Here is a 55,442-nt window from a genome sequence, read left to right on the forward strand (position 1 = left end):
CTGCGGTCATCGCCCAAGGTGAACACGCTTTGCGTGCCGCACTGGAAGGCGATCTTGGAGACCCAGCCAAAGTTGGCGGGCGAGCAGACCACGACTGCTGGTTCCGCATTGGTGATGAAGTACTCGATCTCGGCACTTTGGTAGGCGGTGTTCAGCGGCAAAAAGACATGGCCTGCGCGCAAGGTGGCCAGGTACAGCGCCATCGCCTCGACCGATTTTTCCACCTGCACCGCGACCCGGCTGCCGGAAGGAATGTTCAGCGAATCGAGCAGGTTGGCGATGCGTGCACTCATGCGATCGAGGTCACGCCAGCTGTAGTGCAGCGGCGCGCCGCTGGCCGAGGTGGTCTCCACCGCGATGGCATCGAGGTCGTCAGGAAAGGCTGCGCGCAGCGCGCAGAACAGGTTGTCGTTGGTCATGTTGGTCTACGTGGTTGGTGGTTTCCTTGGCGCCTGCAGCCGGGCCGCTGGCCCGCGCAGGCAGCGTCAAAACTGGGGACTTCTCTTGGCTACAAAGGCGGCAATGCCTTCGCGGTGCTCTGCAGAATCGGCATAGGCATAGGGCTGCTGCAGCACCGGGGCCTGGGCATCGCCGTCGGCCAGCGCACGCAGCAGTTGCTTGGTCATGCGGGCGGCCTGGGGGGCCAGGCCACAGATGCGGGCCACCGTGCGCGCCAGCTCGGCCTGCAGCTGGGCGGCCGGGAGGACCTGGCTCAAAAAGCCCGAGGCCTGCATCTGGTCGGCACCAAAGACCGCCGCCTCCAGCAGCATCTGCCGCGTCTTCGCAGGCCCCACCTCGCTCAGCACCAGCGCCGCCTCCCTGGGCGCCATCGGAAAGCCGAGCTTGGCAATGGGCGCGCCAAACTGGGCCGTGTCTGCCGCCAGGCGGCTGTCGCAGCAGCTGGCCAGCTCCACGCCCGCGCCCATGCAGGCCCCTTCAATGGCGGCGACCAGGGGCACATCGCATTGCAGCATGGCATGCAGTGCAGGCCATACCTCGCCTTCATGAAAGGCGGCCAGGCTCTCGGGGTGAAAGCGAAAGTCCGCGTATTCCGAGATATCGCCGCCAGCGCAAAAGGCCTCGCCCTCGCCCTGGAGCACGATGCAGCGCAGGCCTGGCCGGAGCTGCAATTCCTCGAACACGCTGCGCAGCTGCCGCCACATCGCCCGCGACATCGCATTGCGCTTGCCCGGATGGGCCAGCACCACGCGCACCGCCTGTGCGTCGGCTGCGTCCTCGCCCGCCGTCCACGATTCCACACGAACCTGCCCCGCCATCACATCGCTCCTGCTGTTATTCAATCTTCGCGCCCGAGACCTTGACCACCTCGGCCCAGCGCTTGACCTCATCGGCCACAAAGGCCGCAAACTGCGGCTGCGTCATGCTGCCATATTCCGCGCCGTTCTTGGCCCAGATGGCCTTGATCTCTTCCGAGGTGCCCATGCGCTTGACCTCTTCGAACATGCGCGCCTGCAGCTCGGGCGACGTGCCCTTGATGGCCCAAAGGCCATACCAGGTGGTCACGTTGTATTCGGGCAAGCCCACCTCCGCGGCGCAAGGCACATCGGGCAACGAGGGGTTGCGCTGGCTGCCCGAGACCATCAGGCACTTGATGCGCCCGGCAGCAATATGCGCGGCGGACGAGCCCAGTCCATCGAACAGCATGTCCACATTGCCGGCGATCAGGTCCTGCAGCGCCGGGCCGGCGCCCTTGTAGGGCACATGCAGGATGTCGGTCTGGCTCTGGATCTTGAACAGCTCACCGGCCAGGTGGTGGCTGGTGCCGGCGCCGGCCGAGGCAAAGCTCATCTTGCCGGGGTGGGCCTTGAGCTGGGCCAGCAGCTGCTGCATATTGGCCGCCGTCACCCGCTTGGGGTTGACGACCAGCACCTGCGGCACCGTGGCCAGCAGCGCCAGCGGCACCAGGTCCTTCTGGATGTCGTAATCCAGCTTGGGATAGACCGAGGGCGCAATCACATGGTGGGTGCCGCCCATGAAGAAGTGGTAGCCATCGGCGGGCTGGCGCGCCGCAAAGCTGGCCCCCAGGGTGCCGCCGGCGCCGCCTTTGTTGTCGATCACCAGGGTCTTGCCCGACAACTTCGAGAATTGCGAGGACAGCGGCCGCGCGAAGGCATCGGTGCCGCCCCCTGCAGGAAAAGGCACGACCCAGGTTACCGGCTTGGCCGGCCAGTCGCGTGCCGCAGCTGCACTGGCCCAGCTCCAGGCGGGCAGCGCCGTGCCCGCCATGCCGGCAGCCAGGCCCAGCAAGGTTCGTCTTCTGGACGGCGAAGGTGTATTGCTCTTGGTCATCTTGTCTCCTAACGTTTGTTTTTTAAGATCCACGCACACCCGCCTGCGCGCGCCAACAACAACGCGCAGGCCCTGAATGGTCAGCAAAGCCTGCCCACCACCCAGGCTGCGGCCCTTATGGGGGCCTGCAGTTCTCTCCAGGCCAGCGCAGCACCCGGGGGCGCCATGCTGGCCTGCCATCCATCAAAACAGGTTCAGACCTTGGCCAGCGCCTCGATGCCCGAAGACACCGGAATCTTGCCCTGTGCCAGCAAGTTGCGGTGCTTGTCCAGGCGCTTGAGGTCGTACAGGTAGTTCACCATCAGGCCGTAGGATTGCTTGATGCCCTTGGTCGAGGTGTCCCCCGCCCAGTTCAGGCGCTCGACCCGCGAGCCGTTGCCCAGGTGAAAACGCGCGACCGGGTCCACCGGCTTGTCCTTGACCAGGCTCTTGCCCAGGTAGCGGGCAGCGGCATGCATCAGCAGCTTGGCAGCCGGGTCGCCCGGTTGCCATTGACCGGGTTGCTCCAGCGCTGCGATCCAGTCGTCCGCCGTGGGGTCGGCCTTGTCCAGCGCCTTGCCCAGCTCGGCGCGCAGACGCTTGTCGGCGCTTTCCCAGACATCGGCTGCGTTCTTGCCCAGCCAGCTGCGAAAGCCAGGGATCGGCGACAGGGTGGCAAACTGGCGCAGCTTCGGAAACTCCTGCAGCAGCTGCTCCACCACGGTCTTGATCAGCGAATCGCCAAAGCTCACGCCACGCAAGCCGGTCTGGGTGTTGCTGATCGAGTAGAAGATGGCCGTACTGGCCTTGTTCACGTCGGCTGCGGCAGCGGCCTCGTCCAGCAGCGGCGCAATGCTGTCCGACATCTTGTCGACCAGCGCCACCTCGACAAAGATCAGCGGCTCATTGGGCAGGCGCGGGTGGAAGAAGCCGTAGCAGCGGCGGTCGCTGTCGAGGCGGTTTTTCAGGTCGGTCCAGCTGCGGATGTCATGCACCGCCTCGTACTTGATGAGTTTTTCCAGCAGGGATGCGGGCGAATCCCAGCTGAGGCTGCGCAGCTCCAGGAAGGCGATATCGAACCAGGTGGAGAACAGGTACTCCAGATCGGCATCGACCGCGACCAGCCATTCATGGCTTTTGATCTGCGGCAGCATCTGCGCACGCAGATCCAGCAAAAAGCGCATGCCCTGCGCCGGCACCGCAAAACGCTGGAACAGCCGCATGCGCGGCGTCTGCAAGGCCTTGCGCAACTGGCGCTCGGCAGCGGCCATGCTTGCAGTGCCGATGGCGTCTTCATAGCGCTGGCGGGCCTGGCCGATCTTGGCCACGTCGGGCACAAACTGCTCGCACAGCAGGCGCCAGCAGTCCAGGCGCTGCTCGGGCTGGGCAGCGGCATACCACTGCATCACCGGCTCGGCCAGGCGCCCGCCTTCGGCATCGCTCACTTCACTGGCCGCCACCGCCTGCAGGTCGGCCAGCAGCCGGCGCAACTCGCGCGGCGACAGCGCTTCATTGCCGCGGCGCAGGGTCGCCTTCAGGCGCTCGGTCGTGTCACGCTCGCCATCGGCAGCGCTGCTGCTGCCCAGCTCGGTAGGAATGCCGACCGAGCGCAGCCAGGCCGCACTTTTTTGCAGCCAGCTGTTGGCAGCGCTGTCCACCCCGGCAGCGGGCGAAGTTTCAGTGGCGGTGGTCATAAAGCAATCCTCGACGGTGATAGTGGAGTGGTGCGCAGCAGCGCCTTGCGCTGCTGCAGCAAATGGTTGCGCATGGTCTGCTCGGCGGCATCGGCGTCGCCGGTCAGCATCACGGCGTAGATATCCAGGTGCTCCTGCAAGCTGGCCTGCAGCCGGCCCGGCGCGCGCAACTGGTGCAGCCGCGCCAGGCGCAGAATGCGGCGCAGATCGGCAATCGCCTGGGCCAGCCAGCGGTTGTCGGCCAAGGTAATGAAGGCCTCGTGGATCTGGTGGTTCATGCGGTAGTAGGCGGCAATGTCGCCCGCCTCGGCGTAATCGACCAGCTGCTCGTGCATCACATCGAGCACCGCACGGTCGGCGCTGCTGAGTTTTTTGGTGGCCTCGTAGGCGGCACGCCCCTCCAGCAAGGCGATGACCGGAAAGATATCGTCCAGGTCACGCTCGGTCACGGTCTCGACGAAGCAGCCGCGCCGGGGCTCATGGCGCAGCAGGCCTTCGGAGACCAGCAACTTCAGGGCTTCACGCAACGGCGTGCGCGACACGCAGAGCTGGTCGCACAGCGCCTTTTCGTCCAGCAGTTCGCCCGCCGCCAACGTGCCGGCAAAGATCAGATCCCGTATCTGGATCGCCACCGTGTCGTGCAAAGGCTGTCCGGCAACTGCCATCCGCTTGCTCCTTTGTGAAGGCCATCGTTCTGCGCGGGCCAGCAGCCCCATCTACAGTGCGTGCCTGTAATTATGAGAAATTACAGCGCATTTTGGCACCCGTGTTAATACCCGGTTCGTAGTCCGCAATCACTGTTACCGGTGCAAACCCTCACCTCAGGCATCTTGGGTAAAAAAAAGCAGGCACCGGTTCCACCGGGCCTGCCTGCTCTTGCGCTGGGGCCGTGGGCCCGCAGCATGTGACGAGGTTCTCAGTCCTTGCCGTAGGGGTCAAAGTCAAAGTACTTGTCGGCAATCTTCTTGTAGCGGCCATCGGCGCGGATGGCGGCAATCGCATCATTGAGCGACTTCTTCAGCTCAGGCTGGCCCTTGCGCATCGCAATGCTGGCGCCTTCGCCAAAGATCTTCTTGTCCACCAGGGTGTCGCTGACAAATTCAAAGTTCTGGCCTTCGGGCTTCTTCAAAAAGCCATAGGCAATCTCGACGCTGTCAGCCACCGAGCCATCGAGACGGCCGGAGTTGATATCCAGGTACACCGGGTCACGGCCCGGGTAGGACACCACATCGACGCCGGCAGGCTTGAGGTAGGTCAGCGCCCATTTTTCCTGGATGCTGGCCTTGAGCACGCCGATTTTCTTGCCCTTCAGCGATTCGGGACCGGTGTATTTGAAGCCTTTGGGCATCACGATGCGCGCACCGGTGTGGTAGTACTTGTTCGTGAAGTCCACGACACGGGCGCGGTCCTCGTTCTTGGCCATCGAGCTGATGATGACGTCGTATTTCTTGGCCTGCAGACCGGGGATCATGCCGTCCCAGACCTGCTCGACGAAGACGCACTTGCGCTTGATCTCGGCGCACAGCGCATTGGCGATATCCACGTCGAACCCGGCAGGCTGGCCTGTAGGCAGCTTGTAGGTAAAGGGCTCATAGCTCAGGTCCACGGCCACTTTCAGATCGGGCAAGGCCTGCTGCGCGGACACCGCCGCACTGCCCAGCATGCACACACCGGCCACCAGGCCCAGCACCCATTTTCTTGTCATATCGTCCTATCTCCGCTCAGGCAAAAAACAAAGCCGCTGTGCCAGATAAACCCGGCACAGCGGCTGATCAGTATAGCCCTATAAAACCAGGGATATAAGCGGTTTACGGCGTGGCCAGCACCGGTTGGCTGCGGCCCCGGTTCCACAGGTAGATACCCAGCAGCACCATCGGCAGGCTGAGCCACTGGCCCATGCTGAGGTTCAGCGACAGCAGGCCCAGGAAGTCATCGGGCTCGCGGAAATACTCGGCAATGAAGCGCAGCAGGCCGTATCCGATCAGGAAGACGCCGGCCACCTGGCCCTCACCACGCTGCTTGCGCGAGTACAGCCACATGATGACAAAGAGCAGCACGCCTTCTAGCAGGAACTGGTAGATCTGCGAGGGGTGGCGCGGCAGCATCGAGCCGCTTTGCGGAAACACCATGCCCCAGGGCAGATCGGGGCTGGAGAAGCGGCCCCAGAGCTCGCCATTGATGAAGTTGCCTACGCGCCCCGATGCCAGGCCCAGCGGAATGCAGGGCGCGACAAAGTCGGCCACCTGCAGCCAGGGCCGGCCCTTCAACCTGGCAAACAGCACCATCGACAGGATCACACCGACCAGACCACCATGGAAGCTCATGCCCCCTTGCCAGACCGCCAGGATCTCCAGCGGATGGCTGAGGTAGTACCCGGGTTTGTAGAACAGGCAGTAGCCCAGACGGCCACCGACGATGACCCCGAGCACGCCGTAGAACAGAATGTCCTCGACATCCTTGCGTTGCCAGCGGGTGGGCGTGGTAACCGAGGCAAAAGGCTGGTCCTTGAGGCGGCGAATGCCCAGGAACAGAAACAGGCCAAAGGCGACCAGATAGGTCAGTCCATACCAGTGCACGGCCAGCGGGCCGAGCTTGATGGCAATCGGGTCAAATTGGGGATACATCAGCATGGCAGGCATTGTGCCGCAGTTCGCAGCGGGCAGCGCCAACCGGGGTGGTGGCACAGGACTTACCCGCGCCCATGCGCATTCGATTACACAATCGATATCATCGCGTTCAACAAAAATTTACGTCAAATTAACCAAATAACCAAGACAAAACATTCAATATGACCAAAGCAAAAAGGAATTTGCGATCAATATGACAGCAATCGCCTTGGGTCACGCTATACTGCCAGCGGCGGCAGCAGTCCAGCCACCGCTAGAATCTTCCATCCAGCTTTCAATCCACGCTATGACTTCCACCAGTGTTCCATTGACCGGTAGTATTGTTGCCCTGATCACCCCCTTGCATGCCGATGGCAGCGTGGACTATGCAAGCTTGCGAAAACTGATCGACTGGCATATCGCCGAGGGCACCAACTGCATCGGCGTGGTGGGCACCACCGGCGAGTCGCCCACAGTCACCGTCGAAGAACACATGGAGATCATCCGTGTTGCCGTCGAACAGGCCAACAAGCGCGTGCCCATCATGGCTGGCTGTGGTGCCAACTCCACCCATGAGGCCATCACCCTGGCCAAGTACGCCAGGAGCGTGGGTGCCGACAGCCAGCTCCAGGTCGTGCCCTACTACAACAAGCCCACCCAGGAAGGCCAGTTCCAGCACTTCAAAGCGATTGCCGAAGCGGTGGGCGACCTGCCGATCTTCCTCTACAACGTGCCCGGCCGCAGCGTGGCCGACATGCAGCACGACACCGTCCTGCGTCTGGCCGAAGTGCCCGGCATCGTCGGCATCAAGGAAGCCACCGGCAACATCGAGCGCGCCCAGTGGCTGATCAAGGATGCACCGGCCGGCTTTGGCATCTACTCGGGCGATGACCCCACCGCAGTGGCGCTGATGCTGTGCGGCGGACACGGCAACGTCAGCGTCACCGCCAACATCGCGCCGCGCCTGATGAGCCAGCTATGCCAGGCAGCAATTGCCAAGGATGTTGGTCGGGCTATGGAAATTCAGAATAAACTGCTGCCGCTGCATAAAGCCCTCTTCTTGGAGGCCAACCCCATTCCGGTAAAGTGGGCGGCCAACAAGATGGGCCTGTGTGGCCCAACCCTGCGCCTGCCGATGACCGAGCTTTCCGCCGGTCTGCATGGCACGGTGGAAGCTGCCATGCGCGGAGCCTCCTTGCTCTAAAGCAATCATCCGCGCGTTGCCTCTGTTAAGGATTTGAACGTGAATTCCCTCGCAAAACTCAGCGTGCTGAGCCTGTCTGTCACTTTGGCCGCTTGCGGTACCGGCAATATTCTCGAAGGCGACAAGATCGACTACAAGAGCGCCTCCAAAGGACCAACGCTGGAAGTCCCTCCGGACCTCACCCAGCTGTCCAAGGACTCGCGCTATGTCGTGCCTGGCGGCACCGTTTCGGCTGCGGCCTACCAGGTGCAAAAGGATGCTGCGCCCAAGGGCACGGCCAACACGGCTGCCTCGCAGATTGGCGACGTGCAGATCGAGCGCGATGGCAACCAGCGCTGGCTGGTGATCGACCGCCCCGCAGACAAGATCTGGGAGCCGGTCAAGGATTTCTGGCAGGAAAATGGCTTTGCACTGACCATCGAGCGCCCCGATATCGGCATCATGGAAACCGACTGGGCCGAAAACCGCGCCAAGCTGCCGCAGGATTTCATCCGCCGCTCCATTGGCAAGGTGTTCGACTCGATCTACTCGACCGGCGAGCAGGACAAGTTCCGCACCCGCATCGAGCGCCGCCCTGATGGCAAGACTGAAGTCTATGTCAGCCACCGCGGCATGGAGGAGGTCTACTCCAACAAGGAAAAGGACAGCACCATCTGGCAGCCCCGCAAGGCCGATCCCGAGCTGGAGACCGAATTCCTGCGCCGCATCATGGTCAAGCTGGGTGTGAGCGAAGAGCAATCCAAGGCGATTGCTGCTGCACCGCTGGCCCCTGTCAGCACCTCCAAGATCGCCACCGCAGCCGATGGCTCGCCGCTGCTGCAGGTCAGCGATCCGTTTGACCGCACCTGGCGCCGCGTGGGCCTGGCGCTGGACCGCACCGGCTTCACCGTCGAGGACCGCGACCGCAGCCAAGGCGTGTACTTCGTGCGCTACATCGACCCGACCGATCTGAACAAGAAGCCCGACGGTTTCTTTGCGAAGATTTTCAACCGCAACCCGGATGCACCGGACCCGATCAAGTACCGCATCCAGGTCAAGAGCGAGGCCAATACCAGCAACGTCACCGTGCTCAACGAGAGCGGCAAGGCAGATACCTCGGCGAATGCACAGCGCATTCTCAAGGTACTGGCAGACGACATGAAGTGATGCCCTGCCCGGCCCGTTGGGCCGTGTACAGCCTCAGAGGCCACTGCGCATGCGCAGTGGCTTTTTTTATTGGCGCCGCCGGCCGCTGAAGGGCCTCAGCAGCAGGCCCCTCAGCCCCGCGCCCCCACAAAAAAAGCCCGTGCAAAGCACGGGCTCGTTCAGGCGGATCAGCAGCGCCGGCCCGGTGGTCACCAGGCCAGCGGCTCAGCGCTTACTTGCTCACCGATTCCTTGGCAGCGGTAGCAGCGTTGGAAGCAGCATCGGCAGCGGCCTTGGCAGCATCCGCAGCAGCAGCGCCCGCATCCTTGGCAGCGTCAGCTGCGTTGTGGGCAGCGTCCTTGGTCGCATCAGCAGCATTGCCGGCGGCTTCCTTGGTGGCATCTGCAGCCTTCGAAGCAGCAGCGCTGGCATCGGCAGCAGCATCCTTGGCAGCGTCAGCAGCAGCGTTGGCGGCGTCCTTGGCAGCTTCAACAGCGGGGGCAGGTGCCGGTGCTGGCGCTTCCACGGGCGCAGGTGCTGGTGCTGGCACAGCAGCTTCTTCCTTCTTGCCGCAAGCAGCCAGAGCAACAGCAGCCATCAACGATGCGATAACAAGGGATTTCTTCATTTCGGTATTCCTAACGACGGTGGATTCTTGTGGAACGGGCCGGAGCAAGCAAAGCGCTCCGGCCAAGGGTGCGTAGCACAAAGTAATAACGCCTCAGCGTCTGGAATGAATTATAGGGATTACCCGGGCCGCATGCCTATGCTAACAGCCCCTGCAACGTTGCCGGCCAGCAACGAAAGACACGGTTGTCAACAATGGCCTACAAACCCAGTACGGTCGCCGCAAAATCCGGCGTGCTGGCGGAGCGAATCCACTCCTGCAAACGCTCGCCCAGCGGCACGATGGCACTGCGCTCGGCGCTGGCCACACCCACACAGCGCGCCACATCCAGGCGCTGCACCGCCCACTGCGGCGACCACAGCGCACTGGGGACTTGCGCCACATCGCGGCTCAGCAGCCGCCGGCACTGCAGGCGGTGGTCCCAGGTCCTGCGCCATTGCACCCAGCGCGGGTGGCGCTGCACCAGCCGGTCAAAGCGGTGGGCCAGCACCGTCATCTGCCCGCCCTGCCGCGCCCACTGGTGCAGCAGCTCCACTGCATCGGCGCTGCCCCAGGCCCAGTCGGCAAAATCCGCATCGGCCACGATGATCTGGCGCCAGCCCTGCGCGGCCGCCTGGTGCAGAAAGTACTGCAGCTGCGCATCAAAGGCTACCCGGCCCTCAAAGCGGCCGCTCAGGCCTTCGGCGGGCTGCCACGCCGCAGGTGCAGGGCCGCCGCTGCCCATCACTGCGGCACCGCGTGGGCCCAGCCGTCCTCGCACCACTGCGACAGCAGCTGCAAGGCATCGTCACTGGCACCGCTGATATCGCGGCGGTCCAGGTGGCGGCCATCGGCCAGCTTCTTCATCAGGCTGAAGTCACGGCCAGCGGCGCGGTAGCTTTCGCCATTGATGAACACATGGTGCTCGTCGTACATCATGCGGGTCTTGCGGTCCAGGGCCACGGCTTCGAGCATCGCAGGCGAGTCCTCGGGCTCGAACCAGACGTTGGCCTTGAGCTCGGTCAGTGACTCGCCCAGCGCGCGGGCCAGCGCCAGCGGCTCGGCCAGGCGCTTTTCGATGGCCGCGCGGGCAAAGTCCAGCATTGCTGGCGGAATGGCGCCCGGTGCCTGCACCGCCGTCTGCTTGGGATCCTGGTAGATCGGCGAGGCGGCCTTGGCATGGACCTCGCCATCCATCTCGTCACCCTCGGACATGCGCATCAGCAGCTCGCCGGCCAGCTCCTGCTGCGCCGGGGAGCGAAAGCCGATCGAGTAGGTCATGCACTCGCCTTCGGCCACGCCGTCATGCGCGTAGCGCGGCGGCAGGTAAAGCATGTCGCCGGGCTCCAGCACATACTCCTCCTGGGCTTCGAACTCGGCCAGGATCTTGAGCGGTATGCCTTCCTTGAGCGCCAGGTTCTTTTGCTTGCCGATGCGCCAGCGGCGCTTGCCATGGGCCTGCAGCAGGAATACGTCATAGCTGTCGAAATGCGGGCCCACGCCGCCGCCATCGCTGGCATAGCTCACCATCAGGTCGTCCAGGCGTGCGGCCGGCACAAAGGCAAAGCGCTGCAGCAGCGCATGGGCGGCGTCGCTGTGCAAATCGAGGCCTTGCAGCAGCAAGGTCCACTCCGGCGTCTTGAGCGAGGGGATGGCGCGGCGGCTGAACGGGCCGTGCTTGACACTCCAGGCGCCCGCCTTGTGCTGGATCAGGCGCGACTCCACACCCTCCTCGCCGGCCAGCTCAAACAGCTGGGCGCGCGGCAGCGGCAACTGCAGGTCTTTCCAGTCGCTGACGGCACCGCGCACCAGCAGCGGCTTTTTCTGCCAGTAACGGCGCATGAACTGGGCCGGAGAGATGCCTCCCAGCAGAGGCAGTGCTTGTTCGATTTGCATGGCTTTCTCGGTGATCCTCTGGGCACCCGGGCCCAAACTGCGACAATTGTCCTATGGAAATCACTGATCAATGCGTGGTCGCACTGACCTGGACGCTGAAAGACACCTTGGGCGAAACCCTGGACGTGCTCGACGAGCCCGTGGAGTTCCTCGTCGGAGGCCAGGATTTGCTGGCCCGCGTGGAGCAGGCGCTGCAAGGCCATACCGTCGGTAGCCGCGTGCAGCTGCACCTGGAGCCCGAAGACGCCTTTGGCGATTACGACGAGGAAAAGGTCTTCCTCGAATCGCGCTCGCTGTTCCCGCCGGATCTGGAAGAAGGCATGACCATCGAAGGCCATGCGCTGCCCCAGGGCACCAACCCCGATGCCCCGCGCGACATGATCTACACCGTCACCGAGCTCTACCCCGAGCATGTGGTGCTGGACGGCAACCATCCGCTGGCCGGCATCGCCATTCGCCTGGACATCCAGGTGGCCGGCGTGCGCGAGGCGACGGAAGAAGAGATTGGCACAGGCACCTGCGGCACCGGCTTCTTCCGCGTGCAGCCCCAGGCCCCCGGCAACAACCTGCTGCACTGACGACGGCGCTGGCTCCGCCTGCGGCCAAGCCGCCAGCCAAGCACCCAGACCAAGGCCATCGCACCGCGATGGCCTTTTTCATAGCCTATTTATTTCTGTCTTGACAGAAATAAATGAAACCCTAGAATCCACACCATGCAAATGACCGACATCCAACAACAATTTGTGCTGCACTGGGGCGAGATGGGATCGATGTGGGGCGTCAACCGCACGGTCTCGCAGATCCATGCGCTGCTGTTTGTGCTGGGCAAGCCGCTCAATGCCGAGCAGCTGAGCGAGACCTTGAACGTGGCGCGCTCCAATGTCAGCAACAGCTTGAAGGAGCTGCAATCCTGGCAGCTGGTGCGGGTCACGCATGTGCTGGGCGACCGGCGCGATTATTTCGAAACCAGTGTCGATGTCTGGGAGCTTTTTCGCACCATCGTGCGGGAGCGCAAGGAGCGGGAGTTCGACCCTACCACCCGCCTGCTGCAGTCCCTCGTCAACAGCCCCGACTTTGCCCGCGAGAGCGCCGATGGCCAGGACCGCATCATGGCAACCCTGGAGCTGATGCAAAAGCTGGGCGCCTGGAGCGACGAAATGCTGCGCCTCTCACCTGCGACGCTGGACAAGATTTTGACCCTGGGCGCCACCGTGCAGCGTTTTGTGCGCGGCAGCCCTGCGGCGCACGAGCCCGAAGCGCTGCACAAGTCCTGAGAACACAGGGGCTGTACTCTGAACGAGCACGGCCATTTTTTGGCACCATTATTTCTGTTGTGACAGAAACATCGAAAGGAATACATATGCTGAGCCGTGACACTGCCGATACCCGATTCCCGCTGACCATTTACTACGACGCCAGCTGCCGCATGTGCAACGCCGAGATGCGCCACCTGATGTTGCGCAACCAGGCGGGCAAGCTGATCTTTATTGACGCCAGCACCGCCGACCTGAGCGACGCCCCAGCCGACAAGGCCGCGCTGATGCAGGCCATCCACGGCGTGGACGCCGACGGCAAGGTCTACACCGGCGTCGACTGCCTGACCCGCGCCTACCTGGGCGTGGGCTGGGCCTGGGTGCCGCGGCTGGCCGGGCTGCCGCTGGTGGCGGATGCACTCGACAAGCTCTACCCGCTGCTGGCCCGCAACCGCTACCGCCTGCCCCTGGCTCCGATGGCCTGGGTGCTGGAGCAAGGCCTGCAATGCACGGTACGGCGCCAGGCGCGGCAGGCTGCAGCGCGCAGTGCGGCCTGCGCACGCGGCAGCGATGCCTGCGACATCGACCGCACGCGCTGAAAGCGCTGCAAGCACCCAGGCCCTTGCCTACCAGGAGAGACCATGCACAACCCCAACGCTCCCCAACCCACCGTCTTGCTCTGCGGCGGCCAAGGCTTTATCGGCCAGGCGCTGGCGCGCCAGCTGCGTGCCCAGGGCATGCGCGTGATAGCGGCCAGCAGGCGCTCGCAGCCGCCACTGCAATTTGCCAGAATGCAGCAGCCCGCCGACTGGCTGCCCCATCTGCAAGGCGTGGACCTGGTCATCAATGCCGTGGGCAGCCTGCGCGACCAGCCGGGGCCCAATGGTGCCAGCCTGGAGGCTCTGCACCAGACCAGCCCGCAAGCACTGTTCGAGGCCTGCGCCCAGGCGGGTGTGCGGCGCGTGATGCAGCTCTCGGCCCTGGGGGTGGACGACAACGACACCGCCTATGCGCGCACCAAGCGCGCAGCAGATGCCCGTTTGCTGGCATTGACTGCGCAAGGCCAGCTCGACGGCATCGTCGTGCGGCCCAGCATTGTCATTGGCGCACAGGGCGCCAGCACCCAGCTGTTCATGCGCCTGGCACTGCTGCCGGTGCTGGTGCTGCCGGCGGTGATGCAGCAGCGCCTGATGCAGCCGGTCGCGGTCGACGAACTGGCCGAGGTGATGGTGCGGCTGCTGCAGTCCCCCACCACCGGCATCGTGCCGCTCGGCGGGCCGCGGCGCCTCAGCATGGCGCAGATGATTCTGAGCCTGCGCCGGCAGGCCGGCCGCAGCAAGGCCCTGCAGCTGCGCCTGCCCGACTGGGCCACCCAGGCCAGCGCGCGGCTGGGCGATGCGGTGCCCAGCAGCCCCTGGTGCAGCGCCTCGTTGCAGCTGGCATCGCTGGACAACTGCTGCGATCCGGCGCCGATGGCGCAGTGGTTGGGCCGTGCGCCCACCGACCCTGGGCAGATGCTGGCGCTGATCCGCAACCCGGCAGCTCCCCCCTCGCCCGAAAGCCGCGCATGAACACCACGCCACGCGCTCAGCCCACGCAGCAGCCTTTGCAGCTGCTGCGGCTGAGCCTGGTTGCCGTCTGGTTGTGGACCGGCATCGCCAGCCTGCTGCAGTGGCAGCGCGAAAGCACTGCGTTGCTGGTGGCGGGCGGCATTCAGACACCCGGCATCCACGCCTGGCTGATAGGCGGCGGCGCGGCGCTGGATCTGCTGCTGGGCCTGTGGCTGCTGTGCCGGCCCGGGCGCGCGGCCTATGGCGCGTCGTTGGCCGCCATGCTGGTGATGACCCTGGCCGCCACCGCCTTGCTGCCTGGCCTGTGGCTGCACCCGCTGGGCCCCTTGTCCAAAAACCTGCCGATTGCTGCTGCCCTGTGGCTGCTGTGGCACAGCAGTACCCGCGACGGACGGAGTGGATGATGAACACCTATCTGCTGCTCAAAACCCTGCACATCCTGTCGAGCGTGCTGATGGTCGGCACCGGCTTTGGCTCGGCGTTCTATATGTTCTTTGCCAACCGCAGCGGCAATGTGGCGGCACAGGCGGTGGTCAGCCGCCTGGTGGTGCGGGCTGACTGGTGGTTCACGACGCCGGCGGTCGTCATCCAGCCGCTGAGCGGCTGGGCGCTGATGACAATGGCGGGCTGGCCCTGGCATACGCCGTGGCTGCTGCTGTCGATGGCGCTGTATGTGCTGGCGGGCCTGTGCTGGTTGCCGGTGGTGGTCATGCAAATCCGCATGGCCCATATGGCCGCCCAGGCCGATGCCCAGGGCCAGCCGCTGCCCGACGCGTACCGGCGCCTGGCCGGGCGCTGGGAGGCACTGGGCTACCCGGCCTTTGTGGCGATGCTGGGCGTGTACTACCTGATGGTCAACAAGCCCACACTCTGGAACTAGTGTTTTACAAACCCAATGCGCGCAGGTCAACACGGTCGTCCAACATCGGCGGGCACCAGTAGTAGGCGTTGGTAATGGGGTTGGACATCTGGAACAGGCCATCGGCAATGCCGTCTTCCTCGCCCGCCATGCGGCGCATCTGCGCTTCAAAGGCGTCAAAGCTGCGGCCAAAACCGGCAAAGATGGCGCCCACGGCGTCGCTGCCATCGGGCTGCACCTTCCACCAGGGCATATTGCGGCGCAGGATAAAGGCTTCGGGGCTGAAGCTCTCCTGCGCGGTGCGCTTGACGTGGGCCGACGCAGGCGCATCGTCCAGCTCTTCGTTGTCGCTCAGGCGCCGGCCAATCATGTGGTCCTTTTGCAAGGCGCTCATGCGGGCAAAGGCATCCATGTCATGCTGCCACTGCTGTACGGCAAAGTAGCTGCCGCCGTCCAGTCCCGGTCCCATGCCGTCGGCAATGGCGGCATGCACCGCGTCGTCGTCCTTGGGGTTTTCTGTGCCGTCTTCGTAGCCGGTCAGATCGCGCACCGCATCCTTGCCGTTCCAGCCGTGGCGGAAGCAGTCCACCACCTTCTCGCGGCTGAAGGCCGGCGCCAGCAGCGCTGCAGCCTCGCGCGACAGGCGCAGCACATCGCCCCGGTCATTGCCGCGCAGCCACAGGCACAGCGCATGGGGCGTCAGCGCCAGCGGCCCCTGTGGGCCGGTGATGGCCGGAAAGTTGCGCAGACCCGGCACCTGCACGCCCAGCAGATCGGCCACCGGCTGGCCGATGCAGACGACCACCTGCTCGCCATCGGCCCATTGATGCAAGCGCGCCAGCGCGGCGCGCACGGCCGGTGCATCGCCTGCGAGTTTCCACAGTTGGTAGCGGCTGGCGGCGGGTAGCGCCAGCAGGATTCCTGGTTGGTTCAAAGCGGTCATCGTGTTCGGGACGCGCAGCTGTGCCGCTGCGTCTTGGCTGTTGGATTGCAATCAGCTATTGTCGCGCAGCTGTCCTACAAACAAAGTCCTTGGCCATTCGCATTCCCCAATCATGGCCATAGGTGTTGCGCTTTCACTGCAGCTTGGCAGAATCTGTGCGATCAATGTCATTGCTGCCAGATTGCCGTGCGTGCACACTGGGCGCATGCCTCCATCCCGCACCACCGCCGCCCACAGCGCCCAGCCCGGCCACCGTGTCATCTGCATTGCCTACCCGCGTGCGATGAGCCTGGACATCACCGGGCCCATGCAGGTGTTTGCCACGGCCAACGATGTGCGCGAGCGCCAGGGCCTGCCCGCCTTCTACCAGCTGGTCTTCGCCGGGCTGGAAGCCGGGCCGGTGAACTTGTCCTGCGGACTGCAGATGGTGGCCACCCAGGGTTTGGCCCAGCTGCGCCCGCCCCCCAACAGCACCGTGCTGGTGCCCGGCGGCGACGGCGTGGTCGAGGTGCAGCACCACAGCGGCCTGCGCCAGTGGCTGCAGCGCACGGCGCCCAAGGTGTTGCGCCTGGGCTCGGTCTGCTCGGGTGCGCTGATCCTGGCACGCGCCGGCCTGCTCGACGGCCTGCCTGCCACCACCCACTGGTGCCGCCTGGCCGAACTGGCGGGTATGGAGCGCCCCATCCAGGTCGATGGCGACCGGCTGCACACCTTTGATGCCAGCCATCCGCAGCAGCGCCATATCTTCACATCGGCCGGGGTAACCTCGGGCATCGACCTGGCGCTGAGTTTGATCGAGGCCGACCTGGGCCGCAGCATGGCGCTGGCCGTCGCCCGGCATCTGGTGATGTTTGTGCGCCGGCCCGGCGGCCAGGCGCAGTTCAGCCCGCTGCTGGCCGCAGAGACCACGCAGGCGCCACGCCTGGCCGGGCTGCTGGAATGGATTCCCGGCCACCTGGGCGAACGCCTCAGTGTGGAGCAACTCGCAGCGCAGGCCTGTCTGCCGCCGCGCACCCTGGCGCGCGTGTTCCAGCAGGAGCTGGGCACCACGCCGGGCCGCTATGTGGAGCGCGTGCGGCTGCAGGCCGCCACCACCTTGCTGAGCCAGCGCCAGGCCTCTGTCTCCACCGTGGCACGGCTGTGCGGCTTTGGGCACCCGGAAAACCTGCGCCGCAGCTTTCACAAGACCTTGTCCATCAGCCCGCAGGCCTTTGCCGAGCGCTTTGGCGCCGGATAGCGAAGGCCAGCCGCACAGAGGCTGACCCGCTCAATCAGATACCCCATGCGATCCGGACAGCCTGTGCTGCCCGGCGGCACCCACACGTCCCACCATTACCTGATCCCCGCCCATGCTGCTCCAACACCACCCCCAACTGCTCACCCTCAGCATCGCGCAGGCGCTGTACTGGTCCTGCTCCATCATCGGCATCGCCCTCACCGGCCTGGTGGGCCGACAACTGGCGCCCTGGCCGGTGCTCGCCACCGTGCCGCTGACCTTGCTGGTGGCAGGCAACCTGCTGTCGATTGGCCCCCTGGCCCGCTGGATGCAGCGGCATGGCCGCGCCCGGGGCCTGCAATGCGGCACGCTGCTGGGGGTAGCCGCCGGCCTGCTGGCCGCCTGGGCGGTGGTGCAGGCCAGCTTTGGCTTGTTCTGCCTGGCGATGCTGCTGCTGGGCGGCTACCAGGCATCTGCCGGTTTTTACCGCTTTACCGCGCTGGATGGCATGCCGGCCGAGCACAGTGGCCGTGCCGCAGCCTGGGTGCTGGCCGGTGGCATCGCAGCGGCCCTGCTCGCGCCCAGCCTGGCCATCCATGCGGCCGGCGCCCTGACCACACCGCTGGCAGGCGCCTACCTGGCGATTGCCGTGCTGGCCTTGCTGGCCTGCGCGCTGCTGCAATGCCTGCCAGCGCGCCTGCACCTGCCGATGCAGGCCAGGTCAGCCGCCCCGCCGGTGGTATCGCGGCGCCAGCTTTGGCAGCGTCCCGCGCTGCGCCAGGCGATCATGCTGAGCGCCTGCGGCCATGGCTTGATGGTGCTGGTGATGAATGCCACCCCGCTGGCCATGCATGGCGCGGGCCACTCGCTGGCCAGCTCCACCCAGGTCATCCAGTGGCATGTGCTGGGCATGTTTGCGCCCTCGCTGTTTGCGGGCCGCGCGGTAGACCGTTTTGGCGCGCGGCGCCTGGCCTGGCTGGGTGCCGCCCTGCTGGCGGCCAGCGCAGCGGTGGCGCTGATCGGCCTGCAGTTTCTGCCGTTCCTGGTCAGCTCCTTGCTGCTGGGCGCCGGCTGGAACCTGATGATCCTGGCAGGCACCAGCCTGCTGAACCAGGCCAGCACCCCGGAGGAACGCCCCCAGGCCCAGCCGATGATGGAGTGGACCAACAACGGCAGCGCCGCGCTGATGTCGCTGAGCTGCGGCGTGCTGATCCAGACCCTGGGTTGGCAGGCGGTGAATGTCGCAATGCTGCTGACCCTGGCGCTGCTGGCCTGGCAAGGCGGCCGCGCGGCCTGGGCGGCGCGGGCGCAGGCCTGAGCGCAGCAGTTGCGCGGACACGGCTGAGCAAGAAAAAGGCCCGCAGTGATGCGGGCCCTGGAACGTTTAAGCGACTGGCTAGCGTTTACAGATTGCCCACCATGTGCTCGGGCACGACCCACTGGTCAAACTGCTCGGCGGTCACATGGCCGCTGGCCACAGCGGCATCGCGCAGGCTGCTGCCTTCCTTGTGCGCCTTCTTGGCGATATAGGCCGCCTTGTCGTAGCCGATATGGGTGTTCAGGGCGGTCACCAGCATCAGCGAGCGGCTCACCAGCTCGGTGATGCGCTCGCGGTTGGGCTCGATGCCCACGGCGCAGTGGTCGTTGAAGCTCACCATGCCATCGGCCAGCAGGCGCACGCTCTGCAGGAAGTTGTGCGCCACCATCGGGCGGAACACATTCAGCTCGAAGTTGCCGGAGGCGCCACCCACGTTGATCGCAGCATCATTGCCGAACACCTGGGCGCAGAGCATGGTCATCGCTTCACACTGCGTGGGGTTGACCTTGCCCGGCATGATGGACGAGCCGGGCTCGTTCTCGGGGATGGAGATCTCGCCCAGGCCGCTGCGCGGGCCCGATGCCAGCCAGCGCACATCGTTGGCGATCTTCATCAGGCTGGCCGCCAGGGTCTTGAGGGCGCCATGGCCGAACACCAGCGCATCGCAGGAGCCCAGCGATTCGAACTTGTTGGGCGAGGTCACAAAGGGGTAGCCGGTCAGCTTGGCCAGCTCTTGCGCCACTCCTTCGGCATAGCCCTTGGGCGCATTCAAGCCGGTGCCCACGGCGGTGCCGCCCAGCGCCAGCTCATACAGATGGGGCAGTGCCGACTTGAGGTGCTTGGCGCCATGCTCCAGCTGGGCCACCCAGCCGGAGATCTCCTGGCCCAGGGTCAGCGGCGTGGCATCTTGCAGGTGGGTGCGGCCGATCTTGACGATGTCGTTGAACGCTTCGCTCTTGGCCTGCAAGGTGCGGCGCAGCTTTTCCAGCGCCGGCAGCAGCTTGCGCTCGATGGCGGTCACGGCAGCCACATGCATCGCGGTGGGGTAGACGTCGTTGCTGGACTGGCTTTTATTCACATCGTCGTTGGGGTGTACCAGGCGCGACTCGCCGCGCTCGCCGCCCAGCAGTTCGCTGGCGCGGTTGGCCAGCACTTCATTGACGTTCATGTTCGTCTGCGTGCCCGAGCCGGTCTGCCAGACCACCAGCGGGAACTCATCGGGGTGCTGGCCGGCAATCACCTCGTCGGCGGCCGCATTGATGGCCTTGGCCTTCTTCTCGTCGAGCAGGCCCAGCGCGTGGTTGACGGTGGCACTGGCCTTTTTCACCTGCGCCAGCGCATGGATGATCTCGCCGGGCTGCTTCTCGCCACTAATGTCGAAGTTCTGCAGCGAACGCTGCGTCTGGGCACCCCAGAGTTTGTCGGCGGGCACATCGATCAGGCCGAAGGTGTCTTTTTCCTGGCGGGTAGCTGTCATGTCTGGATCACTCCTTGTATCTCAACAATTGCAACGCGGCTCGTCTGGCTGGTAAGCGTATGGCTGGTGGGCCGCAGGATTCGTCAATAGGGCGCCGCCCGCTTTGGGGCAAAGCGGGCGCGGCACCGCATCCTAACGCAGTCAATGACAGCCGTTCTCATCTGCGCCGAGCAGCCATGCTGCGCGCATGCTCATAGCGCAGACCGACACCTGAGCGACACCTGAGTCTTCTAGAAGACTTATCAGGCATTTGCCACCACCGGCCTGGCGAAAGGCCGATAATCGCTGCCGTGATACCGAGCGCCAACGGCACCATAGCCTTGCGCAATCCAAAACCCACCCCACAAGCACGATGACCACCTCCATCCGTCAGCAGGACCTGATCGACTCGATCGCGGGCGCCCTGCAGTACATCAGCTACTACCACACACCGGATTTCATCCAGCACCTGGCACGGGCCTACGAGCGCGAGCAAAGCCCGGCGGCCAAGGATGCGATGGCCCAGATCCTGACCAACTCCAAGATGAGCGCGACTGGCCAGCGTCCCATCTGCCAGGACACCGGCATCGTCAACGTGTTCCTGAAGGTGGGCATGGATGTGAAGTGGGAAGACTTCACGATGGGCCTCGAAGACGCCATCAACGAAGGCGTGCGCCGTGGCTACAACCACCCCGACAACACCTTGCGTGCCTCGGTGGTGGCCGACCCTCAGTTCGCCCGCAAGAACACCAAGGACAACACGCCTGCCGTCATCAATGTGCAGATCGTGCCGGGCGACAAGCTGGATGTGACCGTGGCGGCCAAGGGCGGCGGCTCGGAGAACAAGTCCAAGATGATCATGATGAACCCCAGCGACAACATCGTCGACTGGGTGCTCAAGACCGTGCCGACCATGGGGGCGGGCTGGTGCCCACCGGGCATGCTGGGCATCGGCATTGGCGGCACCGCTGAAAAAGCCGTGCTGCTGGCCAAGGAAAGCCTGATGGAAGACCTCGACATGTACGAGCTGCAGCAAAAGGCTGCCAGCGGTGCCGAGCTCGATGAGGTGGAAAAGCTGCGCCTGGAGCTGTTCGAGAAGGTCAATGCGCTGGGCATCGGCGCCCAGGGCCTGGGTGGCCTGACCACCGTGCTGGATGTGAAGATCAACATGTACCCCACGCACGCGGCCTCCAAGCCTGTGGCGATGATCCCCAACTGCGCAGCTACCCGCCACGCCCATTTCGTGATGGACGGCTCCGGCCCCGTGTACCTGGACCCGCCATCGCTGGACACCTGGCCCAAGATCGACTGGGCTCCCGACTACAACAAGTCCAAGCGCGTGGACCTGAACACCCTGACCAAGGAAGAAGTGGCCAGCTGGAAGCCCGGCGACACGATCCTGCTCAACGGCAAGATGCTGACCGGCCGCGATGCTGCGCACAAGCGCATCCAGGACATGCTGGCCAAGGGCGAGCCGCTGCCCGTCGACTTCACCAACCGCGTGATCTACTACGTGGGCCCGGTGGACCCGGTGCGTGACGAAGTCGTAGGCCCTGCCGGCCCGACCACCGCCACCCGCATGGACAAGTTCACCGACATGATGCTGTCGCAGACCGGCCTGATCGCGATGATCGGCAAGTCCGAGCGCGGCCCGGTCGCCATCGAAGCCATCAAGAACCACAAGTCGGCCTACCTGATGGCCGTGGGCGGCGCCGCGTACCTGGTCTCCAAGGCCATCAAGCATGCCAAGGTGGTGGGTTTTGCCGATCTGGGCATGGAAGCCATCTATGAATTCGACGTGGTCGACATGCCGGTGACCGTGGCCGTGGATGCCGGCGGCACCAGCGCCCACATCACCGGCCCCGCGATCTGGAAGGAAAAGATCGCCACCGGCCAATTCAAGGGCATTGAAGTCGCAGGCGCCTGATTTGCTCCCCGCCCTCCCCAGGGCGATCGACCCACGAAACCGCCTCCGGGCGGTTTTTTGCTGCGCTGGAGGCCAGCTTTACCCTTCCCAGCCCTCAAACATGACTATGCTTGGCCCCCAGGTACGGCGCATGCTGTATCGTGGAGGCTGAACACCGCTAAGGAACAAAAACATGGCCAAGCCGAATTACCAGTACGAAAAGCGCCAGCGCGAGCTGGAAAAGAAGAAGAAAAAGGAAGAAAAAGCCCAGCGCAAGGCCAGCGGACACTCTGCGTCCGACACCCCCGACCACACCGAAGACGGCGCGCCCTCGCAGCCAGATGCAGACAGCAGCGCTGACGCAGGCGACGCAGCGGCCGACCAAGCCAAGCCTGCCGACTGAGCACGGCGCGCCTTCAACGGCAAAAAAACGGGCCGCCAGCATTGCTGCTGCGGCCCATTTGCATTTCTGGAGCGCTGCTATCCGCCCAGCGCCGGCAAGGTGTTGAACAGCAGCACCATCAACAGACCCACGAACGAAACGATGGACTGCACCACGGTAATGGTGCGGGTCGCCTCGCCCATCGTCATGCCAAAGGACTCCTTGACCATCCAGAAGCCGGCATGGTTGGCATAGTTAAAGAACAGCGAGCCGCAGCCAATCGACAGCGCCAGCAAAGGCAGGTTCAGGCTCGGGTCGGCAGCGGCGAGCGGGGCCAGCAAGCCGGCTGCGCCCACAATGCCCACGGTGGCCGAACCGGTTGACACCGACAGCAGCATCGCAATGAGCCAGCCCAGCACCAGCGGCGGGAACGCAAACTGGTGCGTCAGGTGCACGATGGCATCGCCCACCTTGGCGCTGGTCAGCACCTGCTGGAAAGCGCCACCGCCGGCAATGATCATGATGATGCCGGCAATCGGCTTGAGGCTGGCACCCAGGGTGTCACGCAGCTTTTCGGCATCGCCGCCACGCAGGTAGACCATCGTGAAGGCCGCAAACAGCACACCCAGCAGCATCGCAATCAGCGGGTTGCCCAGGAAGCTGGCGACCTGCAGCAGCGCCGAACCCTTGGGCAAGGCCATCTCGGCCAGCGCATGGGCCAGCATCAGCAGCGCGGGCAGCAAGGCCGACAGCACGCCCATTGCTATGCCGGGCTGGTTCTTGCCGCTGTCGGTCTTGGTCTCGGTAAATTGGTCCAGCAGCGCCTGTTCGGGCCGGGTCGTCATGCGCGGGGTGATGAAGGCGCCGTACAGCGGACCGCCCAGCACCATCGCGGGCAACGCAGCCAGGAAGCCGTAGAGCATCGTCGGGCCGACGGTGGTCTTCAAGGTCGCAATGGCGGTCAGCGGGCCCGGATGGGGCGGCACCATGCCATGCATCGCCGCAAGCGCCGCAATCACCGGCACGCCGACATAGACATAGGCCGAGCCCTTGAAGTTCTCGCGGCTTTCGAGCTTGCGCGCGACGCTGAAGATCAGCGGCAGCATCACCACCAGACCCACCTCGAAGAACATCGGAATCCCGATGATGAAGGCCACCAGGGTCATCGCCCAGGGAATCATGCGGTCCGAGGTATGGCGCAGAATGGCGCTGGCCAGGCGCTCGGTGGTGCCCGAATCGGCCAGGATCTTGCCGAGCATCGCACCCAGCGCAATCACCACGCCGACGGCACCTAGGGTCTTGCCGGCGCCGTTGGTGATGTTCTTGGCAATGTCGCCGGGCGCCATGCCGGTGGCAAAACCCACGCCGATACAGACGATCAGCAGGGCCAGCAACGGGTGCATGCGGATGCGCGAAACAATCAGCGCCACCAGCACCAGCACACTCACCAAGGCGGTCAGCAGCAATTGGATATCGAAATTTGACATGCGAGAAGATGTGGATTTGTGACACGCATCCCCAGCCGCCCACCGCAAGCAGGGGCTTGGGCATGCCCCAACCCTCCCATCCTACGCCGATCAGCCACCCCAGGCTGTAGTCGGATTTCTCCGGGCCGGGCGCCGGCCCAGCCTGCCGGCGCTGGCCATCAAGGCGCCGTCGATGCCCCGGACTCGAACCAGCGCTTGACCAGATCGCGCTCGTCGGCGCTCAGCCCCTCGGGGTTGCCAAAGGGCATCTTGCGCAGCACGACGACCTGCTGGTAGATCTGCTGCGTGTGCTGGGCCACCTCTTGCGGGCTGTCAAGCTTCACATTCTTTTGCGCCAGGCCGGTGGCGCTGTGGCACAGCACGCAATGCTGGGCAAACACCTTGGCTACTTCGCCGTACGGTACGGCGCCGGCAGCGGGCTGGCTGGCAGGGGCAGGTCTTGCCGCCACCGCAGGCTGGGGGCCGGGGCGCAGCCAGGCAATCACGCCCAGAATCACCAGCACACCGATCAGCGCATAAGGCCAGGGGTGCTTGTTGCGGCCGAGCTTGTGGCCATGGCGCAGCACAAAGAACTGGCGAATGGCCGCGCCGGCGAACATCATGCCGATGAGCACCAGCCAGTTGTACTTCTGGTTGTAGAGCCAGCCGTAGTGGTTGGACAGCATCGCAAACAGCACCGGCAACGTGAAATAGGTGTTGTGCACGCTGCGCTGCTTGCCGCGCTTGCCGTAGACGGGGTCCACCGGGTCGCCATTCTTCAAGGCCCGCACCACGGTGCGCTGGCCAGGAATGATCCAGAAGAACACATTGGCGCTCATCGACGTGGCCAGCATCGCGCCCATCAGCAGGAAAGCCGCCTGGCCGGGGAAGATATGGCAGGCCAGGTAGGCGGCGATGCAGACCAGCACCAGCACCATCGCGCCCACAATCGCATCGCCATGCTTTTTGAAGCCGAACACGCGGCAGATGCCGTCGTACAGCAGCCAGAACACCGCCAGAAAGCTCAGCGCCGTGAACACCGCCAGCGGGGCGCTCATCGCGTTGGGATCGGCCGGGTTGACCAGGTAGATATTGGCGTTCCACAGGTAGGACACCGTCAGCAGCGCAAAGCCCGACAGCCAGGTGGTGTAGCTCTCCCAGTAGAACCAATGCAGGTGGTCCGGCAGCTTGGGCGGCGAGACATTGAACTTGACCGGGTGGTAGAAGCCGCCGCCATGCACGGCCCACAGCTCGCCGCTGACGCCCTGTTTTTTCAGGTCTTCGTCCTCCGGCGGGGTCAGACTGCTGTCGAGAAACACAAAATAGAACGAGGAACCCACCCAGGCAATGGCCGTGATCACATGCAGCCAGCGCAACAACAGGTTCGCCCAATCGAGGATATAGCCTTCCATTGCTCTCATCCTTGGCAGCGTGGGGGCTGCCAGTGCGAGGGAGGGGTGATGCCCCGCTCTCCTCCTCAAGCCGCCAGTGTGGAGGCACCGGCCACTTGTTGAACCTGCTCACCACGGCGGGCGATCTGAGCAGCAGACAGGCCGCAATCCACAGCCATCATCGACATGACCGGGGCACCGCTGCGACCTTTTGTAGACTTAAAGTGTATGCAATTTCTGCCACCCAAAGGTCGGCAAAAAGCTGCACAGCCCCTAGATAAAACCCTGATGCAACGCAGCAAAACCGCTGCAGGCCGCCTCCGCACCGCCTGCGCCGTGCCTGCCCGCTGTGAAAAACGCATCAGGCATGCTGCGCGCGTTGCAGGTGCTGCAGCAGCTGCGCGGCCACCGCAATCGCAATCACCTCGGGCTCCTTGCCATGGATGCCCGGCAGCCCGATCGGGCAGGTGATGCGGGCAAACTCCGCATCGGCAAAACCCCGCTCGGCCAGCCGGTGGGCAAAACTGGCACGCTTGGTGGCGCTGCCAATCAGACCGATCAGGTCCAGATCGCCGTGCTGGCGCTGGCGCTGCAGGCAGGCCTGGGTGATCTGCAGGTCCTGCTGGTGGTCGTGGGTGAGGATGAACACACTGCTGCCCGGCGGCAGGTCTGCCACCGCCATCTCGATCGGGTCGGAATACTCGGTCTGCACCTGGGCCGGCAGCCCGGGCGGAAACAGCTGCTCGCGGCTGTCGACCCAGGTGATGTGCAGCGGCAGCGTGCCCAGCAGCTGCACCAGGGCTGCGCCCACATGGCCGGCGCCAAACACCGCTACCGGGCTGCACACCGGGGCCAGGGACTGCGCCAGCCGTGCGCTGTCGGCCTGGGCAATCCGCTCAAAACGCAGCTGCACCACGCCGCCGCAGCACTGGCCGAGGCGCGGGCCGAGCGCAAAACGCTCACTCAACGGCGCGCCGCCACGGGCCAGCAGATCGCGCGCCTTGCTGGCAGCCTGCCACTCCAGGTGGCCGCCGCCAATCGTACCGAGCTGGTCCTGGGCAAACACGGCCATCCAGGCCCCGGTATCGCGCGGCGCCGATCCCTGTGTAGACTCCACCTGAACCAGACAGGCATCCTGCGTCGCCAGGCGAGCCAATAATTGCTGCAGTACGGGCATGCCTTGTTCCATGATGAAAAGCAGCCTGCGATACTGCAGGGCCGCTGTAGACGGATTTGTACCATGAGTGATCGACCCTCTCCCTCCCTGCTGTCACGACTTTGGCATACGCTTTTTCGTATACCGCGAAAGGCGCCAGCGCCGGCCAATGCAGCGGCAGGCCAGGCTACGAACGCAGCCCGCCCCGCCGAGCAGGATGACGACCAGGACAGCTACCTCTCGGTGCTCACTGAATTGCCAGGCATGCGCATGCCCGCCTGGTCCCCGCAAGCCGATGGCCAGGACTCGGTGCTCAACCCGGTTGCCGATGAGGCCTACCGCAAGCGCTGCGCACACCACCTGTATGACCGCTATGCCGAGCGCATCTACCCCGGCATGCTGCCGCCCATGCTCTACGCCATCGGCGTGCTGGAGCTGCTGCTGGATGAAGACGGCCATATCCAGGACATGAACTGGATGCGCGAGCCCGCGCAGGCCCAGGAGGTGCCGCCACAGATCGAGGCGCTGGTGCAGGCCGCTGCCCCCTTCCCTGCCCCGCAGCATTTGCGCCATGGCGAGGTGATGGTCTCCTATACCGAGACCTGGCTCTGGGATGCCTCCGGCAAGTTCCAGCTGCACACCTTGAGCGAAGGCCAGCAATAAGCCGCTCGCACAAGGCGCAGGCGCAAAAAAACCGGCCAGTGAAAGCTGGCCGGTTTCTGCTGAGCAGCCGCTGTGGGCGCTGCTTTATTCCTTGATCTTGGTGATCTTGGCGCCTTGCAGCGACACGCCCGCTTCCAGGCCTGCGTTGTTCAGCACAAAGCTGGTCACAGGGGCCTGGGCCGAGGTGGTGTCGATGCTGCCGTTGGCGCCGATGCGGCCGGCGGCCACGGTGGCGTCTGCACCTACCGACCAGCCATTGCTGTCGCGGAACTTCGCCAGCGCTTCAGGCGTGTTGAACACATAGATGACGGCCTTGGACTGGCCACCGGCCTGCCAGCCGATCGACGCGCCGGTGGTGCTGTAGTAGCTGTCGCTGCGGTTACCCACGCGCAGCACGCCACGGCCATGCTCCACACCGATCACAAAGCTGCCGCCAATGACGGATGGGAACACCAGCACGCCCTTGGAGCGCGCGACCAGGTCCTTGGAGCCAGGAGCGGTCTGGTACAGGCGCTCCAGCGCAGCGTTGGCGCGGGCATCGACGGATGTTTCGTCTGCGCGCGGCGCATTGCTGGTCTCAGGCTTGGTGACCGTGCAGGCCGCCATCGACAGAGCGCCGGCAACCACGGCCGCCGCAACACCCAGGGTGCGCATGGAAAAACGTTGCATACCTACTCCTTTGAAATTTGCTGTTATGGCAATCAGGTCTGCACCGCCGTCTATTCGGCGGTACCCCTAGGAGAGAATGGTAGCCACACCCCGTGACGCTGGAAGCCTGCAGATACAACTTGCGGCGTCGGCCTACAGGCTGGGTGATGCGTGCCTGAGACAGGTCAAACGCGGCCGCGTGCATGCGCCCCGCCTCACGACCCCCGGTAGGTCGAATAGCTCCAGGGGCTGACCAGCAGCGGCACGTGGTAATGCTGGTCGGCATGGGCCACGCCAAAGTCCAGGTTCACCTGGTTCAGAAAGTTGGGGCTGGGCAGCTCCACGCCCTTGGCGGCAAAGTAGGCCGCCACCTCAAAGCTCAGGCGGTAGGTGCCGGGGCGCAGCGATGCATTGTCAAACAACAGGGTCTGGGTGCGTCCGTCGTGGTTCAGCGTGTCACGCCGGATCAGGCGCAGCTCGCCGCCATCGGTGGCATACAGTGCAATGTCCATGCCCGCTGCGGGGCAGCCGTGCATCGTATCGAGAACGTGGGTGCTCAGGCCCATAGGTAAATCTCCTGATGATTCTGGGTAAGATCGGACTGGTGATGTGCACTAAAAGTGTATACACTTTTTGTCATTCGGCCTACTATCCTGACATGGAATCCACCTCAACGTCCACCATTGCCCAATCCCTGACCCGTGCCATCGTCGAGCACCGGTTGCTGCCGGGCACCAAGCTGGCCGAGCAGAAACTCGCGGACCACTTTGGCGTATCACGCACCCTGGTGCGCCAGGCGCTGTTCCAGCTCTCGCAGAACCACCTGGTCACGCTGGAGCCGGCACGCGGCGCCTTTGTGTCGACCCCGTCCGTCACCGAAGCGCGCCAGGTCTTTGCCGTGCGCAAGATGCTCGAAGCGCAGATGACCCGCAGCTTTGTCGATACCGTCACGCCCAAGCAGATCAAGGTCTTGCGCGAGCATGTGCGGCAAGAGGCCGCCGCCGTACACCGCGCCGATGTCACCGAGCGCACCGAGCTGCTGGGCGACTTCCATGTGCGCATGGCCGAGCTGATGGGCAACGATGTGCTGGCCCAGCTGCTGGGCGATCTGATCTCGCGCTGCGCGCTGATCACCCTGATGTACCAGTCGGCCAGCGCTGCCGCCCATTCGCACGAGGAGCACGAAGAGATCGTGCAGGCCCTCGCCCGCAAGGATGCAGAAGGCGCTGTGCGGCTGATGATCGCGCACCTGGAGCATGTCGAGCAAGGCCTGCAGTTCGAACGCGAGATTCCCAGCAACGATTTATCCATGGCTCTGTCCTCGATCACGCTATGACCTACGACGCTACCACCCCCTACCCCCGCGACCTCATCGGCTACGGCCGCGATGTGCCCCACGCCCAGTGGCCCCAGGGCGCGCGCATTGCCGTGCAGTTTGTGCTGAACTACGAGGAAGGCGGCGAAAACCATGTGCTGCACGGTGACCCGGGCAGCGAGCAGTTCCTGTCGGAAATGTTCAACCCGGCGTCCTACCCGGACCGCCACATGAGCATGGATGGCATCTATGAATACGGCTCGCGCGCCGGCGTATGGCGCCTGCTGCGCGAGTTTGAGAAGCGCGGTCTGCCGCTGACGGTGTTTGGCGTGGCCTCGGCACTGCAACGCCACCGCGAACTGGCCCAGGCGTTTTCCGATCTGGGCCATGAGGTGGCCTGCCACGGCCTCAAATGGGTGCACTACCAGAACACGCCCGAAGACGTGGAGCGCGCCCACATGCAGCAGGCGATGGATATCTTCCACAGCCTCTACGGCAGCCGCAGCACCCACGGCCTGGGCTGGTACACCGGCCGCGACAGCCCCAACACCCACCGCCTGGTGGCCGACTTTGGCGGCTTTGCCTATGACAGCGACTACTACGGCGACGACCTGCCGTTCTGGATGAAGGTCGGCAAGAGCGACGGCAGCGCCGCCCACCAGCTGATCCTGCCCTACACGCTGGACTGCAACGATATGCGCTTTGCGCTGCCCCAGGGCTACTCGCATGCCGATCCCTTCTTCCAGTACCTCAAGGACAGCTTCGATGTGCTGTACGCCGAAGGTGACCCCGCCGGTGAGAACCGCCCCAAGATGATGAGCATCGGCATGCACTGCCGCCTGCTGGGCCGCCCGGGCCGCATCACCGCACTGCAGCGCTTTCTGGACCATATCCAGCAGCACCAGAACGTCTGGGTCTGCCGCCGCATCGACATCGCCCGCCACTGGGCCGAGCGCTTTCCCGCGCCCACGCTCTGAAAGACGACACCACCCCGCGCGTGCGCAAACGGCACCCATCCATTCGATAGGAAACACATGGCCCTGACCCTGGAACAACTCAACCAAGCCACGCCCGATGCGGCACTGGCCATGCTCGATGGGCTGTACGAGCACTCGCCCTGGATTGCCCAGGCCGCGCTGGCCCAGCGGCCCTTTGCCTCGCTCGCCCAGCTCAAGCACGCGATGGTGCGTGTGCTGGCGCAGGCCCCGGTCGATGCGCAGCTCGCGCTGATCCGCGCCCACCCCGAGTTGGCAGGCAAGGCCATGGTGGCCAACACCTTGACGGCAGAGTCCACCTCGGAGCAAAACCGCGCGGGTCTCACCCAGTGCACCGCTGAGGAGTTTGCGCAGATCCAGCAGCTCAATGCGGACTACAACGCGCGCTTTGGCTTTCCGTTCATCCTGGCGGTGCGCGGGCCCCGGGGCCTGGGCCTGCCCAAGCAGGAGATCATCGCCACCTTTGCGCGGCGCCTGAACCACCACCCCGATTTCGAGCGCGAGGAGGCGCTGCGCAACATCCACCGCATCGCCGAGATCCGCCTGAACGACAAGTTCGGCTACGAGCCGGTGCTGGGCAACGACGTCTGGGACTGGCAGGAGCGCCTGGCCCAGCACAGCGACGAGGGCTTTGCCGAAAAAGGCCAGCTCACCGTCACCTACCTGACCGATGCCCACCGCGCCTGCGCCCAGCGCATCAGCCACTGGATGCGCGACAGCGGCTTTGACGAGGTCGAAATCGATGCGGTCGGCAATGTCGTGGGCCGCTACCGCCCTGCGCAAGAAGGCGGCAAGTACCTGCTGACCGGCAGCCATTACGACACCGTGCGCAACGGTGGCAAGTACGACGGGCGCCTGGGCATCTTTGTGCCGATGGCCTGTGTGCGCGAGCTGCACCGCGCCGGCAAACGCCTGCCCTTCGGCATCGAGGTGGTGGCCTTTGCCGAGGAGGAAGGCCAGCGCTACAAGGCCACCTTCCTGGGCTCGGGCGCGCTGATCGGCCACTTCAACCCGCAGTGGCTGGACCAGGCAGACGCCGCCGGCATCACGATGCGCGAGGCCATGCAGCACGCCGGCCTGTGCATCGACGATATCCCCAAGATCCAGCGCGATGCCTCGCAGTACCTGGGCTTTATCGAGGTGCACATCGAGCAGGGCCCGGTGCTGACCGAGCTGGATATTCCGCTGGGCATCGTCACCTCGATCAATGGCAGCTCGCGCTTTGTCTGCGAGATGCAGGGCATGGCCAGCCATGCCGGCACCACGCCGATGGACCGCCGCCGCGATGCCGCCTGCGGCGTGGCCGAGCTGATGCTGTACGCCGAGCAGCGCGCCGCGCAGGATGGCGACTCGGTCGCCACCGTCGGCATGCTGGAGGTGCCCAGCGGCTCGATCAACGTCGTACCCGGCCTGTGCAAGTTCAGCATCGACATGCGCGCCCCCACCGATCCGCAGCGCGATGCGCTGGTGCGCGACGTGATGGGCCAGCTGGAGGCGATTGCGCAAAAGCGTGGCCTGCGCTACCGCGCCGAGCAAACCATGCAGGCCGCAGCGGCCCCCAGCGCTCCCGCCTGGCAACAGCGCTGGGAAAAGGCCGTGGCCGCCCAGGGCGTGCCCTTGTTCCGCATGCCCAGCGGCGCCGGCCATGATGCGATGAAGCTGCACGAGATCATGCCCCAGGCCATGCTCTTTGTGCGCGGCATCAACAGTGGCATCAGCCACAACCCGCTGGAATCCTCGACCGCCGATGACATGCAACTGGCGATCGACAGCTTCAGCCACGTCCTTCAACAACTAGAAAACGAAACCGTATGACCACGAACAACGCCACCTACGCCGCCCTGGACCAGTGGATCGACCAGCACTTTGACGAGCAGGTGCAGTTCTTCCAGAAGCTGGTGCAAGTCCCCACGGACACGCCGCCAGGCGACAACACGCCGCATGCCGAGCGCACTGCCGAGCTGCTGCAGGCCATGGGCTACACCGCAGAAAAGCATGAGGTACCCCAGGCCGATGTTGAAGCCTATGGCATGACGTCCATCACCAACCTGATCGTGCGCCGCCCCTTTGGCGCAGCCGGCTCGGGCCGCACCATTGCACTCAATGCCCATGGCGATGTGGTGCCGCCTGGCGAGGGCTGGAGCCATGACCCCTATGGCGCCCGCATTGTCGACGGCAAGCTCTACGGCCGGGCTGCCGCCGTGAGCAAGTGCGATTTCTCCACCTTCACCTACGCGCTGCGCGCACTGGAGGCCGTGGCCAAGCCCAGCAAGGGCGCAGTCGAGCTGCACTTTACCTATGACGAAGAGTTTGGCGGCCTGCTGGGCCCCGGCTGGCTGCTGGAAAAAGGCCTGACCAAGCCCGACCTGATGGTCGCCGCTGGATTCAGCTATGAAGTGGTCGTCGCCCACAATGGCTGCCTGCAGATGGAGATCACCGTGCACGGCAAGATGGCCCATGCCGCCGTGCCCCACACCGGTGTGGATGCGCTGCAGGCCACCGTCGCGATCATGAACGACCTGTATGCGGAAAACACCGCCTACCAAAAGGTCTGCTCTAAAGTTGCAGGCATCAAGCACCCCTACCTGAACATTGGCCGCATCGAAGGCGGCACCAACACCAATGTGATCCCCGGCAAGGTGCTGCTCAAGATTGACCGCCGCATGATCCCCGAGGAGAACCCGGTCGAGGTCGAGGCCCATATCCGCCAGGTGATTGCCAAGGCGGTGGAGCGCTTCAACAGCGAGCGCGGCTACCAGGGCGATGACGCTGTGCGCATCGACATCAAGCGCCTGCTGCTGGCCAATGCGATGACGCCGCTGGCCGGCAACCAGCCGCTGGTCGATGCCATCCAGACCCATGGCGAAGCGCTGTTTGGCGAAAAGCCTCCGGCCGTCGGCACGCCGCTGTACACCGATGTGCGCCTGTATGTAGAGCGCGGCATTCCCGGCGTCATCTACGGCGCAGGCCCGCGCACCGTGCTGGAAAGCCATGCCAAGCGCGCCGACGAGCGCCTCGACCTGGAAGACCTGCGCCGCGCCACCAAGGTCATCGCCCGCTCGCTGGTCGATCTGTTGGCCTGATCCAACGCGGCGCTCCAGCACGCCGCCGAAAACATCCTTTTACCAACTGCCCCCTGGCCCGGCGCCCGGGGGCAGTTTTGCTTGTGCCTGCAAGCTTTGCGGGGGGGCGGGCCGCTCATCGGCCACAGGGTTTGAAGCTGCAGCAACGGCGCTGCTTGAGGGTAATCAGGGGGGTGCTGTTGCAGTGCATGTGTATACACTTTTTGTATGGATTCCTAAGCAATAACACTGGCTTATTCAGTCAAATTCCCCCGCATGAGGAGTGATAAAGATGCAATCTGACAAACACCCCGTTGACCAGGTGCTGCCCCTGGGGCGCCTCACCACCTTGGGCTTGCAGCATGTACTGGTCATGTACGCGGGGGCCGTGGCGGTGCCGCTGATCGTGGGGCGCGCGCTCAACCTCGATTCACACCAGATAGCCAAGCTGATATCGGCCGATCTGTTCGTCTGCGGTCTGGTTACCCTGATTCAGGCCTGGGGCGCGACCCGCTGGTTTGGCATCAAGCTGCCGGTGATGATGGGCGTGACCTTTGCCAGCGTGGCGCCGATGATCTCGATGGCGCAGACCAATGGCGGCGTCTATGGCGCAGGCCTGATCTTTGGCTCGGTCATCGGGGCGGGGGTCATCTCGATACTGATCTCACCGCTGGTCAGCCGCATGCTGCGGTTCTTCCCGCCGGTCGTCACCGGCACCATCATCACCGTCATCGGCATCAGCCTGATGCGCGTGGGCATCAACTGGATCTTTGGCAACCCCGCCGGCCCCACCGCGCCGTCGGTGCCCAATCCAGAGCATGTCAAATGGCTGCAGAGTGCGCAGGTGGCCGCTGGCGCGCCCGGCTCGGCGCTGCCCCCCATCCCCCATGGGCTGGCGATTCTGCCGTCGGTCCCCAACCCCCGCTATGCGGACCTGAGCGGCGTGGGCATCTCTGCGTTGGTGCTGGTCTCCATCCTGCTGATCACCAAGTTCGCCAAGGGCTTCATGGCCAATATCGCGGTGCTGGCCGGCATTGTCATTGGCGCCATCGTCGCCTCGGCGATGGGCTTGATGACCTATGAAAAAGTGGCGCATGCCGAATGGTTTGATTTTGTGATGCCGTTCGAGATTGCGATGCCGGTGTTCGACCCCATCCTGATCCTGACGATGACCCTGGTGATGATCGTCGTGATGATCGAATCGGTCGGCATGTTCCTGGCGCTGGGCGACATGACGAACAAGGAGGTCACCCCGGCCGACCTGACCCGGGGCCTGCGCACCGATGGCCTGGGCACCTTGCTGGGCGGCATCTTCAACACCTTCCCCTACACCAGCTTCTCGCAAAACGTGGGCCTGGTGGCAGTCACCGGCATCCAGAGCCGCTTTGTCTGCGTGGCCGGCGGCTTCATCCTGATCATTCTGGGCGTGCTGCCCAAGCTGGGTGCGCTGGTCGAATCGCTGCCGACGATGGTGCTCGGCGGTGCGGGTCTGGTCATGTTCGGCATGGTCGCTGCCACCGGCATCCGCATCCTGTCAAACGTGGACTTCCGCCATAACCGCTACAACGCCATGGTGGTGGCGGTGTCCATCGGCGTCGGCATGATTCCGCTGATTGCACCGCAATTCCGCCAGTGGATGCCCCACGCCATCCACCCGCTGATCGAATCGGGCATCCTGCTGGCCTCCATCTGTGCGGTGGCGTTGAACCTGTTTTTCAACGGCGCCAAACTTGACCAGGCCCAGATCATCAAGGCTGCGCAGCAAGCAGATGCCCACTGACAAGATTGCTGCGGTGCAGCATCGAAACTTAGGCCCACTGCCCCATAGGGGTGGGCCTGCGCCTTTATCATCAGCTGGGTTCACACTGGATTGATTCACTCTTATGGCACAACAACTGTCCGCCGCCGAACAGGCACTGCGCGAAGCCGCACTCGAATACCATCGCAGCCCGAGCAAGGGCAAGATCTCCGTCACCCCCACCAAGCCGCTGTCCAACCAGCGTGACCTGTCGCTGGCCTATTCGCCAGGCGTGGCCTACCCTTGCCTGGACATCGAAGCCGATCCCAGCCTGGCAGCCGACTACACCTCGCGCGGCAACCTGGTCGGCGTGATCACCAATGGCACCGCCGTGCTGGGCCTGGGCGATATCGGCCCGCTGGCCAGCAAGCCGGTGATGGAAGGCAAGGGCTGCCTGTTCAAGAAGTTCGCCGGCGTCGATGTGTTCGACATCGAGCTGGCCGAGCGCGATCCAGACAAGCTGATCGACATCATCGCCAGCCTCGAGCCCACGCTGGGCGGCATCAACCTCGAAGACATCAAGGCACCCGAGTGCTTCTACATCGAGCAAGAGCTGTCCAAGCGCATGAACATTCCGGTGTTCCATGACGACCAGCACGGCACGGCCATCATCTCCAGCGCTGCGCTGCTCAACGGCCTGGAACTGGTCGACAAGCAAATCGGCAACGTCAAGATCGCCGTCTCCGGCGCGGGCGCTGCAGCCATTGCCTGCGTCGATGTGATGGTGGGCCTCGGCGTCAAGCGCGAGAACATCTTCATGGTCGACTCCAAGGGCGTGATCTACGAAGGCCGCCCTGGCAACCTGGATGCCTCCAAGGCGCGCTACGCGCAAAAGACCGAGGCCCGTACCTTGGCCGACGTGGTCAACGGCGCTGACGTGTTCCTGGGCTGCTCCGCCCCGGGCGTGCTGACGGCCGACATGGTCAAGACCATGGCCGACAAGCCCATCATCCTGGCGCTGGCCAACCCCGAGCCAGAAATCCGCCCTGAGCTGGCCAAGGCCGTTCGTCCCGATTGCATCATCGCCACCGGCCGTTCGGACTACCCGAACCAGGTCAACAACGTGCTGTGCTTCCCCTACATCTTCCGTGGCGCGCTCGATTGCGGCGCCAGCAAGATCACCGAGGCGATGAAGCTGGCCTGCGTGCGCGAAATCGCCGCGCTGGCCAAACAGGACGTCAGCGACGAAGTGGCTGCCGCCTACCAGGGTAAGGAGCTGAAGTTCGGCCCCGACTACCTGATCCCCACCCCGTTCGACACGCGCCTGATCCTGCGCATTGCGCCCGCCGTGGCCAAGGCTGCACAAGAGTCCGGCGTGGCTGCACGCCCGATCGAAGACATCGACGCCTACCGTGAGAACCTCACCCGCTTCGTCTACCAGACCAGCATGTTCATGCGCCCGGTGTTTGCTGCGGCCAAGAGCCATGTGCAACGCGTGGCCTACGCCGAAGGCGAAGACGAGCGCGTGCTGCGCGCCGTGCAGGTCGCCGTGGACGACGGCCTGGCCAAGCCGATCCTGATCGGCCGCCCTGCCGTCATCGAGGCCCGCATCGCCAAGGCCGGTCTGCGCCTGCAACTGGGTAAGGATGTGGACATCGTCGATCCGGAAGATGACCCCCGCTTCCGCCAGTACTGGGAGGCCTACCACGCCCTGATGGGCCGCAATGGCGTGACCCCCGAGGTCGCGAAGTCTGCCGTGCGCCGTTCCAACACCGTGATCGCCGCACTGATGGTGCACCTGGGCGATGCTGATGCGATGCTGTGCGGCGTGATGGGCCGCTTCGACAAGCACCTGGGCCATATCGAAGACGTGCTGGGCCACCAGACCGATGCCAACCGCCTGGCCACCGTGAACGCGCTGATGCTGGAAAACCGCACGCTGTTCATCGCTGATACCTACATCAACGAAGACCCGACCGCCGAAGAGCTGGCCCAGATCGCCAAGCTCGCCGCGCAAGAGGTGCAGCGTTTTGGCCTGCCGCCCAAGGTGGCCTTCCTGTCGCACAGCAACTACGGCTCGTCCACCCGCAAGTCGGCGCTCAAGATGCGCGCTGCCCGCGACCTGTTTGCCGCCGCCAACCCCGACATCGAATGCGATGGCGAGATGCATGGCGACGCCGCGCTGGACGAACACGTGCGCGAGCGCACCCTCATCGAGTCGAGCCTGACCGGTGAAGCCAATGTGCTGATCTGCCCGAACCTGGACGCAGCGAACATTCTGTTCAATGTGCTCAAGACCACGGCATCGCACGGCACCACCATCGGCCCGATCCTGCTGGGCAGCGAGGCACCCGCCCATGTGCTGACCCCCTCGTCCACCGTGCGCCGCGTGGTCAACATGACCGCCCTGGTCGCCGCCCAGGCCCAGGCCCGCAAGGAAGGCAAGTAAGCCCTGGCGCGGCACCCACCGCGCCTTGGTTTGGTTTGCACGGATAGCCCAAAGATAGCCCCAGGCACAGCGCCTGGGGCTTTTTTACGTCTGCCACTCAGCCACGGCGGCTTTCAGCACGCCCCCGTCACCAGCCGGTCGAACAGCTGCGCATCGCCCATCTGCCCGCCTTTGAGCATCAGCTCCAGCCCATCGATGCGCGCATCATCGCTGCGCGCCACGCTCAGGGTCACCCCGGGCGCCAAGGCGCTGTGGAAGGCCAGTCCCCACAGCCCCAACGCCTGCGTTGCCAGGCTGGAGGTATCGCCGCCCGCAATGCCCAGGCGCCGCAAGGGCTGGCCCTGTGCGGCCAGCAGGCGCAAGGTCTCTGCCACCAGCTGCGCGCTGCGCTGTGCCACTGCTGCCGTCGTGGCCGCGTCCACCGCTTGGCTGGGCCGGCTGGTGTGCGCCAGCATATGGCGCCCCTCGTGCAGGCCCTGGGCCAACTGGGCCGCGCAATTGCTCAGATAGCCCTCCTCTGCCAGCAGCCGGCCCACCTCCACCTCCCGCTTGTCAAACTGCTGGCTGGCCGCGATCTGCTGGCGGGAGACCGGCGACAGGCTGCCGACCAGCACCAGCACCGGGCCCTGCGCGGGCGCCAGCGGTTCAGCCGCTGGCACATCGCCCAACCATCCCAGTTGGCGCCAGCCTGCTATCAGGCACTGCTCCACGCCGCTGGGCCCCACGGCCAGCAACGGCGCTTGCTGCGCACGCGCCCACAGCAGCGCGCCAATCTGCGGCAGCTGGGCTTCGTGCACCAGGTCGATCAGCAAGGCATCTGGCACAGGGCCTGCGCCTTCTTGCGCCTGCATCCAGCGCAACAGCACCTCGGTATCAGCACCCGCCAGCTCCAGCTGCCGCGTGCTCAGCAGCCGAATATCGGCCAGCCCCTGCCTGGACAGGTGCAGGCGCAGATCGGCCTCGTCCATCGGGGTGACAGGGTGCTGCCGCATGGTGGGATGGCGGTCAATACGGTGAACCGCCCCACCCGGCCCGGCCTGCGCAAACAGGTTGCCAAAGGCGCAAAAACGCCCAATATTGGGCTGGCCGCCAACGATCACCGCTGGCGATGCGGCTGCCACCTTGCGCAAGGCCGCCACCGCCGCACCAATGCTGCCCACATGCGGGGCACTGTCAAAGGTGGAGCAGCATTTGTAGTGCAGCAGCGGCGCGCCGCTGGCGGCCATGAACTGCGCCACCGGCGCCAGCACATCGGCCATTGCGTTGGGGCTCAGACTGCGGGCCGCACCGGCGATGCCCATGGCCTGCAAGGGCCCGGCCTTGGCCCGCTGCGCCCCGGTCGGCACATCCAGAAAAAGCAGAGAACGCAGGCCCGCCTGCGCCACCGTGGCCAGGGTGTCGGTCGCACCGGTAAAGTCATCGCCATACCAGACGACGGCGGGCTTGCCGCGCAGCAAGGTGTCCAGCATGGCGCCTATCCGCGCTTGCCAAAAAACTGCAGCGCGCGCGCCAGCTCCGGCGCATGCCGTGCATAGTCGTCCAGGCTGCTGCTGGCGCGCACGGCAGCCCAGGCCTGGCGAATGCTCAGCACGCCGGCAGCCGGGCCATCGGGGTGCGCCAGAATGCCGCCGCCCGCCATGAACAGCAGGTCATCGCTCTGCGACGCCGCCCAGGTGGCCGGCACCGTGCCCGCCCACTGGCCCGATGAGAATGCGGGCAGCACCCGGTCGTCCTGCACGGCAGACAGGCGCCGCTGGCAGTCCTGCGCGGACTCCACCACCTCGGCATCGGGCTGGGCAAACTTGCCCTGCAGGCCGTGCACATGCACATGGTCCACCCCGGCCAGGCGCCACAGGGTCTGGTAGGCCTGGTAGCCCATGCCCAGCATCGGGTCGCGCGACAGCGCGCCATAGCCATTGCGGTGCGCATGCAGCGCTAGCGGGGTATGTCGCCGCAGGCTCTGGATGCCCGACAGCCCGCACCAGTTGATGCTGGCCATCACGCAGCTGCCGCCCTCCTGCTGCACCAGATCGGCATGGCGCAGCATGGCGCTGGTCTCATCGGTGATGTTGAAGGCCACCATCACCCATTTGCCGGTGCGCTCCCGGTGCTCGCGGATCACGCGCATCACCGCTGGAATGCGCTCCTGCAGAGGCGCATGCGCCGGGTTGGCTGATACCTCGTCGTCCTTGATAAAGTCCACGCCCGCATCGCAGAGCTGCCGCACCAGGTCGGCCGTCTGCTGGGCGGACAGGCCCACATTCGGCTTGATGATGGTGCCCACCATGGCACCATGGGCAGCGCCAATGCTGCGCCGCGTGCCGGCCATCCCCAAGGCCGGCAGATCGAACTGGTCGCGATAGTCTGGAGGCAGGTCCAGGCACTCCAGCCGCAGGCCTGACACCTCTCCCAGGTCATACAGATTGCCGCTGACCGTGGCGGCCAAGGTGGGCAGGTTGGCGCCCACATTGGCAATGGGGAAGGCAATGCGCACGCGCGCACGCTGCCAGTGGGCACCCGCGCCATAGCCTTGGCGCTCCAGCCAGGCATTGGGCAGGCTGGGCCGGTCCACCGTGCCCAGCGGCTGCACCTGCAGCACCTGGGCACGCGCGCGTGCCCGCAGGTCATCGGTCTCGCCCGCCACGCGGGCAAAGGTGCCGCAGGATTGCTCACCGGCCATCACCTCGGCCACGGCCTCGGGCGCCAGTGGCGTCTCGATCAGGTAGCTGGCTTCAAAATAGGTAGATGTCATCGCATGTCCAGGCCCAGCGCGGGCCGGCCTTCACAGGGTGTTGAGGTCGGGGAAAGGGCGCACGGGGTTCTGGCCATCCCAGTCCTGGGAGGCCGCGCGGATCAGGTCAAACATCCTGCCCTTGGGGCCCATCACCTCGGACAGCTCGATCACCGTGCCCGGGTGGTACTCGGTGTCAAAGTAGATAAAGCGGCCGTTCTTGCCCACCTCGCCACTCATCTGCGGCTGGAAGCCCTGCGCCAGCAGGCGCTGCAGATCGGCGTCGTAGTCGGTGGTCCAGTACGCCACATGCTGCAGGCCCGTGCGGCCGGCGCGCAGAAAGTCACGGTACATCGATGGCACATCGTTGCGCACCTGGATCAGCTCCACCTGCACAAAGCCCGAGTTGGCCAGCGCCACCGAGTTGTGGGGCTGGTAGCGCTCGCCCGCGTACCGGTAGTTCTCGATCGGCACCTTCGGGTTGTAAAACCAGGGGCCCACGCCCAGGGTCTCGCTCCAGTACTTCATCGCAGCCTCGATATCGTTGACCACATAGCCCAGCTGGCGGATCTCTCCCAAAAAGCGGCTCATAGCTTGTCCTTCGTTTGTTATAGGGTTGGTTGTTGCGTTGATGGCATGGGCACTGCCTCACGTGGGTGCACGCGATACAGACACAGACCGGGAAGCGGGCCAGGCGGCCAGGTGGGCCGTGTGGGCCATGTGGGCCATGTGGCCGCCGCCCGCTTATAAAAATCCGGTGGAAATCCAGGGAATGGCCGCGACAAAGAGCAGCCCGACGAAGAGCGCCAGCATGTAGCCGCCGATGGGCCGAATGCCTTCGTTGGGGTTGACCTTGCTGATCGCGCAGGCGCCGTAGTAGCCCACGCCAAAGGGGGGTGCAAACAGGCCGATGCCCATCGCAAAGATCACGACCATCGCGTAATGCACCTCGTGCACGCCCACCGCTTTGGCGATGGGGAACAGCAGCGGGCCAAACAGCACGATGGCGGGAATGCCTTCGAGCACACTGCCCAGCACAATGAAGCAGACGATGGAGATCGCCAGAAATCCCCAGCTGCCGCCCGGCATGCTGGTCATCGCCTTGGCCAGGTCAGCCGAGAAGCCCGACTGCGTCAGCCCCCAGGCCATGCCGGTGGCGCAGCCCACAATCAGCATGATCGCGCCCGACAGCGAAGCGGTCTCCACCAGCATGGGTTTGAGGCGCCGCCAGTCAAAGCAGCGGTAGATGAACAGGCCCACCAGCACCGAATAGACCACGCCGATGGTGGAGACCTCGGTCGCCGTCGCAATGCCCTCCACCACCGCAGCGCGGATCACAAAGGGCAAGGCCAGCGCCGGCAACGCAATCACCAGCAGGCGGCCAATCTGCTTGCCGCTGAAGCGCTCGACACCGCCCAGATCCTCTTTGCGGTAACGCCACCACACGACGCAGCACAGCGCAGCGCCCAGCACCACCGCCGGCAGCATGCCGCCGGTAAACAGCGCAGCAATCGATATGCCGGTGACCGAGCCAATCGTGATCAGCACGATGGACGGAGGAATGGTCTCCGTCTGCGCACCGGTGGCCGACAGCAGCGCGACCAGGTCGCCCTCCTTGGCGCCGCGCTTTTTCATCTCGGGGAACAGCACCGGCGCAATCGCGGCCATGTCGGCCACCTTCGATCCCGAGATGCCCGAGACCAGGTACATCGCGCCAATCAACACATAGGACAGGCCCCCGCGCACGCGGCCCAGCAGGCTGGCCAGAAACTGGATCATCGCCTTGGCCATGCCGGTCATCTCGATCAGCGAGCCCAGAAAAATGAACATCGGCACCGCCAGCATGATCAGGTGCGACATGCCTTCATCGAGCCGCCCCACCATCACCACCAGCGGCGTGCGTGTGGTCAGCGCCAGGTAGCCAAAGGTGGCCAGCGCAAACGAGAACGCAATCGGCACACCCGCAAACACCGTGCCCGCCACCACCAGCACAAAGAAGATCACCAGGTTGAACTTGCCCAGGCTCTTGAACAGCGGCTGGCACAGCCAGAACAGCAGCACCAGCGCGGCCACCAGCGCCACCGCGGCCAGCGCCTTTTGCCAGCTGCTCTGCGTCAGCAGACGCAGCAAGGCCACCACGGCCATCAGGCCCATGCCCACCGGCAGCGCGGCGGCCCGCCAGGCATTGCTCAGCTCCATCGCCGGGGTGGTGATAAAGGCCTCTTCCTCCGCGTACTCATAGGCGGGGCCCAGCACCATCAGCAAAAAGGCCAGCGATGCGGCCAGCGCAAAGGCCTCCAGCGCTGCGCGCAGGCCCGGCCGCACGTTGTTGATGAATGCCGTCATGCGCATGTGCTCGCCCCGGCGCAGCGCCACTACGGCACCCAGCATGGACAGCCACAAAAACATCAGCGAAGCCAGCTCATCGGACCAGACCAGCGGCTGGTGAAACACATAGCGTGCCACCACGCCGGCAAACAGCACGATGATTTCGGCCAGCACCAGGGCAGCGGCCGCCGTCTCGACGATGGCGCCCAGGCCACGGTCAACGCCACGGGCCAGCGAGGCCAAGGCGTTGTCGGGCGGCGCAGCCGAGAGCCCCGCCAGCGCGGGGGTTGCAGGGTGGGACATGGCAATGCTCTTTCAGGGCGTGAATCAGGGCATCGCTCAAGCGAGCTTGCCAACGGCGCCTTCGAGCAGGCTCCACACGTCCTTGCCGAAGCGGCCTTGCCAATCCTTGTAAAAGCCCGAGCTGCGCAGCGCTGCGCGAAAGCTCTCCGCATCGGGCTGGTTGAACTGCAGGCCCTTGCTGGCAAGATCGGCCTGTACCGAGGCATTGAGCTGGCTGATATCCCCCCGCTGCGCCATGCCGGCATCGTTGATCGCCGTGGCCACGATCTTCTTCAGATCGGCCGGCAGGCTCTCCCACATGCGGCCGTTGGCAATGAACCAGTAGCCATCCCAGATATGGTTGGTCAGCGAGCAGAACTTCTGCACCTCGTAGAGCTTGGCCACCTGGATGATGGGCAGCGGGTTTTCCTGCGCATCCACAATCCGGGTCTGCAGCGACGAGTACACCTCGGAGAACTGCAGGCTGGCCGGAGCAGCGCCCAGGCCCTTGAACATCGCAATCGGCATCGGGCTCACCGGCACGCGGATCTTGAGGCCATCCATGTCCTTGGCGCTGTGCACCGCGCCCTTGCTGCTGGTGGTCTGGCGGAAACCGTTGTCCCACATCTTCTCGAACGCATAGAGCTTGCGCTTGGCAATCTCGGCCCGCACCATCGCGCCCAGCGGGCCATCCATCGCCTTCCAGACCTGGTCGTAGTTGGTAAACGCAAAACCCACTGCATTGATGGCCGCAGCTGGCACCAAGGTCGCAATCACCAGCGCCGATGGCGTGAAGAAATCGATACCGCCCGAGCGCACCTGCGCCAGCATGTCGGTATCACCGCCGAGCTGGTTGTTGGGGTATATGGCCAGCTCGACGCGGCCATTGCTTTCCTTGCGGATGCGGTCCGCCGCCTCTTGCGCGCGGATGTTGAGCGGGTGGCTCAGCGGCAGGTTGTTGCCGTATTTGAGCGAGAACTCGGCGGCACGCGCAACCAATGGAAAGCCCGACACCATGCCTGCGGCAGGCAAGGCGGTCAGTCCCTTGATGAGGGAACGGCGGCTGAGTTCGTTCATGCTTGTCTCCTAATATTTGATTTGAATTGATGTAATGGCACAAATCTCATACTGGAAGATAGGCAAACGGCTTGCTATAGTCAAACGCACAAAATGATTGAATTTGATGTTTTCTGATGCCTCATAGCCCCGCAGCGCCGCCGCAGCGCCTCACGCTCAAGACCGTGGCCGCCCTGGCGGGTGTCTCTACCGCCACCGCCGACCGGGTGCTGAACCAGCGCCCCGGCGTGCGCCCCATCACCGTGCAGAAGGTGCGCCAGGCCGCCCAGGCGCTGGGCTACCTGCCCGATGCGCTGGCCGATGCCGCGCCGCAATCCGCGCCCTGGAAGCTGGCCTTTGTGCTGCCCCAGGGGCAGAACCCCTATCTGCGCATGCTGGGCGACACCATTGGTTTTTCAGAAAGCCACCAGGCGCCGTTCAACGTCAAATGCCAGGTGGAATATGTCGAAAGCTTCAACCCCGAAGCGCTGGCCGCTACCTTGCTGCGCCTGGGCAAACGGGTGCAGGGTATCGCCTTCATGGCGATCGAGCACCCCGCCGTGCGCGAAGCGGTGCAGCAACTCGCTGACCGGGGCGTGCCGACGTTGACCGTTATTTCCGACCTGGACAACAGCGCCCGCATCGCCTATGTGGGGCTGGACAACCGTGCCGCCGGCCGCACCGCCGCCTACCTGCTGGCCCGCTTTATCGGCAGCCAGCGCCGCGATGCGCAAATCGCGCTGATTGCAGGATCGCGCAGCTACCTGGCGCATGAAGAACGCGAAGGCGGCTTTCTGCAACTGCATGCCGAGCAGTTCCCCGACATGCAGATCCTGGGCCTGCGCGAGAGCTACGACGACTCGTCCCGCAACTACCAGCAGACCAAGGAGCTGCTGCAGCGCCACCCGCATATCGCCGGCATCTACAACATCGGAGGGTCATCGGATGGGGTAGGCCGCGCGCTGCAGGAAGCCGGCCGCGAGCACCAGGTCGTCCTCATCGGCCACGGCCTCACCCCCGACACCCGCGCGCTGCTGATCAACGGCACGATGGACGCGGTCATCACCCAAAGCCACCTGGGCATCATCATGAGCTGCATCCGCATGTTCAGCAATCTGCGCGACCAGCTCGACACGATGACGGCGGTGGACATCGTGCGCAGCCAGGTCATCTTTCGGGAGAATTTGCCTTGATAGAGACAATGTCTAGGCGACTAAATGTGACGCGAGACAACCAGCGGGTTACTCAAAAAGTAACCGTGCTGCAAAAATCCATCCTTCTGGCCGAACACTGCATGTCTCAGAAGAAGCAATCACGCCCTCGTCACAGTCAGTTGATGAACAACTTTGGCAACAGCAACATCCACTCGCTATTTAGCAAATAGATTGAATTCATCTACCTCGATCACTTAAAGATCCGTCACTACTAAGCCAAACGCCATCGCAGAGATAAACGTCTCCTCCTCCATCGTCCAGAGATAAGGCATCGTACAGATTTCGCAAGTCATCTTCCCCGCGTGTTCTCAGGTCAGTGCACTGATCAAATAGCTCAAAAAACCTAATGATGGCAGCATTGTTCTCATTTTCAAACTCGTCTGGAGTTTGAACTGAATCTCTGGTAATAAGGCCGATCTTGACGTACTCACGCCCCATCCAGTCCTTTTCTACGGTTGGTGCAGTGTTCAGCTCTTTACCAAGTCGCATAGCTGCTTCAACCAATCTCAATTGATCTGAACAACGGCGGATTCGCCCATCATCCTCATCTGCTGTCGCGGTCATCAGCAACCACTGGGGCTCATCACCAACAATTCTTAAATACCCTGTACGCCCTCGGGTGACGATGTAGCGTTCCCCGCCATGTAAACCTATCTTGGTAGACGTGCGGATGTCAAAAGGTACCTTCATTGATTCCTCCAACACTTAAAAGCGAAATTATGCGGAAAGTACTACGCAGGAATTTGGAACTCAACACTTCAACGCTCCTGATGCGGCACAAAGGACTTTAGTTAGCTATTGTTTTCCTTCACCAGCTCATACATGAAGACCATCTTCTAGATATAGGTACCCCCTCACATCTCATCAATCGCCGTACTACCCACCCCACTCTGCGCAGCAGCCAATCCTTCCCCCGCCTCAATCGCAAAGCGCTCGCGGCAGTTGATGTAAAAGCTCGCGCCAAAGCGCCCGACGGGGAAGAACTCCTGCAGGCGCACCCGCCATTTTTCGGTGTCGACCAGGCCGTCGCGTACGGCCAGCCACTGCACCCGGCCGATGAAGACGTAGCGGCTCGGGGTTTCAAGGGTTTCGTGCAGCACGCATTCGAAGGCGACGGGGGCTTGCACGATGCGTGGGGGGCGCACGCTTTGGGAAGGGGTGGCAGTTAAGCCCGTGTGATCCAGCTCGCTCTCGTGCGGGGCCAGGCGGTCGCCGCAGCGGTGCATGGCGGCGGCCATCGCTTCGTCGGCGATGTGCACCACAAACTCCTTGTCGCGCAGGATGTTGGTGGCAGTGTCTTTCTGCGCGGAGTCCTGCAGCTTGTTCACGCTCAGCATCACCACCGGCGGGTCCTCGCCCATCATGTTGAACATGCTGAAAGGGGCCGCATTGATGGTGCCGTCTGCGCCCAGGGTCGTCACCAACGCAATCGGGCGCGGCACGATCAGGCTGGCCATCAGCTTGTAGCGTTCGTAGGTGCCCAGCTGGGCAAAGTCGATCTCGGTCATGGGCGTTTTCTCATCGTCTGGATGGCGCATTTTGCTTGCAATTGCCATGCCGGGCCGCCCGCGCGCCAGTAGCCGACCAAGCATGTATACAAGCTGCACCAAGCGGATGCGCGGCCATGCATCGGCGCGTGCACGCGGATCCATTCACCACCCTGCATTTGCACCAGCCTGGTGCAACAGCGCCTGCCTACAGGAGCTTACAAACTGGCACCGATCTTGCAAACGACCTTGTATGCAACATCGGAGGACCCCCATGCACAAGCGCAGTTTTCTGAAGACCACCGTCGCCGCCCTGGCGCTGTCCTGGGGTGCGGCCCAGGCAGCAGACACCCCCATCAAGTTCCAGCTCGATTGGCGCTTTGAGGGGCCGGCCGCCTTCTTCCTGCAGCCGGTCGCGCAAGGCCTGTTCAAGGCCCAGGGCCTGGATGTGACGGTGGATGCCGGCAATGGCTCGGGCGGCGCGGTGCAGCGCGTGGCATCGGGCACCTATGACATGGGTTTTGCCGACCTGGCCTCGGTGATGGAGTTCCATGCCAACAACCCCGACGCGCCCAACAAGCCGGTCGCCGTCATGGTGGTCTACAACAACACGCCGGCTTCGGTGATGGCGCTCAAGAAGTCGGGCATCAAGACCCCCGCCGATCTGAGTGGCAAGAAGCTGGGCGCGCCGGTGTTCGATGCCGGGCGCAAGGCTTTCCCTATTTTTGAAAAGGCCAATGGCGTCAGCAACGTCGCCTGGACGGCGATGGACCCGCCCCTGCGCGAAACCATGCTGGTGCGCGGCGATGTCGATGCCATCACCGGTTTCACCTTCACCAGCCTGCTGAACCTGGAGGCGCGCGGCGCCAAGGCCAGCGATGTGGTGGTGATGCAATACGCCGACTATGGCGTCAAGCTCTACGGCAACGTGATCATCGCCAGCCCCAAGATGATCCAGGAGCGGCCCGAGGCGATCAAGAAGTTCCTGACCGCCTTTGCCCAGGGCGCCAAGGGCGTGATCGCCAACCCGGCCCAGGCGATCCAGTCCGTCAAGGCGCGTGATGGCATCGCCAATGTGGCGCTGGAGACGCGCCGCCTGCAGCTGGCGATCGACACCGTCATCAACAGCGCCGATGCCCGCAAGGAAGGCTTTGGCCGCCTGGACAGCAGCCGCCTGAGCCTGATGGCCGCCCAGGTCTCGGACGCCTATGGCACGAAGACCCGCGTCAAGGCAGAAGACGTCTGGAACGGCAGCTTTCTGCCGCCCGCCGCCGTGCTTGATGTGCTCCCCAAAAAGTAAGCCATCCCAAGCCTCCTTTACCCCATTGCCCCCACCACCTGACGAGACCATCCCGTGAAAAAACGCAGCTTTCTCCACGCATCCCTGGCCCTGCTGGCCGCCGCCAGCACCTGCAGCGCACTGGCCCAGCCGCTGACGCCGCTGAAGTTCCAGCTCGACTGGCGCTTTGAAGGCCCGGCCGCCCTCTTTGTGCACCCCGAGCAAAAGGGCTACTTCAAGCAGGCTGGTCTGGATGTGACGGTGGAAGCTGCCAGTGGCGCCGGCGCCATCCAGCGCGTGGCATCGGGCACGCACGATTTGGGCTTTGCCGACCTGGCCGCGCTGATGGAGTTCCATGCCAACAACCCCGATGCGCCGATCAAGCCGGTGGCCATCATGGTGATCTACAACACCACACCCGCATCGGTGATGGCGCTGAAAAAATCCGGCATCACCAAGGCCAGCGACCTGACCGGCAAGAAGATGGGCGCGCCGATTTTTGATGCGGGCCGCCGCACCTTCCCGATCTTTGCGCAGGCCAATGGCGTGGGCGCCGTGCAGTGGACGACGATGGATCCACCGCTGCGCGAAACCATGCTGGTGCGCGGCGATCTGGATGCCGTCACCGGCTACACCTTCACAAGCCTGCTCAACCTGGAGGCGCGTGGCATCAAGGCCGAAGACGTGGTCGTACTGCCCTATGCCACCCATGGCGTGCAGCTCTACGGCAATGTCATCATCGCCAGCCCCAAGCTGATTGCCGAGAAACCCGAAGCGGTGCGCGCTTTCCTCAAGGCCTTTGCCAAGGGAGCCAAGGAGGCGATTGCCGATCCGCAGGCCGCCATCGCGTCGCTCAAGGCCAAGGATGGCCTGGTCAATGTGCCGCTGGAGGTGAAGCGCCTCAAGCTCACGATCGACACCGCCATCGACAGCAAGGGCGCGCGCGAAGAAGGCTTTGGCCAGCTGCGTACCGAACGCCTGGGCCTGATGGCCGAGCAGGTTGCCAAGGCCTACGAGACCAAGAACCCCGTGCCAGCCCAGGCGGTGTGGAACGGCAGCTTTCTGCCCAGCGCTGCCGAGCTGGACATCCTCCCCAAGCGCTGATCTTGCCGCCTGCAGGGTGCTGCCCGCGCCCTGCCCTTTTGAAGACGATTGCACCCTATGACGGCCTCCCTCCAAGACCCTGCCTTTGTTGAGTTTCGCGATGTCTGGCTGGCTTACAACGACGAGTTGCAGGCCAAGAACCAGTTCGCCGTCGAAGCCATTGACCTGCAAGTGCGCCGTGGCGAGTTCATCGCCATCGTCGGCCCCTCGGGCTGCGGCAAATCCACGTTCATGAAGCTGGCCACCGGCCTGCGCATGCCCAGCATCGGCAAGATCCGCATCGATGGCCAGCCCGTCACCGGCCCGCTCAAGATATCGGGCATGGCCTTCCAGTCGCCATCGCTCTTGCCCTGGCGCACCACGGTCGACAATGTGCTTCTGCCGCTGGAGATTGTCGAGCCCCACCGCAGCCAGTTCAAGGCGCGGCGCCAGGAGTACGAGGAGCGCGCCCGCCGCCTGCTGCAAAAGGTCGGCCTGGCGGGCTATGAGGACAAGTTTCCCTGGGAGCTGTCAGGCGGCATGCAGCAGCGCGCCAGCATCTGCCGCGCGTTGATCCATGAGCCCAAGATGCTGCTGCTCGACGAGCCCTTTGGCGCCCTCGATGCCTTCACCCGCGAAGAGCTATGGTGCATCCTGCGCGATCTGCATGCCGAGCAGCAGTTCAACGTCATCCTCGTCACGCATGACCTGCGCGAATCCGTGTTCCTGGCCGACTCCATCTACGTGATGAGCAAGAGCCCCGGCCGCTTTGTGGTGCGCCGCGATATCGACATCCCCCGCCCGCGCGATCTGGAGCTGACCTACACCAAGGAGTTCAGCGACATCGTGCATGAGCTGCGCGGCCACATCGGCGCGATGCGCAAGACCGGCACCGTGATCAACCAGTAAGCGCCCAGGCCCACCACCTATGTACAAGCTCAACAACCCCAAGCTCGAACGCTGGTCGCCCTGGCTGCTGCTGGCCGCCGTGGTCATTGTCTGGCAAATCATCTGCTCGGCCTTCCAGGTGTCGGAGTTCATCTTCCCCAGCCCCTTGCTCATCTGGCAGCAATTTCTGGAGTTCCACGCCGTTATCGCCACCCACGCCTGGCGCACCTTCTGGGTGACGATGGCCGGCTTTGGCGTTGCCATCGTCGTCGGCGTGTTGCTGGGCTTTTTGATTGGCAGCTCGCGCCTGGCCTATGCCGCCGTCTACCCGCTGATGACCGCCTTCAACGCGCTGCCCAAGGCCGCCTTTGTGCCCATCCTCGTGGTCTGGTTCGGCATCGGCATTGGCCCGGCCATCCTCACCGCGTTCCTGATCAGCTTCTTCCCGATCATGGTCAACATCGCCACCGGCCTGGCCACCTTGGAGCCCGAGCTGGAAGACGTCCTGCGCGTGCTCGGTGCCAAGCGCTGGGATGTGTTGATCAAGGTCGGCCTGCCGCGCTCGCTGCCCTACTTCTACGGCTCGCTCAAGGTCGCCATCACCCTGGCCTTTGTTGGCACCACCGTGTCCGAGATGACTGCCGCCAACGAAGGCATTGGCTACCTGCTGATCTCCGCCGGCTCCTCTATGCAAATGGGCCTGGCCTTTGCAGGCCTCTTGGTGGTGGGCGCGATGGCGATGGTGATGTACGAGCTGTTCAGCTTGGTAGAAAAGCGCACCACGGCCTGGGCGCACCGAGGCGCCAACAACCACTAAAGCGGATCGCGGCCCTCGGGCTGAATCACAGCAAGCAAAACAAAGGGGCCCGTTCCATGAACGGGCCCCTTGCTGTTTGGCGGCAGTGGCTAAATCTGCACCGCCCGGCCGATGAACTGGATCGGCCCGGTCGGCTTGCCAATCGGCGATCCGCCTGCAGGCTCCAAGGTCAGCTCAAACAGCTGGTTGGGCTGCAGTGGCGGCAGCTTGTCGACGGGCACCTCAATCGCCTCACCCGGTTTGACGAGGCCCAGCGATACCGGAGCGCTCCAGCCATCGGCCTTGGTCCAGAACTGCAGGGATTTCTCGGCCGGCACCACATCGGTGCCCAGCGGTACCAAGCGCAGCCGGTCGGCGGCCTGGGCCTGCACCAGCCAGCCAGGGGCCTGGCTTTGCGGGGCGGCCAGCACCACAAAATAGCGGGCGGGGCCAGGTGCGGGGGCGGGGCCCAGCACCAGCACACCGGCCAGCACCGCAGCGGCGGCAAAACCGCTGCCTGCCAAACCGCGCCACAGCGCCAGGCTGTCCCAATCCCACCAACGGCGCGGGGCTGCAGCAGTGGCCCGTTGCGGCTCGGCCGCTGGCCACAGGCTGGCGGCAATGCGCGGCCACAGGCCCATGCTGGGCTCTTGCGGCGGGGCAAGGCTAGTCAAGGGCTGCAGGCGCTGCTCCCAGGCATCCACGGCGGCGCGCAACGCAGCATCCTGCGGCAGCCGCTCTTCAATGGCGCGGCGCTCTGCAGCATTCTGCGTGCCCAGCACATACTGGCCGGCCAGGGTCTGCAGGTCGTCCGGGCTGTCGCCTTCGGGCGGCAAGGTATTGGGGGTATCGGCGCTCATTGCATGCATTCCCGCAGGGCACGCAGGCCCCGCTGTATCCAGGCTTTGACGGTTCCCAGCGGGGCCTGCACCCGCGCTGCAATCTCACTGTGGCTGCAGCCATCCACATAGGCATGCAGCAGGCATTCACGGCGCTGGGGCTCCAGCCCTTCCAGGCACTGGCCCAGGCGGCCCAGCTGCGCCTGGCGGCTCAGCGCATCGCCCTCTTCCTGCCAGGCGGCCATTGCGGCGCTGGCTTCATGCGCTGCGGCGGCCGGCTCATCCAGCGCAGTCTCGCGGGCGCTGCTGCGCACCCGGTTCAATGCTGCGTGCCGAACAATGCTATAGATCCAGCCTCTAGCCGCACCCCGCGCCGCATCAAAACTGTGGGCCTTGCTCCAGATCGCCACAAAGGCATCGTGCAGCACATCCTCGGCTGCCGCCCGGTTGCGCACTATGCGCAAGGCCACCCCCAGCAGATAACGCGATTCTTGCTCGTAAATACGCTGCAGCGCATCGCGGTCGCCACGCGCGCAAGCTTCTAGCGCCAAGGCATGGTCAAAACTGTCGTCGGTCACAAAAGCGGCTGGCGGCATGTAGATTTAGGGGGGAAGAAGGAGCAAGACGTCCTTCTTCCAGTGTAGCCGCTAGAAAACAAAAATTTACACAGGCTTCCAGAAGATGTAATCTGCCTGGTACTGCACCACGGCCTTCTGGCCCTTCTGCGCAGCGGTGCAAGGCTTGTCAGCAGGTGCCACGCCGCCCTTCAATGCCACGCGCTGGATATGGCTCACGCCCACCAATGCACCGCTGCCGGTCGCAGGGTTGGCCTTCACCAGCTGGTAGGGCAGATTGCCGGCACCCGATGGCGCCACGGCCAGCTGGGTTGCCGTCAGCTTGGAGCCATCATTCGCTTCCCAGGTGGCGGGTGGGCCGTAGTAGCGACCCACCGTCTTGCCAGCGCGGTCCTTTAGCACGGCATCCGGGCCCACAAACACCCATTCGGTCTGCCCGGGGGCATTGGCCTTGTCACGGCATTCGTAGGTGATGTCACCGCTGCCTACCGTCTCCCAGGCCACCTTGTGGCCGGCTGGCACCTGGATGGCCGCTGGCAGGGATTCCTGCGAGAAAGCCATGTCCTTTTTATGCATCGAACCGCAGGCGGTGAGCAGGCCGAGGGAGGCCACGGCAGTGGCGATGGCGGCGATACGGGGAGCTGTGCGAGAGGTCAACATACGAGTTCTCCTAAGTAAAGGGGGACAGGACGGGAGTAAAAACAGCGCTGTTTGGTGTGTGCTGTCAGGACCCTCTGCAAAACCCTCGCCTGGTGGCATGGACGCGGATCGGGATGAGGCGCAAGGCGTCTTTCACAGTCAATAGCACGCTATAGACAAGGAAGACAACGCAGCGGATCGCCCGAGACCGCGTTCAGGACAAGGCAGGGAGTTTTGCAGAGGGTCCTTGGCTGTACTAGCCGCGAGCCATACGAATGGATGCAGTGGATGCAAATTTTTTTTTGCGCTGCCTGCATTGCCCCTGCGCCACCCCGCTCAAAAATTTTTTCACCACCGGTTGAATCCACTGCGCCATCCGCTGCGTATTCCAAGCAGCCGCAACGTTTTTCGGCTGTTCATCCACACGCAAGGAGCATCTCATGGCCTCGATCCAAAGTACGCGCAAACTGGTCTCTTATGGCATGGCATTCATGGTCGCAAGCACATCCATGGCGGCGATCGCCAAAGACGTGATGGTGGGCGGCGCGCCCATGCTGCCCACCAAGGACATCATCGACAACGCCGTCAACTCCAAGGACCACACCACCCTGGTCGCGGCCGTCAAGGCAGCCGGCCTGGTCGACACCCTCAAGGGCCCCGGCCCCTTCACCGTGTTTGCCCCCACCAATGCTGCCTTTGCGGCCCTGCCCGCCGGCACCGTAGACAACCTGCTCAAGCCCGAGAACAAGGGCACGCTGACTACCGTGCTGACCTACCACGTTGTCGCCGGCAAGTGGGACGCCGCCGCAATCAGCAAGATGATCAAGGACGGCGGCGGCATGGCCAGCATCAAGACCGTCAGCGGCGGCACCCTGGTCGCCAAGGCCCAGGGCGGCAAGGTCACGCTGACCGACGAGAAAGGCGGCACCGCCACTGTCACCATCCCCGATGTCTATCAATCGAATGGCGTGATCCATGTGATCGACAAGGTGCTGCTGCCTCAATAAGGCTGGCATCTGTTGATAGGACCGCAGCCGTTGCAGCACCTGCAGGGCTGCGGTAAACAGACACCACCCCGCTGCAGGCCGCCAATAAGGGCCTGCGGCTTTGGCGTTGGCGAGCTCCGCCTGTGCAGGCTTGCGGCAAGCCGATGGCCCCGCTGCAGCAAATGCCGCCAGCGCATCTACAGCAGCCCAGCAGCAAGCCAAACACACGGCATAGCCATCCATGGCGCCTAAGGCGCAGGCAGCGCCCCTGGGCTGGAGTACAGTAAGCGCCATCTTGCGGCCTGGCAGCAGCCAGCGCCCACTCCCCACAACCTGCTCCCCTGCCCACGCATGCCGATCTCCTTCACGCCCGTCAAGGCCGCCAACTCCCTCGCCGACCAAGTGGCCCAGGCGCTGGAGGCCAGCATTCGGCAAGGGCAAATGCAACCGGGCGACCGCCTGCCCACAGAGCTGTTGTTGGTCGCGCAGTTTGGCGTAAGCCGAACAGTGGTGCGAGAGGCGCTGTCCCGCCTCAAATCCAGCGGCCTGGTCGCCTCCCGCCAAGGCAGCGGCGTCTTCGTGCAAGCGCCCCGGGCCGAACCGCTGGACCTGGAAAAAGGCCACGCCGCCTCGCAAGAGGCCGTCATCCAGATCGTAGAAGTGCGCCGCGCGCTGGAAGCCGAAGTGGCAGAACTAGCAGCAGCCCGCCGCAGCACCGCCGATCTGCGCCGCATCCGCGCGGGCGTCAAGGCCCTGGCCAAGGCGGTGGCCAATAGCCAAGACGGCGTAGCCGAAGACGTCGCCCTGCACCGCGTCATCGCCCAGGCCTCCGGCAATCCGTTTCTGCTCAGTACCTTGGATTACCTGTCGCAGGTGCTGGCGGGCGCGACGCGCATCACACGAGCTAATGAGGCAAGGCGGCAGGACTTTGCCGCTGCGGTAACGCAAGAGCATGCGCGGATTGTGGAAGCGATTGAGGCGGGGGATCCGGTAGCTGCACGGGCCGCAGCTACCGCGCATATGAATAACGCGATTGACCGGATCCGGCAGGCGGATCCGGCGTTTTGGCGGCAGGATGGGGAGAGGTTGGCTCGGGTCCTATTGAAAAAAAATTTTTAAACTGGACTTTAATAAATCATCCTTAATTCAGTCCAACATGGAAATCAAAAAACTTACGGCCGAATTTGCCGCAATTTTTTGATTTTCTTCCTTGCCTTTGCTTTTCTCGCCATCCGCCCAGTCACAGATACCTTTAATAATAATCCAATCTTTCTTTGCAATCTGAGATGATACATATACTCCCGCAGCCTCCATCTCTCCGCCAATCGCCTCCGGAGCAATTCTAATCAATTCACTTTTAAACTGTGCATTATCTATAAGCTTCTCACCACTAAGAATCAATCCAGTTTGAATTTCGAAATTATCATTCCATTTCAATTCTGCTTCAGCAACCCAGCCAAGAAGCCTAGTAGACGCAGATACCTTATCACCGCGACTAGTTAATTCGAAATCAACGCTAACTCGCTGTGGCTCGTATAGCAAAACTTGCTTTGAAACCAGAACATCTCCAATTTTTTGCTTTTTATCATCGACACCAAAAGCAATTCCTACCATTATCACTTCAGTTGGATCAATTGCCTCTATACTACGACGCACACTCTCTTGCGCCCCTGCGAGACCACCGGTACCCATCCCCGAAGTTGCGTGGAATATTTCACGGAAGCCAAGACGACCAAGATATGCATATTTAAATCCATTAATCTCTTTTATCTTGGCCTCATGCCCTGTCGCAACTTTAAATCTGTTACGCACAGTCAGAGACTCGATAGTTGTAACTGTAATTACTAAAACTTTGCTTACTGGCTTTGCCATAACGATCCAATTTTCAAGGTCTGTCTGCAATGAAAACTCTTCAACCGCTAACATCCATATATAGCGAGCACTTACGCTTTTGGGAACAGCAGCCTTAGGGTTTTGGATGCATTTTCTTACGTCATCAGGAACCCATTCAAAGGTCTCCAGCTGCTTACTAAGGATCGCAGCGTATTCGA

54 protein-coding genes and 1 pseudogene (2 of these 55 only partly in view) are annotated in these 55,442 nt (G+C 63.9%); 26 read left to right on the forward strand and 29 right to left on the reverse strand.

Annotated elements, in window-relative coordinates; genetic code table 11:
- From AB7A72_RS02750 to lgt, 7 genes are all read right to left on the reverse strand, one after another.
- Positions 1–419, reverse strand: partial view of a malonate--CoA ligase gene (locus AB7A72_RS02750; RefSeq protein ID WP_239811186.1) — the 5' portion only. Its footprint begins 1,138 nt before the window's first position; 419 of the gene's 1,557 nt are visible here — the first part of the coding sequence; the start codon lies at positions 417–419; the stop codon falls past the left edge of the window.
- A 66-nt stretch (positions 420–485) separates the two neighbouring features.
- A complete protein-coding gene (locus tag AB7A72_RS02755; protein WP_369458946.1) occupies positions 486–1,277 on the reverse strand; it encodes an enoyl-CoA hydratase/isomerase family protein in 792 nt (263 codons plus the stop codon).
- Between the two features lie 16 nt (positions 1,278–1,293).
- Positions 1,294–2,310 carry a Bug family tripartite tricarboxylate transporter substrate binding protein gene (locus AB7A72_RS02760; RefSeq protein WP_407064943.1) on the reverse strand — a complete coding sequence of 339 codons (1,017 nt, stop codon included), beginning with the start codon at positions 2,308–2,310 and terminating at the stop codon, positions 1,294–1,296.
- 194 nt (positions 2,311–2,504) lie between these two features.
- Positions 2,505–3,983: a malonyl-CoA decarboxylase gene (locus tag AB7A72_RS02765; RefSeq protein ID WP_239811184.1), complete on the reverse strand. Its 1,479-nt coding sequence runs from the start codon at positions 3,981–3,983 to the stop codon at positions 2,505–2,507.
- The gene (locus tag AB7A72_RS02770) at positions 3,980–4,648 is read right to left on the reverse strand and encodes a GntR family transcriptional regulator (RefSeq protein WP_312834218.1); all 669 of its coding nucleotides are present in this window, start codon (positions 4,646–4,648) and stop codon (positions 3,980–3,982) included. The genes AB7A72_RS02765 and AB7A72_RS02770 overlap by 4 nt, the downstream gene beginning before the upstream one ends.
- A 251-nt stretch (positions 4,649–4,899) precedes the next feature.
- Positions 4,900–5,688, reverse strand: coding sequence for a transporter substrate-binding domain-containing protein (locus AB7A72_RS02775; protein WP_312410189.1), 789 nt, complete (start codon positions 5,686–5,688; stop codon positions 4,900–4,902).
- Positions 5,689–5,791: 103 nt separating this feature from the next.
- Positions 5,792–6,622 carry a prolipoprotein diacylglyceryl transferase gene (gene lgt, locus AB7A72_RS02780; protein WP_239811181.1) on the reverse strand — a complete coding sequence of 277 codons (831 nt, stop codon included), beginning with the start codon at positions 6,620–6,622 and terminating at the stop codon, positions 5,792–5,794.
- A 274-nt stretch (positions 6,623–6,896) separates the two neighbouring features.
- Between lgt and dapA the strand changes: the two genes are divergently transcribed.
- Positions 6,897–7,793, forward strand: a complete 897-nt coding sequence (gene dapA / locus AB7A72_RS02785; RefSeq protein ID WP_239811180.1) for a 4-hydroxy-tetrahydrodipicolinate synthase — start codon at positions 6,897–6,899, stop codon at positions 7,791–7,793.
- Between the two features lie 39 nt (positions 7,794–7,832).
- Positions 7,833–8,939: an outer membrane protein assembly factor BamC gene (bamC, locus tag AB7A72_RS02790; RefSeq protein WP_239811179.1), complete on the forward strand. Its 1,107-nt coding sequence runs from the start codon at positions 7,833–7,835 to the stop codon at positions 8,937–8,939.
- Positions 8,940–9,282: 343 nt separating this feature from the next.
- Here the strand turns inward: bamC and AB7A72_RS02795 are convergent.
- The 3 genes and pseudogenes from AB7A72_RS02795 to AB7A72_RS02805 all read right to left on the reverse strand — a co-directional run.
- A pseudogene (locus AB7A72_RS02795) lies at positions 9,283–9,546 on the reverse strand (hypothetical protein); the annotation flags it as partial.
- A 199-nt stretch (positions 9,547–9,745) separates the two neighbouring features.
- Positions 9,746–10,270, reverse strand: a complete 525-nt coding sequence (locus AB7A72_RS02800) for a hypothetical protein (RefSeq protein WP_369458947.1) — start codon at positions 10,268–10,270, stop codon at positions 9,746–9,748.
- Complete coding sequence (locus AB7A72_RS02805) at positions 10,270–11,421, reverse strand: JmjC domain-containing protein (RefSeq protein WP_369458948.1); 1,152 nt, start codon at positions 11,419–11,421, stop codon at positions 10,270–10,272. The genes AB7A72_RS02800 and AB7A72_RS02805 overlap by 1 nt, the downstream gene beginning before the upstream one ends.
- A 53-nt stretch (positions 11,422–11,474) precedes the next feature.
- Here AB7A72_RS02805 and AB7A72_RS02810 point away from each other — a divergent pair, with 53 nt between their 5' ends.
- The 6 genes from AB7A72_RS02810 to AB7A72_RS02835 all read left to right on the forward strand — a co-directional run bounded on the left by AB7A72_RS02810 (position 11,475) and on the right by AB7A72_RS02835 (position 15,125).
- The gene (locus AB7A72_RS02810; protein ID WP_312410203.1) at positions 11,475–11,999 is read left to right on the forward strand and encodes an FKBP-type peptidyl-prolyl cis-trans isomerase; all 525 of its coding nucleotides are present in this window, start codon (positions 11,475–11,477) and stop codon (positions 11,997–11,999) included.
- Between the two features lie 135 nt (positions 12,000–12,134).
- Positions 12,135–12,695, forward strand: coding sequence for a GbsR/MarR family transcriptional regulator (locus AB7A72_RS02815; RefSeq protein WP_239811176.1), 561 nt, complete (start codon positions 12,135–12,137; stop codon positions 12,693–12,695).
- Between the two features lie 86 nt (positions 12,696–12,781).
- The gene (locus AB7A72_RS02820) at positions 12,782–13,273 is read left to right on the forward strand and encodes a thiol-disulfide oxidoreductase DCC family protein (protein WP_369458949.1); all 492 of its coding nucleotides are present in this window, start codon (positions 12,782–12,784) and stop codon (positions 13,271–13,273) included.
- Between the two features lie 42 nt (positions 13,274–13,315).
- Entirely contained in the window at positions 13,316–14,245 is a 930-nt protein-coding gene (locus AB7A72_RS02825; RefSeq protein ID WP_369458950.1) for an NAD-dependent epimerase/dehydratase family protein, read from the forward strand.
- Positions 14,242–14,649: a DoxX-like family protein gene (locus AB7A72_RS02830; protein WP_369458951.1), complete on the forward strand. Its 408-nt coding sequence runs from the start codon at positions 14,242–14,244 to the stop codon at positions 14,647–14,649. The genes AB7A72_RS02825 and AB7A72_RS02830 overlap by 4 nt, the downstream gene beginning before the upstream one ends.
- Positions 14,649–15,125, forward strand: a complete 477-nt coding sequence (locus AB7A72_RS02835; RefSeq protein ID WP_369458952.1) for a DUF2269 family protein — start codon at positions 14,649–14,651, stop codon at positions 15,123–15,125. The genes AB7A72_RS02830 and AB7A72_RS02835 overlap by 1 nt, the downstream gene beginning before the upstream one ends.
- Before the next feature lie 4 nt (positions 15,126–15,129).
- Here the strand turns inward: AB7A72_RS02835 and AB7A72_RS02840 are convergent, their stop codons facing one another.
- Positions 15,130–16,047: a Dyp-type peroxidase gene (locus AB7A72_RS02840; RefSeq protein WP_369458953.1), complete on the reverse strand. Its 918-nt coding sequence runs from the start codon at positions 16,045–16,047 to the stop codon at positions 15,130–15,132.
- Between the two features lie 205 nt (positions 16,048–16,252).
- Here AB7A72_RS02840 and AB7A72_RS02845 point away from each other — a divergent pair, with 205 nt between their 5' ends.
- Entirely contained in the window at positions 16,253–17,284 is a 1,032-nt protein-coding gene (locus AB7A72_RS02845) for a GlxA family transcriptional regulator (RefSeq protein ID WP_369458954.1), read from the forward strand.
- Positions 17,285–17,396: 112 nt separating this feature from the next.
- Positions 17,397–18,581, forward strand: a complete 1,185-nt coding sequence (locus AB7A72_RS02850; RefSeq protein ID WP_369458955.1) for an MFS transporter — start codon at positions 17,397–17,399, stop codon at positions 18,579–18,581.
- A gap of 85 nt (positions 18,582–18,666) precedes the next feature.
- Here AB7A72_RS02850 and fumC read toward each other — a convergent pair whose 3' ends face one another.
- Entirely contained in the window at positions 18,667–20,058 is a 1,392-nt protein-coding gene (gene fumC, locus AB7A72_RS02855; RefSeq protein ID WP_312410225.1) for a class II fumarate hydratase, read from the reverse strand.
- A gap of 352 nt (positions 20,059–20,410) precedes the next feature.
- Between fumC and AB7A72_RS02860 the strand changes: the two genes are divergently transcribed.
- Positions 20,411–21,964 (forward strand): fumarate hydratase, encoded by a 1,554-nt coding sequence (locus AB7A72_RS02860; RefSeq protein WP_239811166.1) that lies wholly within the window; start codon positions 20,411–20,413, stop codon positions 21,962–21,964.
- Positions 21,965–22,136: 172 nt separating this feature from the next.
- On the forward strand, positions 22,137–22,346 hold the full coding sequence (locus AB7A72_RS02865; protein WP_312525791.1) for a hypothetical protein: 210 nt from the start codon (positions 22,137–22,139) through the stop codon (positions 22,344–22,346).
- A gap of 77 nt (positions 22,347–22,423) precedes the next feature.
- Here the strand turns inward: AB7A72_RS02865 and AB7A72_RS02870 are convergent, their stop codons facing one another.
- The 3 genes from AB7A72_RS02870 to xdhC all read right to left on the reverse strand — a co-directional run bounded on the left by AB7A72_RS02870 (position 22,424) and on the right by xdhC (position 26,359).
- Positions 22,424–23,812 carry a GntP family permease gene (locus AB7A72_RS02870; protein WP_312410230.1) on the reverse strand — a complete coding sequence of 463 codons (1,389 nt, stop codon included), beginning with the start codon at positions 23,810–23,812 and terminating at the stop codon, positions 22,424–22,426.
- 158 nt (positions 23,813–23,970) lie between these two features.
- Positions 23,971–25,203, reverse strand: coding sequence for a urate hydroxylase PuuD (locus AB7A72_RS02875; RefSeq protein WP_369458956.1), 1,233 nt, complete (start codon positions 25,201–25,203; stop codon positions 23,971–23,973).
- 340 nt (positions 25,204–25,543) lie between these two features.
- The gene (gene xdhC / locus AB7A72_RS02880; RefSeq protein WP_239811163.1) at positions 25,544–26,359 is read right to left on the reverse strand and encodes a xanthine dehydrogenase accessory protein XdhC; all 816 of its coding nucleotides are present in this window, start codon (positions 26,357–26,359) and stop codon (positions 25,544–25,546) included.
- Positions 26,360–26,422: 63 nt separating this feature from the next.
- Here xdhC and AB7A72_RS02885 point away from each other — a divergent pair, with 63 nt between their 5' ends.
- On the forward strand, positions 26,423–27,001 hold the full coding sequence (locus tag AB7A72_RS02885; RefSeq protein ID WP_369458958.1) for a hypothetical protein: 579 nt from the start codon (positions 26,423–26,425) through the stop codon (positions 26,999–27,001).
- Between the two features lie 84 nt (positions 27,002–27,085).
- Here the strand turns inward: AB7A72_RS02885 and AB7A72_RS02890 are convergent, their stop codons facing one another.
- Together AB7A72_RS02890 and uraH are read right to left on the reverse strand one after the other, a co-directional pair.
- Positions 27,086–27,670 (reverse strand): BPSL1445 family SYLF domain-containing lipoprotein, encoded by a 585-nt coding sequence (locus AB7A72_RS02890; protein WP_230771885.1) that lies wholly within the window; start codon positions 27,668–27,670, stop codon positions 27,086–27,088.
- Between the two features lie 194 nt (positions 27,671–27,864).
- Entirely contained in the window at positions 27,865–28,215 is a 351-nt protein-coding gene (uraH, locus tag AB7A72_RS02895; protein WP_369458959.1) for a hydroxyisourate hydrolase, read from the reverse strand.
- Between the two features lie 92 nt (positions 28,216–28,307).
- On the opposite strand from uraH, the gene AB7A72_RS02900 reads away from it, so the two are divergent.
- The 6 genes from AB7A72_RS02900 to AB7A72_RS02925 all read left to right on the forward strand — a co-directional run bounded on the left by AB7A72_RS02900 (position 28,308) and on the right by AB7A72_RS02925 (position 37,208).
- Complete coding sequence (locus tag AB7A72_RS02900) at positions 28,308–28,985, forward strand: GntR family transcriptional regulator (RefSeq protein WP_369458960.1); 678 nt, start codon at positions 28,308–28,310, stop codon at positions 28,983–28,985.
- A complete protein-coding gene (puuE, locus tag AB7A72_RS02905; RefSeq protein ID WP_312410248.1) occupies positions 28,982–29,941 on the forward strand; it encodes an allantoinase PuuE in 960 nt (319 codons plus the stop codon). Before AB7A72_RS02900 ends, puuE begins: the two co-directional genes overlap by 4 nt.
- Positions 29,942–29,998: 57 nt before the next feature.
- The gene (gene uraD / locus AB7A72_RS02910) at positions 29,999–31,774 is read left to right on the forward strand and encodes a 2-oxo-4-hydroxy-4-carboxy-5-ureidoimidazoline decarboxylase (RefSeq protein ID WP_312410250.1); all 1,776 of its coding nucleotides are present in this window, start codon (positions 29,999–30,001) and stop codon (positions 31,772–31,774) included.
- Entirely contained in the window at positions 31,771–33,042 is a 1,272-nt protein-coding gene (locus AB7A72_RS02915) for a M20/M25/M40 family metallo-hydrolase (RefSeq protein WP_312834201.1), read from the forward strand. The genes uraD and AB7A72_RS02915 overlap by 4 nt, the downstream gene beginning before the upstream one ends.
- Positions 33,043–33,313: 271 nt before the next feature.
- Positions 33,314–34,801, forward strand: a complete 1,488-nt coding sequence (locus AB7A72_RS02920; protein ID WP_239811157.1) for a nucleobase:cation symporter-2 family protein — start codon at positions 33,314–33,316, stop codon at positions 34,799–34,801.
- A gap of 103 nt (positions 34,802–34,904) precedes the next feature.
- On the forward strand, positions 34,905–37,208 hold the full coding sequence (locus AB7A72_RS02925; protein WP_230771898.1) for an NADP-dependent malic enzyme: 2,304 nt from the start codon (positions 34,905–34,907) through the stop codon (positions 37,206–37,208).
- A gap of 113 nt (positions 37,209–37,321) precedes the next feature.
- Here AB7A72_RS02925 and AB7A72_RS02930 read toward each other — a convergent pair whose 3' ends face one another.
- The 5 genes from AB7A72_RS02930 to AB7A72_RS02950 all read right to left on the reverse strand — a co-directional run bounded on the left by AB7A72_RS02930 (position 37,322) and on the right by AB7A72_RS02950 (position 43,626).
- A complete protein-coding gene (locus tag AB7A72_RS02930) occupies positions 37,322–38,677 on the reverse strand; it encodes a four-carbon acid sugar kinase family protein (RefSeq protein WP_312834200.1) in 1,356 nt (451 codons plus the stop codon).
- A 5-nt stretch (positions 38,678–38,682) separates the two neighbouring features.
- Complete coding sequence (locus AB7A72_RS02935) at positions 38,683–39,960, reverse strand: ribulose-bisphosphate carboxylase large subunit family protein (RefSeq protein ID WP_312834199.1); 1,278 nt, start codon at positions 39,958–39,960, stop codon at positions 38,683–38,685.
- Between the two features lie 30 nt (positions 39,961–39,990).
- Positions 39,991–40,530 carry a VOC family protein gene (locus AB7A72_RS02940; RefSeq protein ID WP_312410264.1) on the reverse strand — a complete coding sequence of 180 codons (540 nt, stop codon included), beginning with the start codon at positions 40,528–40,530 and terminating at the stop codon, positions 39,991–39,993.
- A gap of 153 nt (positions 40,531–40,683) precedes the next feature.
- Entirely contained in the window at positions 40,684–42,570 is a 1,887-nt protein-coding gene (locus AB7A72_RS02945; RefSeq protein ID WP_312834198.1) for a TRAP transporter large permease, read from the reverse strand.
- A 36-nt stretch (positions 42,571–42,606) separates the two neighbouring features.
- Entirely contained in the window at positions 42,607–43,626 is a 1,020-nt protein-coding gene (locus tag AB7A72_RS02950) for a TRAP transporter substrate-binding protein (protein ID WP_312410269.1), read from the reverse strand.
- 116 nt (positions 43,627–43,742) lie between these two features.
- On the opposite strand from AB7A72_RS02950, the gene AB7A72_RS02955 reads away from it, so the two are divergent.
- Positions 43,743–44,798 (forward strand): LacI family DNA-binding transcriptional regulator, encoded by a 1,056-nt coding sequence (locus AB7A72_RS02955; RefSeq protein ID WP_312834197.1) that lies wholly within the window; start codon positions 43,743–43,745, stop codon positions 44,796–44,798.
- 198 nt (positions 44,799–44,996) lie between these two features.
- Here AB7A72_RS02955 and AB7A72_RS02960 read toward each other — a convergent pair whose 3' ends face one another.
- The gene (locus AB7A72_RS02960) at positions 44,997–45,509 is read right to left on the reverse strand and encodes a hypothetical protein (protein ID WP_312834196.1); all 513 of its coding nucleotides are present in this window, start codon (positions 45,507–45,509) and stop codon (positions 44,997–44,999) included.
- Positions 45,510–45,673: 164 nt separating this feature from the next.
- Positions 45,674–46,327: a flavin reductase family protein gene (locus tag AB7A72_RS02965; RefSeq protein ID WP_312834195.1), complete on the reverse strand. Its 654-nt coding sequence runs from the start codon at positions 46,325–46,327 to the stop codon at positions 45,674–45,676.
- 253 nt (positions 46,328–46,580) lie between these two features.
- Between AB7A72_RS02965 and AB7A72_RS02970 the strand changes: the two genes are divergently transcribed.
- Genes AB7A72_RS02970 through AB7A72_RS02985 form a run of 4 tightly spaced genes read left to right on the forward strand, consistent with a single transcriptional unit; the run spans position 46,581 to position 50,373 of the window.
- Positions 46,581–47,606, forward strand: coding sequence for an ABC transporter substrate-binding protein (locus AB7A72_RS02970; RefSeq protein WP_312834194.1), 1,026 nt, complete (start codon positions 46,581–46,583; stop codon positions 47,604–47,606).
- A 54-nt stretch (positions 47,607–47,660) separates the two neighbouring features.
- On the forward strand, positions 47,661–48,689 hold the full coding sequence (locus AB7A72_RS02975) for an ABC transporter substrate-binding protein (protein ID WP_312410310.1): 1,029 nt from the start codon (positions 47,661–47,663) through the stop codon (positions 48,687–48,689).
- A gap of 57 nt (positions 48,690–48,746) precedes the next feature.
- The gene (locus tag AB7A72_RS02980; protein WP_021027056.1) at positions 48,747–49,577 is read left to right on the forward strand and encodes an ABC transporter ATP-binding protein; all 831 of its coding nucleotides are present in this window, start codon (positions 48,747–48,749) and stop codon (positions 49,575–49,577) included.
- 19 nt (positions 49,578–49,596) lie between these two features.
- Positions 49,597–50,373 (forward strand): ABC transporter permease, encoded by a 777-nt coding sequence (locus tag AB7A72_RS02985; protein ID WP_369458961.1) that lies wholly within the window; start codon positions 49,597–49,599, stop codon positions 50,371–50,373.
- Positions 50,374–50,462: 89 nt separating this feature from the next.
- On the opposite strand, the gene AB7A72_RS02990 is transcribed toward AB7A72_RS02985, so the two are convergent.
- The 4 genes from AB7A72_RS02990 to AB7A72_RS03005 all read right to left on the reverse strand — a co-directional run bounded on the left by AB7A72_RS02990 (position 50,463) and on the right by AB7A72_RS03005 (position 52,835).
- A complete protein-coding gene (locus AB7A72_RS02990; RefSeq protein ID WP_369458962.1) occupies positions 50,463–51,212 on the reverse strand; it encodes an anti-sigma factor in 750 nt (249 codons plus the stop codon).
- The gene (locus tag AB7A72_RS02995; protein ID WP_312451536.1) at positions 51,209–51,787 is read right to left on the reverse strand and encodes a sigma-70 family RNA polymerase sigma factor; all 579 of its coding nucleotides are present in this window, start codon (positions 51,785–51,787) and stop codon (positions 51,209–51,211) included. The genes AB7A72_RS02990 and AB7A72_RS02995 overlap by 4 nt, the downstream gene beginning before the upstream one ends.
- A gap of 66 nt (positions 51,788–51,853) precedes the next feature.
- Positions 51,854–52,426, reverse strand: coding sequence for a DUF3455 domain-containing protein (locus tag AB7A72_RS03000; protein ID WP_312451539.1), 573 nt, complete (start codon positions 52,424–52,426; stop codon positions 51,854–51,856).
- Between the two features lie 235 nt (positions 52,427–52,661).
- Positions 52,662–52,835 carry a hypothetical protein gene (locus AB7A72_RS03005; RefSeq protein ID WP_312451542.1) on the reverse strand — a complete coding sequence of 58 codons (174 nt, stop codon included), beginning with the start codon at positions 52,833–52,835 and terminating at the stop codon, positions 52,662–52,664.
- A 10-nt stretch (positions 52,836–52,845) separates the two neighbouring features.
- Between AB7A72_RS03005 and AB7A72_RS03010 the strand changes: the two genes are divergently transcribed.
- Positions 52,846–53,412 carry a fasciclin domain-containing protein gene (locus AB7A72_RS03010; RefSeq protein ID WP_312451544.1) on the forward strand — a complete coding sequence of 189 codons (567 nt, stop codon included), beginning with the start codon at positions 52,846–52,848 and terminating at the stop codon, positions 53,410–53,412.
- Between the two features lie 330 nt (positions 53,413–53,742).
- Positions 53,743–54,510, forward strand: coding sequence for a FadR/GntR family transcriptional regulator (locus tag AB7A72_RS03015; RefSeq protein ID WP_369458964.1), 768 nt, complete (start codon positions 53,743–53,745; stop codon positions 54,508–54,510).
- 27 nt (positions 54,511–54,537) lie between these two features.
- Here the strand turns inward: AB7A72_RS03015 and AB7A72_RS03020 are convergent, their stop codons facing one another.
- A protein-coding gene (locus tag AB7A72_RS03020) for a 5'-methylthioadenosine/S-adenosylhomocysteine nucleosidase family protein (RefSeq protein WP_369458965.1) crosses the window boundary here: on the reverse strand, positions 54,538–55,442 show its 3' portion. 739 nt of this gene lie beyond the right edge of the window; the window shows 905 of its 1,644 coding nt (coding positions 740–1,644); the start codon falls outside the window, past its right edge; the stop codon is at positions 54,538–54,540.

It is taken from the genome of Comamonas sediminis (assembly GCF_041107495.1).
GTDB lineage: Bacteria > Pseudomonadota > Gammaproteobacteria > Burkholderiales > Burkholderiaceae_C > Comamonas > Comamonas sediminis.

Excerpts from the sequence above, each read along its gene's own strand:
- AB7A72_RS02755 (WP_369458946.1), bottom strand. The coding sequence starts at position 1,277 with ATGGCGGGGCAGGTTCGTGTGGAATCGTGGACGGCGGGCGAGGACGCA.
- AB7A72_RS02760 (WP_407064943.1), bottom strand. The coding sequence starts at position 2,310 with ATGACCAAGAGCAATACACCTTCGCCGTCCAGAAGACGAACCTTGCTG.
- AB7A72_RS02765 (WP_239811184.1), bottom strand. The coding sequence starts at position 3,983 with ATGACCACCGCCACTGAAACTTCGCCCGCTGCCGGGGTGGACAGCGCT.
- AB7A72_RS02770 (WP_312834218.1), bottom strand. The coding sequence starts at position 4,648 with ATGGCAGTTGCCGGACAGCCTTTGCACGACACGGTGGCGATCCAGATA.
- AB7A72_RS02775 (WP_312410189.1), bottom strand. The coding sequence starts at position 5,688 with ATGACAAGAAAATGGGTGCTGGGCCTGGTGGCCGGTGTGTGCATGCTG.
- lgt (WP_239811181.1), bottom strand. The coding sequence starts at position 6,622 with ATGCCTGCCATGCTGATGTATCCCCAATTTGACCCGATTGCCATCAAG.
- dapA (WP_239811180.1), top strand. The coding sequence starts at position 6,897 with ATGACTTCCACCAGTGTTCCATTGACCGGTAGTATTGTTGCCCTGATC.
- AB7A72_RS02800 (WP_369458947.1), bottom strand. The coding sequence starts at position 10,270 with ATGGGCAGCGGCGGCCCTGCACCTGCGGCGTGGCAGCCCGCCGAAGGC.
- AB7A72_RS02805 (WP_369458948.1), bottom strand. The coding sequence starts at position 11,421 with ATGCAAATCGAACAAGCACTGCCTCTGCTGGGAGGCATCTCTCCGGCC.
- AB7A72_RS02810 (WP_312410203.1), top strand. The coding sequence starts at position 11,475 with ATGGAAATCACTGATCAATGCGTGGTCGCACTGACCTGGACGCTGAAA.
- AB7A72_RS02815 (WP_239811176.1), top strand. The coding sequence starts at position 12,135 with ATGCAAATGACCGACATCCAACAACAATTTGTGCTGCACTGGGGCGAG.
- AB7A72_RS02820 (WP_369458949.1), top strand. The coding sequence starts at position 12,782 with ATGCTGAGCCGTGACACTGCCGATACCCGATTCCCGCTGACCATTTAC.
- AB7A72_RS02825 (WP_369458950.1), top strand. The coding sequence starts at position 13,316 with ATGCACAACCCCAACGCTCCCCAACCCACCGTCTTGCTCTGCGGCGGC.
- AB7A72_RS02830 (WP_369458951.1), top strand. The coding sequence starts at position 14,242 with ATGAACACCACGCCACGCGCTCAGCCCACGCAGCAGCCTTTGCAGCTG.
- AB7A72_RS02835 (WP_369458952.1), top strand. The coding sequence starts at position 14,649 with ATGAACACCTATCTGCTGCTCAAAACCCTGCACATCCTGTCGAGCGTG.
- AB7A72_RS02840 (WP_369458953.1), bottom strand. The coding sequence starts at position 16,047 with ATGACCGCTTTGAACCAACCAGGAATCCTGCTGGCGCTACCCGCCGCC.
- AB7A72_RS02845 (WP_369458954.1), top strand. The coding sequence starts at position 16,253 with ATGCCTCCATCCCGCACCACCGCCGCCCACAGCGCCCAGCCCGGCCAC.
- AB7A72_RS02850 (WP_369458955.1), top strand. The coding sequence starts at position 17,397 with ATGCTGCTCCAACACCACCCCCAACTGCTCACCCTCAGCATCGCGCAG.
- fumC (WP_312410225.1), bottom strand. The coding sequence starts at position 20,058 with ATGACAGCTACCCGCCAGGAAAAAGACACCTTCGGCCTGATCGATGTG.
- AB7A72_RS02860 (WP_239811166.1), top strand. The coding sequence starts at position 20,411 with ATGACCACCTCCATCCGTCAGCAGGACCTGATCGACTCGATCGCGGGC.
- AB7A72_RS02865 (WP_312525791.1), top strand. The coding sequence starts at position 22,137 with ATGGCCAAGCCGAATTACCAGTACGAAAAGCGCCAGCGCGAGCTGGAA.
- AB7A72_RS02870 (WP_312410230.1), bottom strand. The coding sequence starts at position 23,812 with ATGTCAAATTTCGATATCCAATTGCTGCTGACCGCCTTGGTGAGTGTG.
- AB7A72_RS02875 (WP_369458956.1), bottom strand. The coding sequence starts at position 25,203 with ATGGAAGGCTATATCCTCGATTGGGCGAACCTGTTGTTGCGCTGGCTG.
- xdhC (WP_239811163.1), bottom strand. The coding sequence starts at position 26,359 with ATGCCCGTACTGCAGCAATTATTGGCTCGCCTGGCGACGCAGGATGCC.
- AB7A72_RS02885 (WP_369458958.1), top strand. The coding sequence starts at position 26,423 with ATGAGTGATCGACCCTCTCCCTCCCTGCTGTCACGACTTTGGCATACG.
- AB7A72_RS02890 (WP_230771885.1), bottom strand. The coding sequence starts at position 27,670 with ATGCAACGTTTTTCCATGCGCACCCTGGGTGTTGCGGCGGCCGTGGTT.
- uraH (WP_369458959.1), bottom strand. The coding sequence starts at position 28,215 with ATGGGCCTGAGCACCCACGTTCTCGATACGATGCACGGCTGCCCCGCA.
- AB7A72_RS02900 (WP_369458960.1), top strand. The coding sequence starts at position 28,308 with ATGGAATCCACCTCAACGTCCACCATTGCCCAATCCCTGACCCGTGCC.
- puuE (WP_312410248.1), top strand. The coding sequence starts at position 28,982 with ATGACCTACGACGCTACCACCCCCTACCCCCGCGACCTCATCGGCTAC.
- uraD (WP_312410250.1), top strand. The coding sequence starts at position 29,999 with ATGGCCCTGACCCTGGAACAACTCAACCAAGCCACGCCCGATGCGGCA.
- AB7A72_RS02915 (WP_312834201.1), top strand. The coding sequence starts at position 31,771 with ATGACCACGAACAACGCCACCTACGCCGCCCTGGACCAGTGGATCGAC.
- AB7A72_RS02920 (WP_239811157.1), top strand. The coding sequence starts at position 33,314 with ATGCAATCTGACAAACACCCCGTTGACCAGGTGCTGCCCCTGGGGCGC.
- AB7A72_RS02925 (WP_230771898.1), top strand. The coding sequence starts at position 34,905 with ATGGCACAACAACTGTCCGCCGCCGAACAGGCACTGCGCGAAGCCGCA.
- AB7A72_RS02930 (WP_312834200.1), bottom strand. The coding sequence starts at position 38,677 with ATGCTGGACACCTTGCTGCGCGGCAAGCCCGCCGTCGTCTGGTATGGC.
- AB7A72_RS02935 (WP_312834199.1), bottom strand. The coding sequence starts at position 39,960 with ATGACATCTACCTATTTTGAAGCCAGCTACCTGATCGAGACGCCACTG.
- AB7A72_RS02940 (WP_312410264.1), bottom strand. The coding sequence starts at position 40,530 with ATGAGCCGCTTTTTGGGAGAGATCCGCCAGCTGGGCTATGTGGTCAAC.
- AB7A72_RS02945 (WP_312834198.1), bottom strand. The coding sequence starts at position 42,570 with ATGTCCCACCCTGCAACCCCCGCGCTGGCGGGGCTCTCGGCTGCGCCG.
- AB7A72_RS02950 (WP_312410269.1), bottom strand. The coding sequence starts at position 43,626 with ATGAACGAACTCAGCCGCCGTTCCCTCATCAAGGGACTGACCGCCTTG.
- AB7A72_RS02955 (WP_312834197.1), top strand. The coding sequence starts at position 43,743 with ATGCCTCATAGCCCCGCAGCGCCGCCGCAGCGCCTCACGCTCAAGACC.
- AB7A72_RS02960 (WP_312834196.1), bottom strand. The coding sequence starts at position 45,509 with ATGAAGGTACCTTTTGACATCCGCACGTCTACCAAGATAGGTTTACAT.
- AB7A72_RS02965 (WP_312834195.1), bottom strand. The coding sequence starts at position 46,327 with ATGACCGAGATCGACTTTGCCCAGCTGGGCACCTACGAACGCTACAAG.
- AB7A72_RS02970 (WP_312834194.1), top strand. The coding sequence starts at position 46,581 with ATGCACAAGCGCAGTTTTCTGAAGACCACCGTCGCCGCCCTGGCGCTG.
- AB7A72_RS02980 (WP_021027056.1), top strand. The coding sequence starts at position 48,747 with ATGACGGCCTCCCTCCAAGACCCTGCCTTTGTTGAGTTTCGCGATGTC.
- AB7A72_RS02985 (WP_369458961.1), top strand. The coding sequence starts at position 49,597 with ATGTACAAGCTCAACAACCCCAAGCTCGAACGCTGGTCGCCCTGGCTG.
- AB7A72_RS02990 (WP_369458962.1), bottom strand. The coding sequence starts at position 51,212 with ATGAGCGCCGATACCCCCAATACCTTGCCGCCCGAAGGCGACAGCCCG.
- AB7A72_RS02995 (WP_312451536.1), bottom strand. The coding sequence starts at position 51,787 with ATGCCGCCAGCCGCTTTTGTGACCGACGACAGTTTTGACCATGCCTTG.
- AB7A72_RS03000 (WP_312451539.1), bottom strand. The coding sequence starts at position 52,426 with ATGTTGACCTCTCGCACAGCTCCCCGTATCGCCGCCATCGCCACTGCC.
- AB7A72_RS03010 (WP_312451544.1), top strand. The coding sequence starts at position 52,846 with ATGGCCTCGATCCAAAGTACGCGCAAACTGGTCTCTTATGGCATGGCA.
- AB7A72_RS03015 (WP_369458964.1), top strand. The coding sequence starts at position 53,743 with ATGCCGATCTCCTTCACGCCCGTCAAGGCCGCCAACTCCCTCGCCGAC.